Raw genomic sequence first — 52,959 nt, 5'->3', positions numbered from 1 at the left:
CAGCGTTCGTCCTGAGCCAGGATCAAACTCTCCAACAAAAACCTTGGAAAACTGTCCCGGCAACAAACAAATGTTGCCAAAGGAATCCAAGACCCAAAAAAGGGTCCAGGGTATAAAACTATTGGCACTGGCTTTACAAGCACCCTGTTGAGTTCTCAAAGAACAACCGCACCCGTGTTGAACTGCCCTCGGGGCAACCGCTCAAACTTACCTGGTCGGTTTCGCCAGCGCAAGATCGTGGATCTTGCTGGCACCGCCCACATGTTTTCCCCACAAGACACGCCCGCTCGAAAGCGGGTAGGTCGTAGAGATGACCTCGCTGGACCGGCCGACGATCGTTGAAGCGATCAGTCTGCCCGGCTCCCTGCGGGCTTTGTTACTCTACCCGGTCAACCCCTCCGGCGCAAATCCTGTTTCTCAGAGGATCTCCGCAGGCGATCGCCCGGTGCTTCGGCAAGTTTACCGCTCGCCTCCGCCGCCCGTTGAACCCCCTAGGTCCGTCACTTTCGTGCCGTTCCATCCGGGTTTTCCGCGGGCAGAGAGAAAGCTACGTGATCACCCGCGGCTCATGCAAATCGACCTTCATGACCGCGACGTCCCACGTCGGCCCCTCGACCATGACAGAGTGGGCCCATGGGTTCCTCCCCCACGCTGGCCGCCGACGCCATCTCCGATCTCCTACTCCCCGCCGGGCAGTTGGTGATCGGCGCACTTGTGCTGGTCACGCTCGTGGTCTCAACCCTGCGCCTGGTCCGCCGCGGCCCAACCCGCATGGGTGGCGCCCTGCTCCTCACCGGCGGCGCCGTCATCGGACTGGCAGTGATCGGTTACCTGGTGCAACTCCTGTGACCCCGATCGCAGACTGCAAAAAACGAGGCTAGAGGCGACGGTTGGCGAGACTGGGTAGCTCGCTACGGATCTTCTCGAGACGGGACAGGTCGACGTCCGCCGTTGCGATGGTGATGTCGTCCGGGGCCTGCGCGAGCACCGTCCCCCAGGGGTCGATGACCATGCTGCGCCCGAAGCACGTACGCGAGGGCTCGTGGTCGCCTATCTGCGCGGCAGCGATCACGTAGCACTGGTTCTCGATAGCGCGGGCCCGGAGCAGGACCTCCCAGTGGTCTCGTCCGGTGTGCATCATGAACGCGGCCGGAACCACCAGGACCCGGGCGCCGTCGACGGCGAGCCGCCGGTACAGCTCGGGGAAACGCAGGTCGTAGCAGATGGACAGGCCGGTCGGGACGCCGGCGACATCCGCGACGACGGTGCGGTCGCCGGGCGAGACCGATCGGGACTCCTGGTAGGAGACACGGCCGGTGATCTCCACGTCGTACAGATGGATCTTCCGGTAGGTCGCGGCGAGCTCGCCCTGCGGCGAGAAGATCAGCGTGGTGTTGTAGGTGTGCTCCTCGTCGGGACCGATCTCGTGGAACGAGCCGGCATGCACCCAGATGCCGAGCTCGCGCGCGGCCCGGCCGAAGAACTGCGCGAACTCGCCGTCGATCGGCTCGGGCTTCGGCGCCGTCTTCCCGGGGCCGAGGTAGTCGACGTACTCCGGAAGGACGGCCAGCTCGGCGCCGGCGGCCGCCGCGCGCTCCAGCAGGCCGCGGGCAACCCGCAGGTTCTGGTCTCGGTCGTCGCGAGAGTTCAGCTGGCACACGGCTACGCGCATGTCTGGAGCCTACGCACAACTCGCCGTCGTGAAACCCGTCGACCACAGGCGGCCGCGTAAGCGCAAGCACCGCGCCGAAGGCGAACCCCGACGCGGTGCTGGGAAGGACCGAACTCTAGGCCGACTTCTCTTCGCGTTCCGCACGCCGCCGCCGGCCCACGAACTCGCGGGGCACGATGGTCGGGTTGACGTTCTCGAGAACGACCTCTCCCGTGATGACCACGCGAGCGGCATCGGGGTTGCTGGGGACCTCGTACATCACGGAGAGCAGGACCTCTTCCATGATGGCCCGCAGGCCCCGGGCGCCCGTGCCGCGGAGCATCGCCTGGTCGGCGATGGCCTCGAGGGCGTCGTCGTCGAACTCGAGCTCGACGCCGTCCAGCTCGAACAGGCGCTGGTACTGCTTCACGTACGCGTTGCGGGGCTCGGTCAGGATCTTGATCAGAGCCTCGCGGTCGAGGTTTCGGACTGTCGTGATGACCGGGAGGCGGCCGATGAACTCGGGGATCAGGCCGAACTTCAGCATGTCTTCCGGCATGACCTTGCTGAAGATGTCGTCGGTGTTGCGTTCCGAGATCGAGCGCAGGTGGGCGCCGAAGCCGACGCCGCCGTGGCCGACGCGGGACTCGATGATGCGATCGAGGCCGGCGAAGGCGCCGCCCACGATGAACAGGACGTTCGTCGTGTCGATCTGGATGAATTCCTGGTGGGGGTGCTTGCGGCCGCCCTGGGGCGGCACATTGGCGACCGTGCCCTCGAGGATCTTCAGTAGGGCCTGTTGGACGCCCTCGCCGGAGACATCGCGGGTGATCGACGGGTTTTCGCTCTTGCGGGCGATCTTGTCGACCTCGTCGATGTAGATGATGCCCTGCTCGGCGCGCTTCACGTCGTAGTCGGCGGCCTGGATGAGCTTGAGCAGAATGTTCTCGACGTCTTCGCCGACGTACCCGGCCTCGGTGAGCGCCGTGGCGTCGGCGATCGCGAACGGGACGTTGAGCATGCGGGCGAGGGTTTGCGCCAGGTGCGTCTTACCGCAGCCGGTGGGGCCGATGAGCATGATGTTGCTCTTGGCAACCTCGACATCGCTGCTGCCGCCGGGCGCACTGCTCGACTCGGCCTGGATGCGCTTGTAGTGGTTGTAGACCGCTACGGAGAGGGCCTTCTTGGCCTGTTCCTGCCCGACCACGTAGGTGTCGAGGAAGGCGCAGATCTCCATCGGCTTGGGAAGCTCTTCCCACTTCACCTCGCCGGTCTCGGCCAGCTCCTCTTCGATGATCTCATTGCAGAGGTCGATGCACTCGTCGCAGATGTAGACGCCAGGGCCCGCGATGAGCTTTTTGACCTGCTTCTGGGACTTCCCACAGAAGGAGCACTTCAGTAGGTCGCCACCGTCACCGATCCGTGCCACCTACGTTCTCCTTGCGATCATCGGCCGGCTCAACACCGACACCTGGTCGAGGGCGGATCGCCCCGTTGCCATCCCATCGTCTGCCGAACCGCGTAACTGAGGCTGCATGCTCGACGTTACCCGCAAAGGGGCGGTTCTCCGACCCCCCAAAACGGGCGTGTCAGGGGTCGGCAGTCTAACGCGCACCGGCCGGCCCCTGACATCGCGCTCTCAGCTGCCGGCGCCGACGGTCTGAAGGCTCTTCTTGCGGGTGGCCAGGACGACGTCGACCAGACCGTACTCCTTGGCCTCGTCGGCCGTCATGATCTTGTCGCGGTCGATGTCCTTGCGGACCTTCTCGACCGGCTGACCGGAGTGGTGCGAGATCATCTCCTCGAGCTGCGTGCGCATGCGGAGAATCTCACGGGCCTGGATCTCGATGTCCGAGCCCTGGCCGTAGCCGCCCTCGGTGGCCGGCTGGTGGATCAGCACCCGGGAGTGCGGCAGCGCCATGCGCTTGCCCGACGTGCCGCCGGCCAGCAGGACCGCGGCCGCCGAGGCGGCCTGCCCGAGGCAGACGGTGGAGATGTCCGGGCGGACGTACTGCATGGTGTCGTAGATCGCCGTCATGGCGGTGAACGAGCCACCCGGTGAGTTGATGTACATCAGGATGTCGCGGTCGGGGTCGGAGCTCTCCAGCGTCAGCAGCTGGGCCATCACGTCGTTGGCCGACGCGTCGTCCACCTGGACGCCGAGGAAGATGATCCGGTCCTCGAACATCTTGTTGTACGGGTTCGTCTCCTTCATCATCCCGTTCGAGGAGCGCTCGACGAAGGACGGGAGAATGTAGCGGTTGTGCACCGGAGCGAACCCGGGAGGCATGGTCAGGTCAGTCATTGTTCTGCTCCTCAGTTCAGCGTTCCGGCGCCCTCGGGCACCTCGGTGGCCCCGGTGATCACCCTGTCGATGAAGCCGTAGTCCTTCGCCTCCTGCGCCGTGAACCAGCGGTCACGGTCGAAGTCGGCGGCGATCTGCTCCTGGGACTGACCGGTGTGGTGCGCGATCCGCTCCTGGAACATGCGCTTGGTGTAGAGCATCTGCTCGGCCTGGATGGCGATGTCGGCCGCGGTGCCGCCCATGCCGCCGGACGGCTGGTGCATCATGATGCGCGCGTGCGGCAGGGCGAAGCGCTTGCCGGCGGCGCCGGCGCAGAGCAGGAACTGCCCCATCGAGGCGGCCATGCCCATCGCGACGGTCTGCACATCGTTGTCGATGAACTGCATGGTGTCGTAGATCGCCATGCCCGAGTAGACCGAGCCGCCCGGCGAGTTGATCCAGAGGTTGATGTCGCGCTCAGGGTCCTCGGCGGAAAGCAGCAGCAGCTGCGCGCAGATGCGGTTGGCCACCGCGTCGGTCACCTCGCTGCCGAGGAAGATGATGCGCTCACGCAGCAGGCGGTTGAAGACCGAGTCGTCGAGGTTGCCACTGATGGTGTCGCCGCCGCGCAGCACGGGGCTGGCGGGGATGTGGAGATCGGTCATGGCAAGCCCTTCACAGCTGACTGTGTCGGCCGAGTTTCCGGCCGGCAGGTTGTCCGTCGTACGACCAAACTAACCGGTCGAAAGAGCATCAGCTTCCCGCTCGGGCAGGTGTTCGCTGACAGCGCACCAGCCCGTAAAAGCAACCGGCCGCCACCCGAGGGGGACGACCGGTGACGAACGCGATCGCCCCGCTGAGCGAAGCGAAGCCAGCCAGCTCAGTGGTTGTGGCCCTCGTGCTCGGCCTCGGACGCCGCACGCAGGTCTTCCAGGGTGAGGACGTTGCCCTCGCTGTCCTTCATCTCGACCTGCTCCATCACCGAGGCCAGCGCCTTGCCCCGGCGCACGTCGCCGAAGACCGCGGCCGCCGCGCCCGACTGGACGAGCTGGTCGTAGTACTGCTGCGGCTGCATCTGGGCGCGCTGCGCGCGGTGCACGATCTCGTGGCCGAACTCGTCGTCGGAGACCTGGACGTCTTCGGCGTCGGCGATCGTGTCGAGCAGCAGCTGGATGCGGACGCCTTCCTCGGCGGCCTCGGTCAGCTCCTGGTCGATCTGCTCCTCGGTCTTCTCCTCGGAGGTCAGGTAGTCCTCCAGGCTGGCGCCGATCCGCTCGAGCTGGTCGGTCATGGCCTGCTTGCGGCCCTCGACCTCGTCCTTGACGACGCCCTCGGGGGCCGGGATGTCGGCGGCCTCGACGAGCTGCTTGAGGGCCTCGTCACGGGCGGCGTAGATCTGCTCGACCTTCTTGACCCGGGAGAGGCGCTCGCGCAGGTCGCCCCGCAGCTCCTCGAGCGTGTCGAACTCGCTCGCCAGCTGGGCGAACTCGTCGTCGATCTCGGGCAGTTGCTTGTCCTTGACGCTGCGGACGGTCACCTTGACGTCGGCGTCGCGGCCGGCGAAGTCGCCGCCGACGAGCTGGGTGGTGAACTCGGCGTCGGCGCCGGCGACCAGGCCGACGAGAACCTCGTCGAGGCCTGGGAGCAGCTGCTTGCTGCCAACCTCGTGGGAGATGTTGGTGGCCGAGCCGCCCGCGACCTCTTCGCCGTCGACGGTGGCGTTGAGGTCGAGCTGCACGTAGTCGCCCTCGGCGGCGGGCCGCTCGACGGTCTTGAGCGTGGCGAAGCGTTCGCGAAGGCCGTTGATCTGCTCGTCGATCTCGTTGTCGCCGATCTCGACGGCCGGGACCGTGACCGAGATGGTCTTGAGGTCGGGCACGACGATCTCGGGCCGGACGTCGACCTCGGCCGTGAACTTCAGCGGCGCGTTGTCGGCGAACTCGGTGATCTCGACCTCGGGGCGGCCGAGCGTCTTCACGTCGTGCTCACGGACCGCGGCGAGGATCTGCTGCGGGATCGCCTCCTGCACGGCCTCGTTGAGGACCGCGCCGCGGCCGACCCGCTGGTCGATCACGGCGGCCGGAATCTTGCCACGACGGAAGCCCGGCACCTGCACCTGCGCGCCGATCTCCCGGTACGCCTTCTGCAGGCTCGGCTTGAGCTCGTCGAACGGCACCTCGATGGCGAGCTTCACCCTGGTCGGGCTCAGAGTCTCGACGGTGCTCTTCACAGGCGTACTCCTTGTTGCTGCGGATAGTTGTTATCAGTCGGGGTGGCGGGATTTGAACCCACGGCCCCTCGCTCCCAAAGCGAGTGCGCTACCAAGCTGCGCCACACCCCGTGGCGTGGGCCAGTGTATGCGGTCCGCTTTTGTCAACGTGCGCTGGAGTCACCTACTAGGGAATCCGGTTCGCACAGACGGGAGGCGATTCAGTAAGCTGGCGGGCGTGCTCCGGGCAACCGGCGCCGCGCGGGCGTAGCTCAATGGTAGAGCCTCAGTCTTCCAAACTGATTACGCGAGTTCGATTCTCGTCGCCCGCTCCACACGTTCACCCTGGTCAAGGGCTTTGCGAAGGGCCGCAGGCGTGCCGCCGGTCTCGGCGCGGACGGCCCGCGTCATGTGCGCCTGATCGGCGAAACCCACCCGAGCTGCCAGCCCGGCCAGATTGTCGGCATCAGACAGTTGATCGAGCGCGGCCCGCACCCGCAGCCGGCGGCGATAGCGATTGATCGTGGACCCGGTCACCCGGTGGAAGACCCGCGACAAGTGCCAGGGCGACCAGCCGACGGCCGCGGCGAGTGCGGACAGGTCGAGCGCGGGATCGGTGTGCAGCAAGGCCCGGACGTCGTCGATCATCGGGGTGGCGCCGGTGGCCGGGTGCGCGGGCAACAGGGCGGCGAGCAATTCGGCCGCCAGGTCGGCGCGATCGGGCTCGACGGCCGCCAGCAGCCGGCGGTGGGCGAGGTCGGCGGCGGGACTCACCGCGACGCCGCCCCCGGCGGCCAGGCGATGCGCGAGGTCGGGAGGGACGCCAAGCGACGTGCAGACGTCACCACCCGACGGGTGGGCGATCTGCTGGCATTCCCCCGGCAGCTGCACGTAGCCCGTCGTCACGTCGGCCAGCGCCGAACGGCCGTCGGCCCGGCGCAGGAAGACGCCCCGCCGCACCAGAACCACCGAGGCCGCGCCGACCTGTTCCTCGGCGCTCCAGGCGGCGCCACCCGGGCAGCGGACGGCCGCCACCCGCGCGACGGGGGACTCGAGAAGCACACGGTGCTCGAGCACGATGGCAAATCTAACGACAAGAACCTTCAAGACGCGTACGCGAAGAGCACTGCACCCTGACCGCATGGACATGACCGACGAGCTCGTGGCGGCCGGACCGTGGCCGGGGCACGAGCAGGAGATGGATCTGTACGGCCGGTTGATCGGCGCATGGGACGTGGTCAACCGCTACTACGTCGAGGACCTCAAGGAATGGGTCACCGGCACCGTGGTCTGGACGTTCGGGTGGGCGCTGGCCGGCCACACCGTGCAAGACGTCATGTGGTTCACGGCGCCGGGGCCGGACGGCTTCCCGCGCCGGGTCACCGGGAGCACGGTGCGGCACTACGACCCGGCCGGCAAGACCTGGGCGATCGTGTGGTTCTCGCCGCTCGGCTCGGTCACCACGCTGACCGGGCGGGCCGGCGACGACGGCGGGATCGCGCAGGAGGGCACGCAGCCGGACGGCCGGCCGATCCGGTGGCTGTTCACCGACCTGACCGGGGACAGCTTCCGCTGGCTCGGCTACATCTCGGACGACGAGGGCGAGAGCTGGCGGCTCGAGCAGGAGATGCTGGCACGCCGCCGGTGAAAAAGACCGGCGAAAAAGGCACAAAAAGGGGCACAGCGCCGGGCCGCCACCCGGCGCTGTGCCGTCTCAACTTGCGACGGAGAGGAAGAACTCCGCCGCCGGTGAGGTGGAGCACTCCCGGTGTGACGGGAGCGTGCCGGCGGAACTGGGAGCACTTCCAGTCTTGAAGGTTTCCAGTGATTCCGGCCGCCAACGTAACGCCCGGCTTCGATGCACGTCTATTAGGGCTCTCTTAAATCTGACCGGGGATCAGCAAGTCGTCACGCACGGCGATCAAGCTCGGGCTTGACATGTGACCTTTTGGTCACATAACTTTGCGTCATGGATGACGACGACCAGGTGTTCAGGGCGCTGGCCGACCCGAGCCGTCGTTTCCTGCTCGACCTGCTCTTCGAGCGCGACGGCCGCACGCTCTCCGAGCTGGAGTCCGAGCTGGAGATGACGCGGTTCGGCGTCGCGAAGCACCTCAAGGTGCTCGAGGAGGCGGGTCTCGTCGTCACGCGCCGGTCCGGGCGGGAGAAGCTGCACTTTCTCAACCCCGTGCCGATCCGGCTGATCCACGACCGGTGGATCGACAAGTACACCGAGCACCACGTGCAAGCCCTCGTCGATCTCAAGCACGCGCTGGAGGAAGAGCCATGACGGATACGACCACCGCCCTGACCACCCAGGTCTACCGGGTCTGGATCAAGGCGACGCCGGAGCGGATCTGGGCCGCCATCACCGAACCCGAGTGGAACTCGCGGTACGCGTACCAGGCGCCCAGCCACTTCGAACTGCAGAAGGGCGGCTCGTTCCACTCGACCGCCACCAAGGAGATGAAGGACTTCGCGGCGGCCAACGGCTTCGAGGTGCCGGACACGATCCTCGACGGCGAGGTGCTCGAGTGCGAGCCGCCGCGGCGCCTGGTGCAGACCTGGCGGATGCTGATGGACCCGAGCACGGCGGCCGAGCCGTTCACCACGCTGACGTACGAGATCGAGGACGCCAAGATGCAGCCCGGCGTCTGCAAGCTGACGATCACGCACGAGCTGGCCGGCGCGCCGGCCACGGCCGCGATGGTGGCGGGCACCGAGGACAGCGGGGCCGGCGGCGGCTGGGCCTGGATCCTCAGCGACCTCAAGACGCTGCTGGAGACGGGGAAGAACTTCGCCGAGTGACCGACCCTGGCACGGCTCGACCCTGGGGAAACCCGGGGTCGGGCCGGTATCGTCCGCCGGGTGACCTGGCTCTGGACGTTACTCATCGTGATCGGCATCGTCATGATTGTGGTGGCGGTATGGCCGAGCATCCGCGGGAACAAGACCGACGAGACCCCTGACGATCAGAAACCGGAAGGCGTCTGAGGGTGCCGGGACGCGGGCTGGCACACTACCAAGGGTGAACGACGGAGAGCTGGAGACATACAGTCTCGTCGAGCTCGCCGTCGACCGGCTGCGGCGCGACATCCTGAGCGGACGGACCGATCCCGGCGAACGCCTCGTCGAGGAGCAGCTGACCCGCCGGCTGGGCATCAGCCGGGCGCCGCTGCGCGAGGCCATGCGGCTCCTCGCCCAGCAGGGACTGGTCGAGCACATCCCCCGGCGCGGCGCGCGGGTGGCCACCCTCTCCGAAGACGACGTACGCGAGCTGTACGAGGTGCGCGACGTCCTCGAGCGGCACGCCGTCGCCACCACGCCGCCCAGCCCCGACCTGGCCGGGTTGCGCGCGGCGCTCGACGTGATGCGCAAGGCGACCGACACCGGCGACCGGCTCGAGCTGGCGAACGCGCACCGCCGCTTCCACACCGAGGTGGTGCGGCTCAGCGGCAACCGGCAGCTGGCCGCCCTGTACGAGTCGATCCTGGTGCGCATCCAGCTGTACATGGCGGCGAACATGCGCCGGGAGGCCGAGACCGCGCGCGCCGAGGACGGCGTGCACCGGCACGAGCGGCTGTTCGCGGCGGTGGAGACCGGCGACGCCCAGGGCATCCTGACCGCGCTGAGCGAGCACGGGGCGCGCGCCTACCTGACGTAGCGAAACCGCGACGTTACAAACCGAAGCCACGGCCGAAACAGGATTGTCGACAATCGACGATGTGGACGCACACGAGATCGTCGATGAGGTTCTGGCCCGGTCGAGGGCGGACGAGGGTGTCTGGATCAGCACCTTCACCGCCGCTGAGCTGGCGGGCGAGCCCCGCAACGGCGAGCTGTTCGAACGCGGCGGCACGCTGCGCGGCGCGGCGCGCACCGCGCCCTGCTACCGCCTCTACCACCTGCCCAGCGGAGCGCCGGGCCTGGTCAGGTCGCGGACGGCGCCTCGATCGAGGTCGAGCTCTGGCGGCTGCCCGCGGCGCGGGTCGGCGGCTTCCTGGCGAGCATCGGCGCGCCGCTCGGCCTCGGCCGGGTCGCGCTGGACGACGGCACCGAGGTCACCGGATTCCTCTGCGAGGCATACGCGGTGGCCGGCGCCCCGGACATCACCGCCAGCGGCGGCTGGCGGAACTACCGGATGAGAGGAGCGAACTGATGACCGCGACGATCGGGCCGGTGAAGGCCGACCCGTACCTGTGGCCGTACGACGGGTCGGTGCCCGTCGAGAGGACGGCGCTGATCTGCATCGACTGGCAGACCGACTTCTGCGGGAAGGGCGGTTACGTCGACGCGATGGGCTACGACATCGAGCTGACCCGGGCCGGGTTGCCGGCCACCGCGCGGCTGCTCACGCACGCGCGGGAGATCGGAATGCTCGTCGTGCACACCCGGGAGGGGCACGACCCGGACCTCTCCGACCTGCCGGCCAACAAGCGGTGGCGCTCGGCGCAGATCGGGGCGGAGATCGGCTCCGACGGGCCGCGGGGGCGGATCCTGGTGCGCGGCGAGCCGGGCTGGGAGATCGTCCCCGAAGTGGCGCCCATCGGGGGCGAGGTGGTGATCGACAAGCCGGGCAAGGGCGCGTTCTACGCCACGAATCTCGACCTCGTACTGCGTACGCATGGCATCTCGCACTTGATCCTGACCGGCATCACCACCGATGTCTGCGTGCACACGACCATGCGCGAGGCCAACGACCGCGGGTACGAGTGCCTGATCCTCAGCGACTGCACGGGGGCGACCGACCCGGGCAATCACGAGGCGGCGCTGCACATGGTGACCATGCAGGGCGGGGTCTTCGGGTGCGTCTCGACGTCGGAGGACGTCATCGCCGGGACGGAGGCCTGAGATGCCGTCCGTTGCCGCGGAGCCCGGGCCGTTCGTGTTCGATCTCGACTCCACCGTGCTCGTCGTGATCGACATGCAGCGCGACTTCCTCATGGCCGGCGGGTTCGGGGAGAGCCTCGGGAACGACGTCTCCCAACTGCGCCGGACGATCGAGCCGCTCGCGGCGTTGATGGCGGCGTGGCGCGCGGCCGGCCTCCCGATCGTCCACACCCGCGAGGGGCATTTACCCGATTTGTCGGATTGTCCTCCGGCCAAGCTGTCCCGTGGCGCCCCCAGCATGCGCATCGGCGACCCGGGGGCGTTCGGCCGGATCCTGATCCGCGGCGAATACGGCCACGACATCGTCGACGAGCTCCAGCCCCTCGACGGCGAGCCCGTCGTGGACAAGCCCGGCAAAGGAGCGTTCTACGCCACCAACTTTGCCGAGACTCTCGACAAATACGGCGCCAAGCGCCTCATCGTCACCGGCGTCACCACCGAGGTCTGCGTGCACACCACGGTCCGCGAGGCGAACGACCGCGGCTACGAGTGCCTGGTCCTGGCCGACTGCGTCGGCTCCTACTTCCCCGAGTTCCAGCAGGCCGGCCTCAAGATGATCGCCGCCCAGGGCGGCATCTTCGGCTGGGTCGCCTCCTCCCCCGAGTTGATCGCCGCGCTTCAGGAGTCGAAATGACGACTACTACCACCACCAAGCTGCCTCATTGGGTCCGCGGTGACACGAACGCCTTCTTCGGCTTCGGCGTCAACGTCCTGGTCAACGTCCTCACCCTCACCGGCCTCTGCATCGGCGTGATCAAGATGCCGGCGGGCGACGTCTTCGGCATCATCCTGCCGGCGCTGGGCGTCGCCCTGGTCGCCGGCAACATCTACTACACCTACCTGGCCCGCCGCCTCGCGGCGAAGGAGAACCGCACGGACGTCACGGCGATGCCGTACGGACCGAGCGTCCCCCACATGTTCATCGTGATCTTCGTGATCATGCTGCCGATCTACCTGTCCACGAAGAATCCGATCGCCGCGTGGACGGCCGGCATCGCCTGGGCGTTCATCATCGGCGTGATCGTGCTGATCGGGGCGTTCGTCGGCCCGTACATCCGGAAATATGCCCCCCGGGCGGCACTGCTCGGCACCCTGGCCGGCATCTCGATCACCTTCATCTCGATGAACCCGGCCGGCAACATGTGGACGGCCGCGTGGATCGCCCTGCCGGTCTTCGGCCTGCTGCTGATCGGCCTGCTCACCGATCTGAAGCTGCCGTTCAACATCCCGATCGGCCTGGCCGCGCTGCTCGTCGGCACGGCGATCGGCTGGATCGGCGGGTACATGAGCGTGCCCGACGTCACCGCGGCCGCCAAGGACATCGCGTTCGCCTTCCCGCACCTCAAGGTCGACCTGCTGATCGACGGGCTCAGGGACATGGCGCCGCTGCTGGCCACGGCCATCCCGCTGGGCGTCTACAACTTCACCGAGGCGATGACCAACGTGGAGAGCGCGGCCACCGCGGGCGACAAGTACAACCTGCGCAGCGTGCTGCTGGCCGACGGCGCCGGCGCGGTGATCGGCTCCTGCCTCGGCTCGCCGTTCCCGCCCGCCGTCTACGTCGGGCACCCCGGCTGGAAGGCGGCCGGCGGCCGCACCGGCTACTCGATGGCGACCGGCATCGTCATCGCCCTGCTCTGCTTCTTCGGCCTGTTCGGCCTGCTCGGCGCGATCTTCCCGACCCCCGCGATCGTGCCGATCCTGCTCTACATCGGACTACTGATCGGCGCGCAGGCGTTCCAGGCCACGCCCCGGGCGCACGCGGCGGCCGTGGTCGCCGCTCTCATTCCGAACATCGCCCAGTGGGTCACCGGCATGATGGACAACGCGCTGTCGGCGGCCGGCACGTCGGCGGCTCAGGTGGGCACGGACGCGCTGGCGGGCGCCGGCGTCGTCTACGACGGGCTCAAGACGCTCGGCGAGGGCGCGATCCTGGCCGGCCTGGTGCTCGGAGCGATCGTCGCCTTCATCATCGACAAGCGCTTCTGGCACGCGGCGATCTTCGCGGGATCGGGCGCGGTGCTGACCTTCGTGGGGTTGATCCACGCCGAGAAGGTGCAGTGGAACGCGGACGGGCAGGTCACGCTCGGCTATCTGTTCCTGGCGGTCGTGTGCGTGCTGTTCGCGCTCACCAAGCCGGCGCCGCGGACACCCGGCGAGGACGAGCTCAAGCTGCTTCGCTCGGAGGACATCTCGGGCAACACCTTCACCGAGGCCCCCGAGGGCGGCGTCCCGGTGCCCGCTTCGTCGTAGTGGCCATGCGGCCCGGCGTTCTTGTTCGCCGGGCCGCTCCCTTTCCGGAAGGAGCAAGCGTGGAGATCGATCGGCCCGACGTGATCGCCGAGGTCACGGCGGCTTTCGAGGCCTACGAGCGCGCGCTGGTGGACGACGACGTGCCCGCCATCCTGAGCTTCTTCGCCGCCCGCGCCGTGCGGTTCGGCATCGCCGACCAGCAGGCCGGCATCGAGGAGCAGGCCCGGTGGCGGCGCGCGCAGGGCGGTCTGCCGCCGGGCCGTCGTCTCAAGGACACGACAATTCACGCGTACGGCGGGAGCACGGTCATCGTGACCACACTCTTCGGCTACCCAGGCAGCGACGTGCTCGGCCGGCAGTCGCAGACCTGGGTGCGGCTCCCCTCGGGCTGGAAGATCGCGCACGCGCACGTCTCGGAGCCGAAGGCATAAACCGCACCCGACCGGGAATCCGGTCAGCATGATGGATCCGCGCAACAGGTACCCGAAGCCTTCGCTCGACGGCGGCGACCAGGAGCCGCCCGGCTCGACCGGGGCGATGCCCGATCGGCCCGACCACGGCGAGGAGAGCTACCGCGGCTCCGGCCGGCTGACCGGGCGGAAAGCGATCATCACGGGCGGGGACTCCGGCATCGGGCGGGCGGTGGCCATCGCGTACGCGCGGGAGGGCGCCGACGTGCTGATCTCGTACCTGCCGGACGAGGAGAACGACGCCCGCGACACTGCCGCCCTGATCGAGAAGGCGGGGCAGAAGGCCGTGACCGTGCCGGGCGACATCCGCGACGAGGCGCTCTGCATGGCGATCGTCGAACGGGCGGTGGCCGAGCTCGGCGGGGTGGACATCCTGGTCAACAACGCCGCGTACCAGATGATGGTGCCGGGCGGGATCACCGAGATCAGCACCGAGCAGTTCGACCGGGTCATGAAGACGAACCTGTACGCGATGTTCTGGCTCTCGCGGTCCGCGGTGCCGCACATGCCGCCCGGCTCGTCGATCATCAACACCGCGTCGATCCAGGCGTACCTGTCGTCGAGCGCGCTGCTCGACTACGCCACGACCAAGGGCGGGATCGTGGCGTTCACCAAGGCGCTCGCCGAGGACCTCGCCGACAAGGGCATCCGGGTCAACGCGGTCGCGCCCGGCCCGATCTGGACGCCGCTGATCCCGTCGACGATGACCTCGGAGAAGGTCGAGTCGTTCGGCTCGGACACCCCGCTGGGTCGGGCCGGGCAGCCCGCCGAGGTCGCGCCCGCCTACGTCTATTTCGCGAGCGACGACGCCTCGTACACGACCGGCGAGGTGCTGGGGATCACCGGCGGCAAACCGGTCAGCTGAGTTGGCCTGCCACCCAGTTCCAGGCGGTCATGACCCATTCGGTCTGCTGCAGGTCGGCGATGCCGACGCCGACCAGGAACAGGGCGGTCACCAGGTGGGAGCCGCGGGCCGAGCGGCGCTGGCGGCCCATGGCCCGCTCGATCACGTAGTAGCCGACGACGCGGGCCAGGCAGAAGACGCCGATCGCGACGATCAGGGTCACCACGAACACGATGACCGAGGTGCCGAGCGAGCCGCCGCCGGAGAGCGCCCAGATGCCCCAGCAGACGAACGCGAACAGCGCGGCCGCCGTGGACCACTCGTTGCCCCGCCGCAGGTCGCTCCAGCGCCAGCTCATGCCGCGGGCGTGCGGCGCGTCGGCGCCGGGCCAGCCGACGCCGGTCGGCTCGTGCTCGGCGAACTGGCGCTGATGGGCCTGCGGGTTCACACGGGCGCGGCCCTGCGTGAACGGGCTCGGCGGGTCGGCGGCCTCGGGCGCTCCCGGCGACGCGGCGAACCCGGGCGGGCCGGACGCCGCGGGCTGGTCGGCCCAGGGATCCTGCGGTGGCATGTCGAGCGTCCGCTCATGCCACTGCGGTTGCTCAGGCATCGTTCGTTCCCCCTCGGTTTCGTACTGCCGCCCCCACATCGAGAGTAGCGAGCCGACAAATCGTTCGCTCTCGCGCGTCGAGTCCGTTACACAGAACTCCATGGACGAAACCGTGCGTCTGCGCCAGGCGACGGCCGACGACCACGACGCGATCGTGGATCTGCTCGGCCACGTCTTCCACCACGACTACGACGACGAGGCCCGGGCTCTCGACCGCACGATCTGGGAGCCGGAGCGCTCGCTGGTGACCGACGACGACGGTGCGGTCGTCGGCCATACCACCGCCCTCACGCGCGACCTGACAGTTCCGGGCGCGGTGCTGCCGGCGGCCCACGTCACCGGGGTCGGCGTCGCGCCCACCCACCGGCGGCGCGGCCTGCTCACCGCCATGATGCACCGCCAGCTCACCGAGGTGGCCGAGGCCGGCCACGAGCCGATCGCGGTGCTCTGGGCCAGCGAGACGACGATCTACCCACGCTATGGGTACGGCCCGTCGGCCGGCGTGATGTCGCTCTCCGCGATGACGCGCGAGCTGCGCATACGCCCCGAGTTTTCGGGCGCCGACCTGCGGTTGAGGCTGGTCGACCCCAAGAAGTCGCGCGACGAGCTGGCCGCCGTCTACGCGCGGGTGGCCGAGTCGCGCGTGGGCTGGTCGAGCCGCCCCGGCGCGTGGTGGGATTTCCACCTGGCCGACCTCAAGGACAACCGCGGCGGCGCGACCTCGCGGCACGGCGTGATCTGCTACGACGCCGACGGCCAACCGGCCGGCTACGCACTATGGCGCACAAAGGGCAAATGGGATGAGTACGGCCCCGACGCCCAGGTCCGGGTCAACGAGCTCGCCGCCGACGACCCCGCGGTGTACGCGGCCCTGTGGCGCTTCCTGCTCGGCATCGACCTGGCCCGAAGTCTCGTCTACGAGGGCGGCGCGGTCGACGAGCCGCTGTACGTCATGGTCGACGAGCCTCGCCGGCTGGGCCGCAAGTACGAGGAGGCCCTCTGGGTCCGCATAGTCGACCTGCCGTCGGCGCTGGAGGCCCGCCGCTACCAGACCCCGGTCGATGTCGTCCTCGAGGTGACCGACCCGCTGCTGCCCGCGAACGCCGGCCGCTGGCGCCTGACCGGCGGCACCGACAAGGCGAGCTGCGTGCGCACCGAGGAGTCCCCCGACCTGGCCATGACGGTGACCGACCTGGGCGCCCTCTACCTGGGCGGCACCTCCCTGGGATCGCTGATCGACGCGGGCCGCGTCCGCCCGCTGACCGCCAACGTCCCCACGGCAGCCTTCGGCTGGCGCCGAGCGCCAAATCCGATCGAGGTGTTCTGAGTGCTCCAGGCGGCGGTACCGTCGGCACCATGGCCGAGCCCGAACGCCGACGCCGCCGCCTGCGTCCCTCTTCATCCCGCGCGACGGCGCCCCCCGTCCCGCCCTCGGACGACCCGCCCGCCGTCCCGCCCCCGGGGAACGAGGCGACCGGCCCCGACACGGCAGCCGGCCCCGGCGCCACGCCCACCCGCAACACGCTGACCCACCCCGCCACGGCAACCGACCCTGCCGCGGCCACCAGCACCACCGCACGCACCGACTCCAGCGCAGCACCCGGTTTCACCGCAGCACCCGGCTCCATCGCAGCAACCGAGTCTGACGCGGCCACCGGTTCCGCCCCGACCGGCACAGACGCAGCAACCGGCACGGGCGCGGTCACCGGCACGGGCGCGGTCACCGGCACCGGCGCGGTCACCGGCACCGGCGCGGTCACCGGCACCGGCGCAGTCACCGGCACCGGCGCAGTCACCGGCACCGGCGCAGTCACCGGCACCGGCGCGGTCACCGGCACCGGCGCGGTCACCGGCACGGGCGCGGTCACCGGCACGGACGCCGACCCCGAGGAAGCGGCGCGGCCCACGCCCCTGGCAGCCCGGCCCACCGACCGCATGCCGCGTGCCGGCCAGCCCCGTCGGCCATTCCCCGGCGCAGGTTCCCCTGGCCCCACCGGGAACGGCGGTGGCAGCGGCAACGGCAGTGGCAGCGGGAACGGCAACGGCAGTGGCAGCGGCAACGGCAGTGGCAGCGGGAACGGCGGCGGCACCGACGACCGCGAGGCCGAGCGTGGCCTGCGTGGCCTGGTGGGCAGCGGATCGTCGCAGGTCAGCGTCGGTGCGGCCCTGCGGGCGCGCGACGCGGCCCGCCCGTCGGACGAGCAGTTGGCCGACGCCGACCGCAACCTGACGATCGTCCGCCGCAACTGGGTGCCGCGCGAGGAACTTCCGCGTAACCGGTAGCGGGCGAAGCGGGCGTCAGCCCGCATCGCCCGGTTGGCCCGGCGGCCGGTAACGGCCTCGAGCGACCCCCAGCCTGTCCGCAAAAGCGGGGACTTATCCGGACCCGTACGGAAAAAGAAGCGAGAGAAACTCGCCCAGAGCTACCAAAAGGGGGCAAAGTCCCTGGTCAGGAAGCCGGGAGGTCGGGCAGCTTTCGGGACTGCTCGTAGTCGGCCAGCTGGGCGATGCGGCGGGCGTGACGCGGATTGCCCGAGAACGGCGTGGCCAGGAAGGTGTCCACAAAGGCCGTGGCATCGTCGGGGCTGTGCTCCCGGGCGCCAATGCTGATGATGTTGGCGTCGTTGTGCTGCCTCGCCAGCTGGGCGATCTCGGTGCGCCAGACCAGCGCGGCCCGGACGCCCTCGATCTTGTTGGCGGCGATCTGCTCGCCGTTGCCGGAGCCGCCGATGACGACGCCGAGCGAGCCCTCGTCGGCGACCACCTTGGCGCCGGTGTGCAGGCAGAAGGCCGGGTAGTCGTCCTCCGGGTCGTAGACGTGCGGTCCCACGTCCACGACGTCGTGGCCCTGCTTGGTCAGGTGGTTGACGAGGTGCATCTTCAGTTCGTAACCGGCGTGGTCCGAACCCAGGTAGACACGCATGTCCGAAGTCTCTCAGAACGTCAGGGCGGCGCGCAGCGAGGACGCGACTTGGTCGGTCGCGGCTCGTGCGGCGTCGATCACGGCCAGCTTGCGGGCGAAGCCGTGGTTGACGCCCATATAGCGGGTGTGCACGACCTGGACACCGGCGCTGACCAGGGCTTCCGCGTAGTCGGCGCCCTCGTCGCGGAGGGCGTCGTACTCGGCGGTGATGATCAGCGTGCTGGGCATGCCGGCGAGATCGGGTGTCGCGAAGATGGCGGCATCGGGGGTCAGGCGCTGCAGCGGGTCGGGGATGTAGGTCGCCCAGGCGAGCTTCATGCCGGCCCGGTCGAGGCCGTATTCGCCCACCTCGTCGTAGGAGGCGGACGCCGTCATCGGGTCGAGCGCCGGATAAATCAAGATCTGGTGGTCGAGCGGGGTGCCGGCGTCGCGCTGCCGTCTCGCGGCGATGGTCGCCAGCTGGGCGCCGGCGCTGTCGCCGCCGATGGCCAGGCGGGAAGCGTCTACGCCGATGTCGGATTTACGGACATAGGACAGGACGGTCTCGACGTCCTCGAGTGCGGCGGGGAAGACGTGCTCGGGGGCCAGGCGGTAGTCGACCGAGAGAACCGCGCAGCCGGAGCGGTCGGCTATGCGGCGGCACGTGCGGTCGACGGTCTCGATGCTGCCGTAGGACCAGCCGCCTCCGTGCAGGTAGACGAAGAGCGGGGCGTCCGGGCGGGTCGCGTAGAGACGGCAGGGCACGCCGTGCGCGTCGACCTCGGCGACCACGGCCAGCGGGATGGCGGGGCCGCACTCGGCGTCGACCGCGTCCTCCATCGCCTTGCGGGCGAACGTGAGCTGCGCGTAGGGATCGGCCGCGAGCACGTCGGACGGAGGACGGCGGCGGATCTTGTCCGCCGCCGTCACCTGCGGATGCAGCATGTCAGTCGAGCTGGGCGAGGACGAGGCCGCCGCGCGCCTTGGGGGTGAACCAGGTGCTCTTGCGGGGCAGCTTCTGCCGTTCCAGGTTGACCTTCACGAAGTCGTCGACCGTGACCGGGGCGACCAGCACGGCCAGCTCGGCGTGCTGGGCGTCGACCTCGCCGCGCAGCCAGGCCGCGGGGTAGTCGCCGCCGATGTAGGAGATCCGCTTGTCGCCCGGGTCGAGGCCGAGCACGTCGCCGAGCAACACCCGCTCTACCAGCGCGTGGTCGAGGTTTTCCACCGCCGGCAGATTCGGGTCGGCGGGCAGGCCGACCGCGAAGGTGCGGCCGCCCACGTACAGCTCGACCGTGCCCTTGGCCGGGATGCCGGCCGGACGCGGCAGCTCGTTGACCGTGGCGCCGGCCTCGCCCAGCCGCTTGAGCAGCTCGTCGAGCGGCAGCGGCAGCTCGCTGACCAGCCGGTTGTAGGGCTGGATGGCGACCGACGCGGGCGTGGTGACCACGGCGAGGAAGCGCGGCAGCCGGCCGGTCTGCGCGGCGAGGCTGCGGTGGTTGCCGTCGGCGACCACCAACTCGCCGCCGCCGGCCAGCGCGGTCAGCTGATCTTGAAGCGGACCCGGGCCGACCGGCCAGATGGCGTGGGTGCGCCCGGACTGGTCGACGTCGGTGGCGGCGGGATCCCCCGCCGCGTCGGTGGCGGCCGCCAGGGCCGCGTGCAGCTCGTCACCCTTGGCGGTCTGCAGCAGGAGTACGGGCGAGAGCAGCGTGCCCAGAGCGCCGGCCAGGGCCACCCGCTCGCGCACCTTCTCGATGAAGACCTCTTCGTTGCGGATGACGAGGCCGGCCTCGTCGGCGCTCGCGGAGATCTGGTCGGTGTCGACCATGCTCCACAGGCCGTACGCGGTGGGCTCGCCGGGCGCGGTGATCCGGTAGAGCACGACGACGTGCTCTGCCGGGAGGTAGTTGCCCTCGGCACGCTCCAGTGCGAGCCGGGCCACCGCGTCGGGGAGGGAGCCGGCGAAGGACTTGCCCAGGCTCTCGGGCGCCAGGTGGGGCATCTCGACGGCGAGAGAGCTGTGCGGATTGGCGGAGATGATGGCGGTGATTTCGGCGTCGTCGGCGAACTCGTCGTAGTTCTGCGCGCCGGTGGCCCCGGTGGTGAGCCAGGCCCGGCTGATCGAATGCACGACCGTCATGGCGCGCAACTTACCTGGTCGGACGTCGGTGCCGAGTCACCGGCATGTTCCCGCGTGACCTGGCTAACTGTGCTTTCCGCCACGCGCCGAGCGGGCGGCCGACCGGCATCGCCGAGACGATCACCGGCGGGGCCACCATAGCGGCCATTTCGGGCGTCAGGCCCACCCAGTCGGCTCGCTGCACGGCGATTGTCGACGTGGCGATCGTCTCCGAATCGGACATCTGTCCGTCTCCGCTCGTTCATGTGGGTCTTCGTTACCCCATCCAACGACCGGTAGTCGGGGCGGGTGGTGCGAACACGAGTTTCTGGTCCGATTTCAGCCGTACGTACTCCGGGTGAGGTGCGCTACGACCGGGACGAATACTCTGGCGGGGAATAGCTCGTGCGCTCTGAAGGAGAGTGGCTGTGGCCGGAGTTCGAAACTTGACACAGGTGGAGGCTGCCGATCGCGCCCGCCTGCTCGAGGTGACCGGATACGACGTCGCGTTGGACCTGACCGACGGGTACGGCAATCCGGGCGACGGCACCTTCCGCTCGACCACCGTCGTCACCTTCCGATGCGCCGAGCCCGGCGCCGAGACGTTCATCGAGACCGCGGCCGCCTCGGTGCGCTCGGCAACGCTGAACGGGATCTCGCTCGACCTCGGCGGGTTCTCCGCCGAGAAGGGGCTGTCGCTGACCGGCCTCGCCGCCGAGAACGAGCTGGTGGTCGACGCCGACTTCGCGTACTCGGCGAGCGGCCAGGGCCTGCAGCGCAGCCTCGACCCGGTCGACAAGGAGATCTACCTCTACAGCCAGTTCGAGACGGCCGACGCGCAGCGGGTGTTCGCCTGCTTCGACCAGCCCGACCTCAAGAGCGTGTTCACGTGGCACGCCACCGTGCCGAAGCATTGGAAGGTCATCTCGAACATGCCGGTCGGTTCCGAGGCCGCGGCCGGTCCGGGCGCCAAGACCGTGCACTTCGAGACGTCGCCGCGGATGAGCACGTACATCGCCGCCATCTGTGCGGGGCCGTACCACGAGGTCCGCGAGGAGCACGACGGCATCTCGCTCGGCGCCTTCTGCCGGGCGTCGATGGCGCAGTACCTCGACCCCGACGACCTGTTCCTGATCACCAAGCAGGGCTTCGACTTCTTCCACGAGCAGTTCGGCGTGCGGTACCCGCTGCCGAAGTACGACCAGCTGTGGGTGCCCGACTTCAACGCCGGCGCCATGGAGAACTTCGGCTGCGTGACCCACGCCGAGGCGCATTACATCTTCCGGTCGCAGGTCACCGACTTCGAGTACGAGCAGCGGGCGAACACGATCCTGCACGAGCTCGCGCACATGTGGTTCGGCGACCTGGTCACCATGCGCTGGTGGAACGACCTGTGGCTCAACGAGTCGTTCGCCGAGTGGGCCAGCCACTGGTGCAACTCGAAGGCAACCCGGTTCACCGACGCGTGGACGACGTTCCTGTCGGTCCGCAAGAGCTGGGGCTACCGGCAGGACCAGCTGTCCTCGACGCACCCGGTCTACTGCGAGATGCCCGACCTGGAGGCCGTCGAGGTCAACTTCGACGGCATCACGTACGCCAAGGGCGCCGGCGTGATCAAGCAACTGGTCGCGTACGTGGGGATCGACTCGTTCATCACCGGCCTGCGGGCGTACTTCCACAAGCACGCGTGGGGCAACGCCACCTTCGACGACCTGCTCACCGAGCTCGAGGCGGCGTCCGGCCGCGAACTGCGCAAGTTCGCGGCGCAGTGGCTCGAGACCGCCCAGGTCAACACGCTGCGCCCGATTGTCGAGATCGGCGTGGACGGCACGTACTCGAGCGTCGTCGTGAAGCAGGAGGCCCCGGCCGAGTACCCGACGCTGCGCACCCACCGCATCGGCGTCGGCCTCTACGACCTGCAGGGCGACCGGCTGGTCCGACGCGACATGCTCGAGCTCGACGTGACCGGTGAGCGCACCGAGATCCCGGCGCTGGTCGGGGTGCCGGCCGCCGACGTGCTGCTGCTCAACGACGACGACCTGTCGTACACGAAGCTGCGCCTCGACGAGCGGTCACTGGCCACGGTGGTCACCCACATCGCGGGGATCGACTCGTCGCTGTCCCGTGCGCTGGTGTGGAACGCGGCGTGGGACATGCTGCGCGACGCCGAGATGGCCGCCCGCGACTACGTCACGCTGGTCTGCTCGGGCCTGCCCCGCGAGACCGACATCAACCTCACCACCTGGACGGTGCGGCAGGCGGCCAGCGCGGTCGCGCAGTACGCCGACCCGGCCTGGCAGCCGACCGGCTGGGCGAAGCTCGCCGAGCTGTCGCGAGGGGCGCTGGCCACCGCCGAACCGGGCAGCGGCTGGCAGCTGAGTTGGGCGCGGTCGTTCATCAGCGCGGCGCGCACCCCCGAGGAGCAGGCCGTGCTCCGCGGCTGGCTCTCGGGCCAGGGCGTGCCCGAAGGCCTCGTCGTCGACACCGAGCTGCGCTGGGCGCTGCTGCAGGCGCTGACCTCGCTCGGCGCGGCCGGCCTCGACGAGATCGAGGACGAGCTGTCCGGCGACCGTACGGCCAGCGGCGAGCGGGAGGCGGCGATCGCGCGGGCGCTGATCCCGACGGCGGAGAGCAAGGCCGCGGTCTGGGCCGAGCTGACCGGCGAGGAGGGCGTGCCGAACTGGCTCAACCGGTCGCTGCTGTCCGGATTCCAGAGCGTCAAGCAGGTTGCGCTCACGGCGCCGTACGCGGCGAAGTTCTTCGAGGTCGTGGGCGACGTGTGGGCCCGCTCGGACAGCGAGCCGGCGCAAGAGTTCGTGATGCTCGGCTACCCCGTCTACCAGATCAGCGAGGAGACGATCGCGCTGACCGACGCGTGGCTGGCCCGCGATGGCCAGCCGGCGTCGCTGCGCCGCCTGGTGGCCGAGGGCCGCGACGGCGTGACACGGGCCCTGAAGGCCCGCGCGCGCGACGAGGCCGCGGCCTAGATCCAGGCCGCCGGAGCTATGCGGACGGGATAGGGGGCGTCGAGCTTGATCGGCTCGGCGCCCTCGATGCTGTGCTCGGGGCGGTAGCGGGCGCCGCCGAGGACGTACGTGCGCAGCAGCGGGGTCGCGGCGCCCGGCTCGACCCGCCAGAACGCGTGGATGCCGGCCTCCGCATACAGCGTGGGCTTGAGGATGCGGTCGTATCGGCGGGTCGCCGGAGTCTCCACCTCGACCACCAGGGCCACGTCGGCCGGGTCGCTCCAGATCGCGCCGGACGAGCGCGGACGCAGCACAGTGACGTCGGGCACCAGATTGCTCTCGCCGATCTCTATGCCGAGGCGGTCGCAGACCCACCAGCCGGGCGGCGCGGCCGCGCGCAGCGTGGTGACGACGGCGCGGACGACCGCGTCGTGCGATTCCGGCGGCGGGGGCGTCACGTGCAGGCAGCCGTCGACGATCTCGTAGCGGTGGCCGTCCTGCGGGAACAGGTGGAGGTCGGGCTCGGTCCACACGCCGTCGGGCGCGCTCCACCGGGGCGGGGTGCTCGCAACCTGACTCGTCATCACCAAGGCGGTCACCTCCGGCTTCGTTACCGTGGCATGCCAGCCTACTCACTGTGCGTATGTTTCGGCCACGTTTCACGGCCTTTTGACACACATGCAAACGGCCCTCGTCGCTCGCCGACGAGGGCCGCTACGTACGCCCGCAATCGCCCCGCTGATGAGGAGGCGATTGCCCGCGGAGCGAAGCGAAGCCAGCTAGCTCAGTGCCGTCCCGCATGGGAGGCAAGCTGGTCGATGCCGGAAAGGATGCCGCCGGCGAGGTCGCCGCCCGCGAACGCGGCGGCCATCGAGAGGCCGGCCAGCTTCGCGTCGCGGTCGGAGATGCGCTTGCGCGCCTCGTTGCCGGTGACGATCTCGAGCCTGCGCTGGTTGGGCGAGACCGCGATGAGCACGGCGTGCGCCGAGTCGTCGATCTGCTTGTGCAGGTTTTCCGCGGCCTCGCGGCTCGGAGTCCCGAGCTCGCCGATGTAGACGCTGAACGTCAGGCCGGTCTGTTTGTCGGCCACCCTCAGCGCCTCGTCGAGGCGCAGCAGCTGCCGGGTCGTGAAGGGGCCGTCCAGAACCGCGTTGGGGCCCAGCTGCTCGGGGTCGGCCGCCAGGGTGTCGCCGCCCGCGTGATCCAGCGCGGTCAGCGGCTGCTCGCGCCCCACTTCACCAACTGTCACTTGCGCCTCCTACAGGGCCGGGGAGAACCCGATGTCCGGTGGCGTCCTCGAGGATTCCCGCCTCGATCGCCTTCTGGTGCCCATCGGCGGTCACGGCCGTTCCGGTGACCTGCTCGGGCGAGGCCAGGAACCAGATCGGCTGGAAGTCATAGGGCCGGCCCGGCCGGTACCGGCGGGTGCGCTTGGTGCGGTCGCCGCCCGAGAGGACCAGCGACGCCACCAGCAGGATGATGGCGGCCGGAATGATCAAAAAGACCAATACGGTGCTTGATATCGACAACCTCAACGCCCCCAGGCGCCAGTTTCCCATTTGATCCGAACAACAGTCACGGTAGCGGAGACCGGGACGTGCCGGACCGTCGGGTCTTGAACCCAAGTCCTACACACCGGTCTCACGCCGTCGGGATCTACGCGGAACTGGCGTCGAGGTGCGAAAATCACCCTCACGCGCCGTTCGTGTCCTTGTGCCCGCGGACGGCAGGAGGGGGATCTCATGCGCACGTCTGTCCCTGCCGCCCTGGCGGCGCTCCTCACGGGCCTGTTTGTGCTGTTCCTGGACCCTTCGGCGGCGCGGGCCGCGGCCATCTACCTCGAGCTCAACCCGAGCACGGTTCCCGCCGGCGACCAGGTCGGTCTGCGCGCCTCGTGTGACGACAACCTCAAAGCGGCGAGCGTCTCGTCGTCGCTGTTCGGCAACGTCGCGGTGAATCCGCAGTTCGGACTTCTCAGCGCCACGGTGACGGTGCCGGCGAGCACCAAGCCGGGCGACTACAAGTTCGAGCTGCACTGCCCCGACAACAAGGCCGCCTCGGCCACGCTGCACGTGGTCGCCAAGGTCGAGCCGGCGCAGGGCCCGGCCACCGGTGGCGGCGGTACCGCGCCGGAGCGGTACGCGCCGATGCTGATCGGCAGCGGGCTCGCCGTGATCGGCGCCGGGTTAGCGCTCGGCCTCACGACCCTGCGACGCCGTCGACTCGGCTGAGGCACCCGTGGCTCGCCGACCGACGCCGGTGCCCGGCTCCCGCATGCCCGGCTCGCGCATGCCCGGCTCCCGCATGCCCGGCTCCCGCATGCCCGGCTCCCGCATGCCCGAGTCGGTGCTGCGCAAGCAGCCCGCCCAGATCGTCGCTCCGCCGCCGGGGACCATCACCGGTCCGCTGCCGCCAACGCCGTCGGCGCCGGGTCGTCACCCTTTTCGGGCCCCGCACCCCCGGCCGAAGCCGAAGGACCCGCCCCGGCCGGGCCGCGGCCGGAAGCCCTGGCCGATCGGGCCGATCGTGCTCGGCCTGGTCTTCTTCGGCCTGTTCCTGGTGGCGATGGGCATCGGGGCGGCGACCAGCATCGACCTGCCGCAGATCTTCGACCGCAAGTCGTCCGGCGAGCCGCCGCCGCGCTCGTTCCCGGTGCTCGACCCGAGCCGGCCCGAGCGGCTCACCATCCCGTCGATCAAGGTGGCGGCGCCGATCCTCGATGTGGGTCTGTCCACCGACGGGTCGTCGGTCGGAGTGCCGCCGCTCAGGCGGCACAACGAGGCCGGCTGGTTCGACGGCGGGCCGACGCCGGGTCAGTTCGGCCCGGCGCTGATCGTCGGGCACGCCGACACGAAGACCGGGCCGTCGGTCTTCCACGACCTGCCCAAGCTGAAGCCGGGGCAGCGGATCGAGGTCCTGCGGGCCGACAACTCGGTGGCGATCTTCGAGGTCAACTCGGTCGAGCACTTCAACAAGGGCAAACTGCCCATCCAGCGCGTGTACGGCGACTACAGCCGCCCATCCCTACGCCTGATGACCTGCGGCGGCGACTGGCTAGGCGGCAACACCGGCTACCAGGACAACATCGTCGTATTCGCCTCGCTGGTATCCACAAAAAACAACTAAGCCGCTTCGGCAGAGGCTGCCGGGGCGGCTGGTAGGTCGAGCCAATCGGCCCAACGGGGGTCTGGCGTGCGGTGCCCGAGCACTCGCCACGCGACCCCGCGTGGCGCTTGCGGTAGCGCGTGGAGCCTCCAGCCGAGCTCGGCCGGGGTCTTGTCGCCCTTGCTGTGGTTGCACTTGGCGCATGCGGCCACGACGTTCTCCCAGGCGTGCAGGCCGCCGCGGCTGCGCGGGAACACGTGGTCGATGGTCTCGGCCGAGCCGCGGCAGTAGGCGCAGCGGCCGCCGTCCCGGGCGAAGATCGCGCGGCGGGAGAGGCCGACGTGCGTGCGGTACGGAACCTTCACGTACCGGGTGAGGCGCACCACCGACGGAACCGGGAGGTTCTGGTGGGCGCTGTGCAGGATGCCGTCCCCGTCGGAGACGGCCTCTGCCTTGGCGGTCAGGACGAGAATGGTCGCTCGACGCACCGATACGACGCACAGCGGCTCGTACGTGGCGTTCAGTACTAACGCGGATGAGCCCACTGTTGGTCGTATGTCAGGCATCGCGATCACCCTCCGGTGTAGGTGCTGCCAACCGCTCCCGGTTCGTCGCTGTCGTGGTCCGTGCGCCAATAGTCCCTGATGAATAACCAAATTGCGAGCGCAATCCGTAGCGGGACGGTAAACGTCTGAGGTCTGCGGGCTGTGTGACACCTGAAAGGCGGCCCAGGTTCGCCCGGTACGGTGGCTCCCCGTGCTACTCCTTGCCCCTTCTCCCGCGCCGTCGCCGACGCCCGACGTCTACAAGACGATCGACGTGACCTCGATCTGCAACACCGACTGGGTGTGCAGCCGCGTCTTCGAGTGGACGGGCAACCAATGGCTGGCCAACTCCAGCTACTGGATCATCACGAAGCCGCTGCGGATCCTCGCGATCATCCTGATCGCCATGCTGATCCGCTGGCTGCTGCACCGATCGATCCAGCGGCTGACCAACAGCACCACCCGGGCCTCGATGCCGGCCCTGCTCAAGCCGCTCAAGGAGCGGACCGCGCAGACCGCCGAGGAGGGGCAGTTCATCCCCGAACGACGGCGCCAGCGGGCCGAGGCGATCGGGTCGGTGCTGCGCAGCTTCGTCACGGCCGTGGTCTTCACGATGGCGGCGCTGCTGGTCTTCGGCGAGCTCGGCTTCAACCTCGGCCCGCTGCTGGCCAGCGCCGGCATCGTCGGCGTGGCGCTCGGCTTCGGCGCGCAGAGCCTGGTCAAGGATCTCATCGCGGGTCTGTTCATGCTGCTCGAGGACCAGTACGGCGTGGGCGACACGGTCGACCTGGGCGAGGCGGTCGGCGTGGTCGAGACGGTCGGCCTGCGGATCACCACGGTCCGGGACATGCGCGGCGTGCTCTGGTACATCCGCAACGGCGAGATCGTGCGGGTCGGCAACAAGAGTCAGGGCTGGGTGCTCGTGGTGATCGACATCCCGATCGGCTTCGTCAACTCGGAGGAGGCGATCGGCGTGCTCAAGGCGGCCGCGCGGACGGTCGCCGAATCGGCCGACCACAAGAACGAGTTCCTCGAGCCGCCGGACGTGGTCGGCGTCGAGCAGCTGACCGTCGACGGCGCGGTCATCCGGACCATCGCGAAGACCACCGCGGACGGCCAGCCGGTCGTCCAACGCGAACTACGTAGTGCGCTGACGGAGGCCCTGGAGCTGGGCGGACTCTCCGAACGCATCGCTGCCTCTCGATTGCTGCCGCGCTCGGCGGTGCCGCCGGCTTTCGTGCGACCTTCTGAACCGGAGCCGGACCAGGGCAGTGCCACTTGAGCTGGGATTAGTTCGTCCGGGGGATGTCGGCCCTCCACCGAATGGCCGACAATCCCCCCGTACGCCCTAGCATCGACTCGGACGATCGGGCAGAATCCGCTAAAGCTAAAGCATCTGCACATGCGGCATCACGTTCCCGCCGGGCCCACCCGCGGGCGTGCCCGGCAGTCGTCGCGACCCGGCGAGCGCCGAGATCGATGGAGGACCTGGTGTCCGAGGAACCCGCCCGGGAAGCCGACGCGGCCAAAGCGGTGACGGAAAGCGACCGACCGGTTACGTTCCGTGATGTCTTCGCCATACGCGAGTATCGCGCGATCTACACCTCCACGCAGGTGAACTGGATCGGCGACTATCTGGCCAAGGCAGCCGTCACCCTCCTCGTCTACCAGCAAAGCGACTCGGTCCTGCTGTCCGCGGCGGCCTTCGGCGTCAGCTTCCTCCCCTGGATCATCGGCGGGACCCTGCTGTCCGCGCTCGCGGAGCGTTACCCGTACCGCCGGGTGCTGATCTCCGCCGACCTGTTCCGCATCGTGCCCACCTCGCTGCTGCTGGTGCCGCACATCCCGATCTGGATCATGGTGGTGCTGGTCTTCCTGGCCAGCCTCGGCGTGCCGCCCACGCAATCGGCCCGGTCCGCGCTGCTCCCCCACCTGGTGGGCCGCGAGAAGCTGCCCACCGCGATCGCGATCAACCAGACCACCACGCAGGCCGCCCAGGTCTTCGGATACATGGTCGGCGCCACGATCGCGACCGTGGTCAGCCCCCGGCTGGCCCTCGGCATCGACGTGCTGACCTTCGCCCTCTCCGCCACGATCGTCACGCTTGGCGTCCGGCCGCGCCCGGCCGCTCGCACCCGGGCCCAGCGCACCCACCTGCTGCACGAGTCGGCCGAGGGCTTCCGGCTCGTCTTCGGCCGGCGGGTGCTGCGCTCGATCGTGGTGCTCGTCTGCCTGAGCGCGATGATCACGGTGGTGCCCGAGGCGCTCGCCGCGGCCTGGGCCGCCCTCGGCAGCACCGACCCGGCCGCCCGCGGCCTCGACCAGGGCCTGATCATGGCGGCCTCCCCGGTCGGCTTCGTCATCGGCGGGCTGCTCACCACCCGCCTGGCCGGCCCGGCCCTGCGTGACCGGCTCATCCGGCCGTACGCGGTGCTCGGCGCGCTCGTACTCGCGCCGGCGCTGTTCAGCCCGCCGCCGATCGTGGCGGCGCTGCTCGTGATGCTCTCCGGCATCTTCGTGGGCGGGCTGTCGCCGACGCTCAACGGCAAGTTCGTGCTGATGATCCCGCACGGCTATCGCGCGCGGGCGTACGGCGTGGTGCAGACCGGCATGCAGCTCAGCCAGTTCGCCGGCGTGATGCTCGGCGGCGTCCTCGCCGACAGCTACCGGCTGCCGATCGTGGTCGGGGTCTGGAGTCTCGCGGGCTCGGTGGTGCTGCTCGCGCTGGTGGCGCGCTGGCCGGCCAAGAGCGAGTTCGACACGGCGATCGAAGAGGCGGCCGCGACGATGCCGCCGGTCGTGCCCGCGCCCGCCGCCCCGGCCGACGAGCCGATCCGGGCCGCCGAGCCGATCCGGGCCGCCGAGCCGATCCGGGCCGCCGAGCCGATCCGGGCCGCGGGGCCGGTCGACGACTACCAACCGGCGCACCTGTCCAGGGCGCCGGGCGAGACCACGGCCGCGTCCAAGCCGTACAAGCCGGCGCACGCGGCGACGACGAGCGTCACACCCGAGCGGCCCTGACCGCCGCCGTCCGCCGGCCCGACGGCTGGCAGGATGGAGAGGTGACGGACGAGCCCACCTTCTATGACGCGATCGGCGGCGAGCCCACCTTCCGCCGGCTCGTCGACCGCTTCTACGAGGGCGTCGCCGCCGACCCGCTGCTCCGGCCGATGTATCCCGAGGACGACCTCGGTCCCGCGGCCGACCGGCTGACGTTGTTCCTCATGCAGTACTGGGGCGGCCCGAACACATACTCGGCAACTCGCGGCCACCCGCGGCTGCGCATGCGGCACGCGCCGTTCACCGTGAACCCGGCCGCCCGCGACGCCTGGCTCGAGCACATGCGCGACGCGGTCGACTCACTCGAACTGCCCGAGCCGTATCACAAGACCCTCTGGGACTACCTGGAGCGAGCGGCCTACTTCATGGTCAATAGCATGGAATAGGACGTTTCCGGCGCACCGGGTGGCTCGTTGTCTCGATGACAACCGATCACCGCGTCCTGGAGTCGCCCGCATGCGTCGTCGCCTGCTCGCCGCCGCCGTCCTCGTCGCAGCCGCCGTCGCCTGCGCCCATCCGGCCGAGGCCGACATGGCCCAGTCCACGATCGTCTCGACCAACCCCGTCGACTGGACGCCGCACGTCCTCGACGGCACCGTCTGGAGCATGACCGTCGTCGGCGACACCGTCGTCGTCGGCGGCGCCTTCACCAAGGTCGCCGACAACAGCCGCCGCAACACGTACGCCCGGAAGAACATCTTCGCGTTCGACCTGGGCACCGGCGCGATCCGCTCGTTCGCGCCGGCCGTGGACGGCGCGGTCTACGCGCTCACCCCGGGCGCCGACAGCACCGTGTACGCCGGAGGGGCCTTCAAGTCCGTCAACGGCATCTCCCAGCGCGGCGTGACCCGGCTGAGCCTGTCGGGCCAGCGCGTCTCCTCGTTCGGCGCGAAGATCAATTGGGGCGACGTGCGCGCGCTGACGGCGCGAGGCAATTATCTGTACGCCGGCGGCACGTTCTCCGCGATCAACGGCGTGAACCGGGCCGCGCTCGCCCGGATGAACGCGACCACCGGCGCGGTCGACAGCGGCTTCGATCCCCGGCTGTCCGCGCCCGGCCTGAGCCGCACCCGGGTCGAGCATTTCGACATCTCCCCCGACGGCCGCCGGCTGGTCGCGATCGGCGCCCTGCTCCGGTCGGGCGGCTACGACCGTACGCAGATCGCCATGTTCGACGTCGGCGGCCCGACCGCGGCGCTGACCAGCTGGTACACCGACGCGTACAAGCCGGCTTGCATGAAGGGCTTCGACACGTACCTGCGGCAGGTGAAGTTCTCCCCCGACGGGTCGTACTTCGTGGTCGCGGCGACCGGGCGCGCCTCCTCGCCCGACCGGCTCTGCGACTCGGCGGCCCGCTTCGAGACCGGCGGCACGGGCCGGCACAACCCGACCTGGGTGCAGCGCACCGGCGGCGACTCGCTGTACGCCGTCGCCGTGACCGGGACCGCCGTCTACCTGGGTGGTCACCAGCGCTACTTCGACAACCCGTACGGCACCGACGCGAAGGGCCCCGGCCCGGGCGCGGTCGCCCGCCCCGGCATCGGCGCGGTCAGCCCGACAACAGGCCGCGCTCTCTCCTGGAACCCGACCCGCGCACGCGGCGTAGGCGTACGCGTCTTCGTGGTCACCACACACGGCCTGCTGGTCGGATCGGACACGGACCAGCTGGGCCGCGAATACCACGGCCGAGTCGGCATGTTCCCGCTGTGAGCCCCCGCAATCACCCCGTATTTCGGGGCGCCCAGAACCAGGGGACGACCCGCGATGCCGGAGGCGACGCCAGCCAGCTCAGCGAGGCAGCCAGAACTGGTTACAACAAAGCGCCCTCGTCGTGGAGCCAATCGACGAACGACGTGGCGACCGCCGCGCCGCAGTCGAGCATCTCGACGACGAGAGCGTCGTGGGCGCCCGCGGCGAGGGGGACCTGCAGCTCGGCGTAGATCGGCAACTGGCCGCGCTCGGTGGGGTCACCCACGTACGCCTTGCAGAAGCGGCGCGTGTGGTTCCACTCGTTGACCACGCGGTAGGCCCGGTCGGCCCAGTCCGGCGGCACCGTCGAGTGCGGCCGGGCGCGCATCACCAGGATCTCGTCGTCGGGGCCCTCGAGGGTGAACAGCACGGCGTGCCGCTCCCACATCGCCAGCAGGCTGCCGCCGCCGTCGGCCAGGAACCGGATGTCGAGCAGGTCGAGCGCCTTGCCGATGCGCGCGAGCGTCACCTGCGAGATCTGCTCGGACTCCTCGGTCTTGGTCGCTTCGACCGGAACAGACCGGCTCGGCTCGCGCTGAGCCGGAACTCCGACCCGCACGGTGCTCCGCACCGCCGAATCACCGTCGGCATCCGGCGGGTTGCCCGCAGCCGAACCCGGACGCCATGACCACCACGGCATCGTTGCGCACCTCACTCCCCAGCAGACCCACCGCCGGACGTAGCGAGTGGATCCGAGGGCCGACGGTACCCGTACAGGTCGCGGAGGTCATCCCCCCAACGGGAGGGCGCGACCGGTCAGCCGATGCGCCATCACCCTTTCAGGTGACTACCTATAGGCATAACGGTCAATTTGCTGACAGCCTGTAGCCAGGCAACTCCATATGGTGCCGAAAGACCCACCCATCGTCCGGCGATCCTGACTCTAGTGTCCGGCACGTCGGCGCCCTCGGGACCCAGAAAACCCATTCGAGAGATCGCCTGAACGAGTCGCTGTGACACCTCGACCGGTTCTCCGGCAGCCGGTGTCACAACGAGCGCCACGTGATCGAGCAGCGCGTCGCGTACCACCCGCTGTCCCACCGCCCGGCCGGAGAGACCGCCGGCCGTCACCTCCCGCAGCGTGCCGGCCGCCGCGGCGGCCAAGCGGGTCAGCTCGGTGGCCGAGACGGTCTCGACGGTCTCGCTCGCGGACGGCGGCAACGGCCAGCGCCACTGCGCGTCCCGCCGGGACGGTAGTTGATCGCCGCCCTGCGCCAGCACCGCGAGCAGCTCGTTGGCGGCGACCGTGGCGTCGTCCGGGCCGCGACCGGCCACCTCCCGGGTGACCAGCACGTCCCAGGGCAGGTGAGCCCACAGCGCCGTACGCCCGCCCGAGCCACGCAGCCGCACCGGCGCTCCCGGATCGAGCCGGGTCAGCCGGGCGAGGAAGGCGCCGGCATCGGGAACGCCGGTCAGCCCGTGCCCGGTGGTCATGACGCGACGTAGGGACGGAGGAACTCGCGCTCTTCGGAAGTCAGCCGGCGCGGATGGCCGTCGGCCAGGTTGTACGGCACGCAGACCGACCTGGCCCGGCTGGCCAGCGCGCCGTCGTCGAAGAGCTCGTAGGAGACCGTGAACGATGCCGCCCGCTGCTCCGAGACCCACATCTCGATGCGCACCGGCTCGCCGTAGTCGACCGGGCGCAGGTAGTCGATCTCGTGCCGGGCGATGACGATGCCCTCCTCGAACGAGCCGAGGCCGTGCTCGCGCGCGCCGACGAAGAACATGGCAACGCGCGCCTCCTCGTACAGGGTGAGGAAGCGCGCGTTGTTGACGTGCCCGTACGCGTCCATGTCGGACCAGCGCACGGGCACGTCGTAGATGAACTTGTCAGTCACGGGTGAGCTTGCGGTAGGTGACCCGGTGCGGCCGGGCAGCCTCCGCGCCGAGGCGGTCGATCTTGTTCTTCTCGTACGCGTCGAAGTTGCCCTCGAACCAGAACCACTTGTCGGGGTCCTCGTCGGTACCCTCCCACGCGAGCATGTGGGTGGCGACCCGGTCGAGGAACATCCGGTCGTGGGAGATGACCACGGCGCAGCCCGGGAACTCGAGCAGCGCGTTCTCGAGGCTGCCGAGCGTCTCGACGTCGAGGTCGTTGGTCGGCTCGTCGAGCAGGATCACGTTGCCGCCGATCTTCAGCGTCAGCGCGAGGTTGAGCCGGTTGCGCTCGCCGCCGGACAGGATCTTGACCGGCTTCTGCTGGTCGGGGCCCTTGAAGCCGAACGCCGCCACGTACGCCCGGGACGGCATTTCGACCTTGCCGACCATCAGGTGGTCGAGACCGTCGGAGACGACCTCCCACACCGTCTCGTTGCCGGCCAGACCCTCGCGGTTCTGGTCCACGTACGACAGCTGGACGGTCTCGCCGACACGGACAATGCCCGCGTCCGGCTTCTCCAGCCCGACGATGGTCTTGAACAGGGTGGTCTTGCCGACGCCGTTCGGGCCGATGATCCCGACGATGCCGTTGCGCGGCAGCGAGAACGACAGGTGGTCGATGAGCGTGCGCCCGTCGAAGCCCTTGGTCAGATCCTTGGTCTCGATCACCGTGCTGCCCAGGCGCGGGCCCGGCGGGATCTGGATCTCCTCGAAGTCGAGCTTGCGGGTCTTCTCGGCCTCGGTCGCCATCTCGTCGTACCGGTCCAGGCGGGCCTTGCTCTTGGTCTGGCGGGCCTTGGCGTTGGACCGCACCCACTCGAGCTCCTCGGTGAGGCGCCGCTTGAGCTTGGCGTCCTTGCGGCCCTCGACCGACAGGCGCTGGGCCTTCTTGTCGAGGTACGTCGAGTAGTTGCCCTCGTACGGGTAGGTGCGCCCCCGGTCGAGCTCGAGGATCCAGTTCGCCACGTTGTCCAGGAAGTACCGGTCGTGGGTGATGGCGATGACGGTGCCCGCGTACTTCGCGAGGTGCTGCTCGAGCCAGCTCACGCTCTCGGCGTCGAGGTGGTTGGTGGGCTCGTCGAGCAGCAGCAGGTCGGGCGCCTCGAGCAGCAGCCTGCAGAGCGCGACCCGGCGGCGCTCACCACCGGAGAGCTGGGTGACGTCGGCGTCGGGCGGCGGGCAGCGCAGCGCGTCCATCGCCAGCTCGAGCTGTGAGTCGAGATCCCAGGCGTTGACGTTGTCGAGCTGCTCCTGGAGCTTGCCCATCTCCTCCATGAGCTCGTCGGTGTAGTCGGTCGCCATCTCTTCGGCGATCTTGTTGAACCGGTCGAGCTTGGCCTTGGTCTCGGCCACCGCCTCTTCGATGTTGCCGAGGACGGTCTTGGACTCGTTGAGCGGCGGTTCCTGCGCGAGCATGCCGACGGTGTAGCCGGGCATCAGCCGGGCTTCGCCGTTGCTCAGCGTCTCGAGGCCCGCCATGACCTTGAGCAGGGTGGACTTACCGGCGCCGTTCGGACCGACTACGCCGATCTTGGCGCCCGGCAGGAAGTTCAGCGTCACGTTGTCGAGCACGACCTTGTCGCCGTGCGCTTTGCGCGCCTTCTCCAGGACGTAGATGAACTGGGCCACGGTGCGCCCTACCTCCGCGATCGTGAATTTTCTTGCCGAATGATTTGCCGGACGAGGTGCAGAATGCAGGGGCAATCTTTCCAGGTCGCCCTCCGGCCATCTGAACAACCCCGCCCGGGGCGTCAGGATTCCCTCACTCGACCGTCTCGACGTTGTTGACCTGAGACGGCCGGCCATCGGCGAAGCGCACCTCGAGGCGCTTCGTGTTGACCAGGAAAGTATTGCCATTCGACGCGGTGGCCTCGAACGAGTTCTCGCCGTCGCGCACCACCCGGGTCAGAAAGAGCCCGTTCTGTCCCTGGACGAGGGGGCCTTCGTCGCTGCGGGTCTGGGACTGGTAGTACAGCGAGCCGGCGCCGTCCTGGCAGATCCAGACAATCGTACGGTTCACCGTGACGACCTTGAAAATCTGCGTCAGGTCGGTCGGCAGCTCCTCCTTGGCCGCGAACTCGATCGCTTCCGGCGGGCAGGCCTTGCGCTCGTCGGTCCAGGACGACTGGGCCGCCTCCGGCGTCCGGGTCGAGTCCCCCGCCGGGTTGGCGACCTGGTTTCGGTGCCGCTCGCCCAGCACGAACCCCCCGGTCATCCCGATGATCGTCAAAAACACCGTGGCAATGACCACAGGGAAGAAGATCGGGCGCCTTGGCGGGGAAAGATCGTCGGACGGTGTCACGGGCCCAGGATGGCACCCGGCAGCCACCCTGGTCCATCGAGGCTGCTGAGGACTGGGCACGCCCCGGGCAGCTACGCAAAGTAGGCTCGGGGTGGGAACAGAAACGACCCGGAGGTGCACTCAGCGTGGCCGAACGAAGTTCCTTCGTCGTAGTTGCCAACCGTCTGCCCGTCGATGAGGTCACTACCCCGGACGGGGAGCGCCAGTGGCGCACGAGTCCGGGTGGGCTGGTCACCGCGCTGCATCCCGTGCTCACCGAGCACGGCGGCACGTGGATCGGCTGGGCGGGCGGCACCGGCGAAGCGCCGGAGCCGTTCGATCTGGAAGGCATCCACATCCATCCGGTGCCGCTGAGCGCCGAAGAGCTGGAGCGCTATTACGAGGGCCAGTCCAACGCGACGATCTGGCCGCTCTATCACGACGCCGTCGAGACCCCGGTCTACAAGCGTCGCTGGCGCGAGGCGTACCGAGTGGTCAACCAGCGCTTCGCCGAGGCCGCCGCCGCGGTTGCCGACGAGGGCGCCACCGTCTGGGTGCAGGACTATCAGCTTCAGCTCGTGCCGGCCCTGCTGCGCGAGCTGCGTCCCGACCTGCGGATCGGGTTCTTCCTGCACATCCCATTCCCGCCGATCGAGCTGTTCATGCAGATGCCGTTCCGGGCCGAGGTGCTGCGCGGCCTGCTCGGCGCCGACCTGGTGGGCTTCCAGCAGCGGCTGGCGGCGCAAAATTTCGTACGCCTGGCCCGGCACCTCCTCGGCCTGCGGTACGAAGGCCAGTCGATCCAGGTGGACGGCCGCAAGGTCAAGGCCGGCGCCTTCCCGATCAGCATCGACACCCGCGAGATGGAACGGATGGCGGCCGACCCGCAGGTGCAGGCCCGGGCCAAGCAGATCCGCGCCGAGCTGGGCGACCCCGAGACGGTCATCCTCGGCGTCGACCGGCTCGACTACACCAAGGGCATCGAGCTGCGGCTCAAGGCGTTCCGCGAGCTGCTCGCCGACGGCAAGCTCAAGGTCGGCGACGCCGTGATGGTGCAGGTGGCCACCCCGAGCCGCGAGCGCGTCGAGCACTACCAGGCGCTGCGGGTCAAGGTGGAACGCGAGGTCGGCCGGATCAACGGCGAGTTCGGCCGGGTCGGCGTCCCCGCCGTGCACTATCTGCACCAGTCCTACAGCCGGCAGGAGCTGGCCGCCATGTACGTCGCGGCCGACGTCATGATGGTGACCCCACTGCGCGACGGCATGAACCTGGTCGCCAAGGAATACGTCGCCTGCCGTGCCGACACCGGCGGCGCGCTGGTGCTCAGCGAGTTCGCCGGCGCCGCCACCGAGCTGCGTCAGGCGTTCCTGTGCAACCCCCACGACCCGGACGGGGTCAAGGACGCGCTGCTGCGCGCGGTCGGGGCCGAGCCGAGCGAGCTCAAGCGGCGCATGCGGGTCATGCAGCGGCACCTGCGCACGCACGACGTCGCCGCCTGGGCCCAGTCGTTCCTCGACGAGCTCAAGGCGGCGTCCAGCGCGTCGAACGAGAAAGAGTCGGCGTCGAACGAGAAGGAGTCATAAGACTCCGACGACGTTTCCGATCACCACCGTGGCGGGCGGGCGCAGGCCGGCCTCGGCGACGTCCCGCGCCACCGCGCCGAGCGTGCTGCGCAGCGATCGCTGGTGTGCGGTCGAGCCCTCCTGCACGACCGCGGCCGGCGTCTCGGCCGGGCGGCCCTCCTCGATGAGCCGGGCCGCGATGGCCGGTAGGTTCTTCAGGCCCATCATCACGACGATCGTGCCGCGCAGGCGGCCCAGGGCCGGCCAGTCGACCAGCGACCGCTCGCTGTCCGGCGCCACGTGGCCGGAGACCACGGTGAACTCGTGGGCGACGCCGCGGTGGGTGACCGGGATGCCGGCCAGCGCGGGCGCCGCGATCGAGCTGGTCACGCCGGGCACGACGAGCACCGGGACGCCGGCGGCGGCACAGGCCAGGGCCTCCTCGCCGCCGCGGCCGAAGACGTACGGGTCGCCGCCCTTGAGCCGCACCACGAACTTCCCCTCGAGCGCGCGCTCGACCAGGATCCGGTTGATCTCCTCCTGCGCCTTCGACGGGCCGTAGGGGATCTTGGCGGCGTCCACGAACTCGACGTCCGGCCGCAGGTCGCCCAGGAGCAAGCCGGGCACGAGCCGGTCGGCCACCACCACGTCGGCGGCGGCGAGCAGGCGACGACCCTTCACCGTGATCAGCTCCGGGTCGCCGGGGCCGGCGCCGACCAGGGCAACCCCCTTGTGCTCGGGCACGGCGGGAAGCTCACTCTCCAGCGCGTGAGCAACCAGGTCGCGTACGGCCATGGCCCGTCGCCGATCACCACCGTCCGTCACCGCGACGGTGACCTGATCGTGCCGGGTCACGGCGGGGGTCCACGCTGTAGCCGCGTCGCGGTCGTCCGCCCGTACGCAAAAGATGTTGTGCTCCTCGGCCGCGGCACTGACGGCCTCGGCCGCGGCCGGATCGTCGATCGCGACCTGCACCAGCCAGGCCCCCTCGACGTCGGCCGGCTCGAACCGCCGCGCCTGCCACGTGGCCCGCCCGGCGTCGACGTGCCCCTGCAGCGCCGGGGTGAGCTCGGGCGCCACGATGTCGATCCGCGCGCCCGCCGCGATCAGCGCCGGCACCCGCCGGGTCGCCACCGCGCCGCCGCCGACCACCAGCACCCGCCGGCCGGTCAGCCGCAGCGCCAACGGATAGAGGCTCATTTCTCCGACACTCCCGCCGAGTCGAACGTGGCGACCTCGTGCAGCACCCGGACGGCCGCGGCGACGACCGGCAGCGCGAGCACCGCGCCGCTGCCCTCGCCGAGCCGCATGCCCAGGTCGAGCAGCGGTGTCAGGCCGAGGTGGGCGAGCGCGACGGTGGCGCCGGGCTCGGCCGAGCGGTGCCCGGCGACCATGGCGGCGATCGCGTCGGGGGCGAACGCGGCCGCGGCCAGCGCGCCGGACGCGGCGATCACACCGTCGACGATCACCGGCACGCGGTGCGCGGCCGCGCCCAGGATGAAGCCGGCTAGGGCCGCGTGTTCGAGGCCGCCGACCGTGGCGAGCACGCCGAGCGGGTCGGCGGGGTCGGGGACATGCTTGGCCAACGCCGCAGCGACTATCTCGGTTTTATGGGCATAAGTTTGGTCGTCGATGCCGGTCCCTCGACCGGTCACCGCGGCGGAGCCGGCACCGGTGAACGCGGCGATCAATGCGGCGGCCGGCGTGGTGTTGGCGATGCCCATGTCGCCGGTCAGCAGGCACTTCGCCCCATCGCCGATCAACTGCTCGGCCACACCGATACCGGCCTCGACCGCCGCGCGCGCCTCGTCGCGAGTGAGCGCCGGCTCGACGGTCATGTCGCGGGTGCCCCGACGGATGTTGGCGTCGACGAAATCGCCGGAAAGCGGCGTCGCCACGCCGACGTCGACCACCGTGACCGAGGCGCCCACCTGGCGGGCGAACGCGTTCACCACCGCTCCCCCGGCCAGGAAGTTCGCCACCATCTGGGCGGTGACCTCCTGCGGCCAGGGGCTGACCCCCTGGGCGTGCACGCCGTGGTCGCCCGCGAAGACCGCGACCGCGGCCGGCCCGGGCAGCGGCGGCGGGCAGACGCGGGCGAGGCCGGCCAGGCGCACCGAGAGCGGCTCCAGATCGCCGAGCGAGCCGGCCGGCTTGGTCAGCCGGGCCTGCAGCTCGCGGGCGGCGGCCATGGCCTGCTCATCGGCGGGCCGGATGGCCGCCACGGTCGTCTCCAGGGTCACGGTCGCTCCTCGATCACGTCGGTCAGGGTCGTCACGAAAGCATCGGTGATCGCAGTGTCGCGCACGGCGATCCGCAGCCACTCGGGGCCCAGCCCGGGAAAAGTGTCGCCACGACGAACCGCATAGCCACGTTCCCGCAGCTCGAGCCTAATTTTGTCGGCGGACGGCAGGCGTACCGAGACAAAGGCGCTCGCGGGTGTGCCGGCGACCGTGAGTTTCGGCACGTGCCGGAGCCGGCGAAGCAGATGATCTCGCTCGGCCGCCACGCGCGGTGCAAGCTCGCGCTCGGCGGCGATCGCGGTGGGTGACGCGCAGGCGATCGCGGCAGCCAGTGCGGGAGTCGAGACCGCCCAGAGCGGTTGCGCGGCAGCTAGGCGCCGCACGAGGCCGGCGGGCGCCAGCAGATAGCCGATGCGCAGGCCGGCGAGGCCCCACGTCTTGGTGAGGCTGCGCAGCACGACGAGTCCCGGAAGATCACTTCGCTCGCTGAGCGACTCGGGCTCGCCGTCGATGCCATCACGGAAAGTAGTGTCGGCGAACGCTTCGTCGACCACGAGCACGCGCCCCGGGCGGGCCAGCTTCGCGATCTCGTCGGCCGGGTGCAGCACCGAGGTCGGGTTGGTCGGGTTGCCGACGAAGATCAGGTCGGCGTCGTCGGGGACCAGGCGCGAGTCCAGCCGGAAGCCGTCCTCCTCGCGCAGGATCACCCGATCGACCTCGTGACCGGCATTGATCAGCGCGGCCTCGGGCTCGGTGAACTGCGGGTGCACGACGACCGGGCGCTTCGCGTTTCTCAGTGCCTGCGCGACGAGCACGAACGCCTGGGCGGCGCCGGCGGTGAGCAAGACCTCGCCGGGGTCGCGGCGGTGACGTCCGGCCACGGCCGCCCTTGCTTCAAGATCATTCGGGTACGCCCTGAGCTGGGTCAACGAGTCGCGGATCGGGTCGGCCAGCCACGCGGGCATCGGCTCGTGCCGCACGTTGACGGCCAGGTCGATCAGACCCGCGCCCACCTCCGTGTCGCCGTGATGCCCCAGGTCGATCGTCATGCCACCAGCATGCCCGACGGTATTCTCCGTCTCACTTCGGCCGTTTCGTCGGTACATGAACGTTTTTGTCATAGCTTCGAGGGGTGGCAGCCGGAAAGATCGCTCCCCTCGTCCGTGCCGGCCTGATCGCGGGACTCGTGATCGCCGGCCTCGCCTACCCGCTCGCCGCCCTCGCCGGCCTCGGCGTCAAGGCCGGCACCGACGCTCTCGCCGGCATGCCGGACGAGCTGATCGAGGTGCCGTCCGCGCAGACCAGCTATCTGTACGCGCGGGACGGCAAGACGCTGCTCACGATGTTCTACGAGGAACATCGCAAGCCCGTGAAGATCGAGGAGATGTCGCCGTACATCACCGAGGCGATCGTCGCGTCCGAGGATGCCCGCTTCTACGAGCACAACGGCGTGGACGCGAAGGGCGTCGCCCGGGCATTCGTCGCGAACCGGCAGGCCGGCGGCATCTCGCAGGGCGCGTCGACACTGACCATGCAGTACGTGCGGATGGCCCTGCGGGACAGCGCGAAGTCGCCGAAGGAGGCGCTCGAGGCGACCGAGCAGACCACCGAGCGCAAGCTGCGGGAGATGCGGCTCGCGATCGAGCTGGAGAAGCGGCTGTCGAAGCAGGAGATCCTCGAGCGGTACCTGAACTCGGCCTACTTCGGGCATCGCGCTTACGGGATCTTCGCGGCGTCCCAGGTGTTCTTCTCGAAGACGCCGGAGCAGCTCGACCTCAACGAGGCGGCGCTGCTGGCCGGGCTGGTGAAGGCGCCGTCCGCGTACGACCCGGCGGCCGGTGACCAGCAGGCCGCCACCAACCGGCGCAACTACGTCATCGACCAGATGCTCAAGATGCGCGTGATCACGCCGGCGCAGGCGGACGGCGCGAAGCAGGCCAAGATCCGGCTGAGGCTGACGACGCCGCCCAACGACTGCATGTCGATCCCGGACAAGTACAACGACTGGGGATTCTTCTGCGACTACGTGAAGGCGTGGTGGCGGGAGCAGCCGGCGTTCGGCGACACGCCCGAGGAGCGCGAGGAGAATCTGCGTCGGGGCGGTTACCGCATCGTCACGTCGATCGACCCCAAGATTCAGGCGTACGCGATGAAGCACGTCCTCGCGAAGGAGAAGCGCCGCAGCCGCTATGCGCACGGCCAGGTCGTGATCGAGCCGAACACCGGGCGGGTCGTGAGCATGGCCGTCAACCGCACGTACTCGCTGCAGCCGAACCCTCGCGACCGGGCCTACCCGAACACGGTGAACCCGCTGCTCGGCGGCGGCAGCATGGCCGGCTACCAGGCGGGATCCACCTTCAAGATCTTCACGATGCTGGCGGCGCTCGACGACGGCATGCCGCTGGACACATCGATCTACGCGCCCGAGCGGTACGTGTCGCAGTACATCACCGCGCCCGGCCCGGCGACCTGCGGCCGGCATTGGTGCCCGAAGAACTCCAGCAAGTCGATGAGCGGCACGCAGACCATGTGGAGCGGCTTCGGCAAGTCGGTGAACACGTACTTCGTGCAGCTGGAGGAGAAGGTCGGGTCGGAGAAGGCGATCGCGATGGCCGAGCGGCTCGGGCTGACCTGGCGCACCGACGTCGACCGCGAGCTGGCCACCCCCGCGCACGCCTCGGGATGGGGCGCGTTCACGCTCGGGGTCAGCGATGCCACGCCGATCGAGATGGCGAACGTGTTCGCGACCCTGGCGGCCGAGGGGAACTATTGCGAGCCGCTGCCGGTGCTGCTGCTGCAGAACCGCGACGGCACGAATACGAAGTTCAACGGCAAGCTGGTCGCGGCCCCGCGATGCCATCGGGTGGTCACGGCCGACGTCGCGCGGGCAGCGACGGACGCCGCCCGCTGCGTGACGGGTTACGGCTCCGCGAAGGGCGGCTGCGGCGGGTGGTCGACATCGCCCATGGTGTACGGCACGATGCACCGGCCCGTGGCCGGCAAGAGCGGCACGACGGACAGCAACAAGACGGCCTGGTTCTGCGGCTTCACCCCGCAGCTGGCCGCGGCCGCGTTCGTGGCCGACCCCGACGACCCCAACGACTACGTCGGCTCGGGCCGCTCGACGATCTCGAAGTACACGGTCGCCGAGACCCTGCGCGACTCCCTCAAGGGCCAGCCCAAGCTCAAGTTCACCCCACCCTCCAAGAAGATCGCCTGGCACGGCACCCACGACGACGATGAGAACGAAGGCAACAGCAACAGCGGCGACAACGGAGATAACGGCAACGGCAACGGCAACAGTGACGAGGACAGCGGCGACTGACCGCCGACCAAACCTCGAAGCGGCCCGCAAGCTGCCCGCAAGCGGCACGTGCCGCCTCGGAGCAGCTCACGGCGTCAGCGCAGCCCGCGGCGTCAGCGCAGCCCGCGGCGTCAGCGCAGCCCGCGGCGTCAGCGCAGCCCGCGGCGTCAGTCTTCAACGCGGCGGCGTCGGGCGGCGGGGGCGTCAGGCGGCTGGGGCGTCGGGCGTTGGGCGGCGGCGTCAGGCCGCGGGGGCCTGGGGCTGTCGTCGGCGGCGGGGTGGGCGCCAGGCCGGGTCGCGGCCGGCCAGGGCCAGGGCCTGGTCGAGCAGGGTGAGCTCGTCGTCGGTGGGGACGGGCGGGTCGAACATGCCGGGGGTGCCCTCGGGCGGGGCCTGGGCAAGGAACTCGATCAGCACCTCGAGGGTGCGCGGGTCGGCGAAGTATTCCTGGCCGGTGGCGCGCGCGAGGTCCCAGCTGTGCATGATCAGCTCGTTCATGGCGACGGTGCCGACGGTGGTGGCGGGCATGGTCACGCCGCCGGCCTGGGACGTGCCAGTCCAGGAGGCCGGATCTTTCCAGGCGGTGGCGAGCTCCTCGAGGTGGACGGGCAAGCGGCTGCGCCAATGGCGGGACAGGTGCTGGGCGGACGGCGGCGGAGGCGGCTCGGCCGTGCCGGGAGCGTCGGTGCGTTTGCGGGCGGCCTGGGCGAACGCCTGGGCAAGGACCATCAGATGATCTAGCAGGACGGCGACGGTCCAGTCGGGACAGGGAGTGGGGTGGATCAGCTCGGTGTCGTCGATGCCCAGCAGAAGCGCTCGCAGTTTACGAACCGGCGGGTCGAAATCCAGCGGCACACGATCGGCCACGGTCGTCCTCCTTCGGGTCGTCGGTGTTAACCCCACGTTACGGGTGGGGTACGACACTTTCACGTTCAACGAAGGGCGTTTTCACGGCTGGACGGGTTTCCGCTCGTCGATCTTCCGTTGCCCGGCGACGAGGCCCCGCGATCGACGATGGCCGAGGTCAGGACGCGGTGATGTCCGCGGTGTCGGAGAGGTCGGGGACCGCCGCCACGCCCGACGCGGGGACCGGGCCGGACGCCGACACGGGACCGCCGGGCACCGGGCCGGAGCCGGGCGCGGGCGGGCGCGGCTGGCCGTGCGGCACTCCCGAATGTGGCTGGTACGGGCCGTGCGGAGTCGCGGGCGAGGCCGGCTGCGCGTACTGCAGCGGGTAGTCGTGGGCCGACTGCCCGGCGTATTCGAGCGGCGGCTGCCCGGCGTATTCGTGCCCCGGCTGGCCCGCATATTCGTGCCCCGGCTGGCCCGCATATTCGTGCCCCGGCTGCCCGGCGTAATCGTGTGAGGGCTGCCCGGCGTAATCGTGCGGCGGCTGCCCCGCGTAATCGAGCGGGGGCTGCACGGCGTAGTCGTGGGCCGACGCGGGCTGCGGTGGGTAGTCGTGGGCGGCGGCCGGCGACGACGGCTGGTCGTGCGGCATCGCGGGTGTGGCGGCCAGCGCCGCGGCCGGCATCGACACCGTCGGCGGCTCCTCGTGCGCGGGCGGCGCCGACATCGGTGGCGCAAGCGGCTGGGTGTGCGCCGGCGAGCCGTGCGGCTGCGAACCGTGCGATGGCGAGGTGTGCACCGGCGAACCGTGCGATGGAGAGGTGTGGGGCTGAGAGGCATGAGGCTGAGAGGTGTGCGACTGCGAGGTGTGGGACTGCGAGGTGTGGGACTGCGAAGTGTTGGGCTGGGGGTTCTGCTGCGGGCCGGGCGGGCCGACGATCGCCGCGGCCACCAGCCGCTTGGCGATCTCGGGCGCGGCTCCCCAGTGCAGCCCCAGCTGGGAGGCGTGCACCTGCCGCCAGACGAAGCCCTCGGGGTTGCCGCCCGACCAGGTCCATGCCGGGACCGTGCCGGCCCGCGGCGTGACGATCGCCCGGTGCTGCTTGTACCCGGTGATCCGGGCGCCGGCCGGAGCGAGCGGCGAGGTCGTCGGCGCGGTGGCCTCGCGGTAGCCGGCCACCGTCTGGTCGCCGGTCACCGCCGACACGTCCAGCACCGCGCACATCGGCCGGCCGTCGAAGTCGCGGCCCAGCCACGGCAGGGCCACCCCCTCGGCGACGACCGGCCAGCCGTCGTGGGCGAATTTCGCGACCGCGTTGCACAGCCGGCGGTTCGCGGACAGCTCCTCGGCGTACCCCTCGGGCAGGCCGGCCCCCACGATCAGCGCGCGGGCGCCCGCCGGCAGCGACTCGTCGCGCAGCGGATCCATCACCGCCACATCGGCGCCGGCCGCCGTCAGGAGCTCGGCCGTCTCGACGTACGTGTAAGGAGCACCCGGACCACCAGCCAGCGCGACGATCGGACGTTGGTCGAAGACCTCCCCGCCCACCGCATCCGCCGGGGTCCAGATCGGGCCCGGCAGGGCCGGAGCGGCGTTGGCCAGCCCCATCAGACGGTCGAGGTCGAGACCGGCGAGCACCGCCTCCCCCAGCCGGCGCACGGCCCGGTTCGCCTCCACCGTGCGATGCGCGACCGGAACCGGGCCGTGTGATCGGGCAGGCAACACGTTCGGCAGGTCGCCGCGGCGCAGAGCGCCCAGCACCGGCATGCCGATGTCGTCGAGCGCGGTGCGCAGCATCTGCTCGTGGCGGGGCGACGCGACCCGGTTGAGGATGATCCCGCCCAGGTGGACCATCTCGTCGAACATCCGGAAGCCGTGCACCAGCGCGGCGATCGAGTGGCCCATCGCCGCCACGTCGACCACCAGCACGACCGGCGCGCGCAGGCTCGCGGCGACCGCGGCCGTCCCGTCGATCTCGGGCTGGCCGGTCAGCGAGTCGAACAGGCCCATCGCGCCCTCGATGACCGAGAGTTGCGTGCCCGAGGCGCCGTGCTGGAAGAGCGGGGCGATGCGCTGCGCGCCCACCAGGCGGGGGTCCAGGTTGCGGCCGGGACGCCCGGCAGCCAGACCGAGGTACGCGGCGTCCGTGTGATCCGGTCCGACCTTGAAGCCCGCGACCGGGATGCCACGCGCCACGCACGCGGCGAGCAGCCCCACGGCGATCGCGGTCTTTCCGTGCCCCGAGGAGGGCGCGCTCACGACCAGACGAGGCTGCGCGCTCATCTTTGTTCCCCCCACGCTCCGGTGTCTTTCCCCCCAGGCGGCCGTGCACGTGAACAGGGCCGCCGGTCAGGCACAGTACCCGGCCTCGGCGGCTGCCGCCCGGTAGCCGGGTAGCCTCAGGGCGTGTACCGGTTTCTGCTGACGCCGCGCTGGCTCGGTGCGGCCGCGCTGGCCGTCGTCGCCGCCGTGATCATGGTCATGCTCGGCAACTGGCAGCTGCACCGGTACGAGGAGCGCAGCGCCATCAACGACCGCATCGACGCCGCTGATTCGGTGCAGGCGGTCCCGCTGACCTCGGTGCTGGCCGCGCCGGCCACCGCCGGGAAGGCGGGCTCGTCCCCGGGCAAGAGCCTGGCCTGGACAAAGGTCACGGTCAGTGGCCGGTACGACGCGACACACGAGATCCAGGCGCGCGGCCGCACGGTCGACGTCGACGTCGGATTCGAGATCATCACGCCCTTGCTGCTGGCGGACGGCACGGCGGTCCTGGTCGACCGCGGCTGGGTGCCGGCGCCGCCGAGCGGGGCGGGCGCCGCGCCGACGGTCCCGGCCGCTCCGAGCGGCGATGTCACGGTCGTGGGACAGGTCCACCTGTCGGAAAGCCGACCCACCGCCATCGAGCACCGGGACGGCCGCCTGGACACCCGCCGCGTCTCGGTCCCGCGCCTCGCGGGCGAAATGCCCTACCCCGTGTACGGCGCGTACGTCCTGCTCACGCAGCAGACGCCGGCGAACGATCCGGCCTTCACCCGCATCCCGATCGACCACGAGGACTCGTGGCAGAACGGCGGGTACGCCGTGCAATGGTGGCTGTTCGCGGGGATGGCGCTGATCGCGTTCGGCTGGCAGGCGCGCAAGGAGGCCCAGATGCGCACAGAGGCCCAGACGCTCACGGAAGCCCAGACGCGCACGGAAGCCCAGACGCGCGCCGGCTCGGGTGCGGCCGACGTTCCCGCGAAGCCACGCGTGACGCTGAAGGACCGCGTGGAAGAGGCCGACCGTAAACGCGAGGCCGCGCGCCTCGCATCGCTGCGCACGCCCGTGGACCGCGTGGAAGAGGCCGACCGCAAGCGCGAGGCCGCGCGCCTCGCATCGCTGCGCACGCCCGTGGACCGCGTGGAAGAGGCCGACCGCAAGCGCGAGGCCGCCCGCCAGGCCGCCGGCGGTGACCCCACCTGAGCGACGGCGGCTCGCGGCGGTGGGCGGGCCCGACTAGGGTTCCGGCATGACCTCCTCGCCGAGCGACCCGTGGGGCATGTCCTCCCCGCAGCCGGACGATCCGTGGAGCGTTCCGCCCAAATCGACGCCGCCCGCGCCATACTCGGCGCCGCAAACGCCGGGCGTGCCCGACCCGGCGCAACAGCCGACTCAGCCGCAGCCCTACACGCCGCCGGCTCAGCCGCAGCCGCACACGCCGCCGGCGGAGTCGCAGCCCTTCCCGCCGGCCGCGGAGTCGCAGTCCTACCCGCCGACCGCGCCCCTGCCGTCGGCGTCGATGACGCCGCAGCCGTACGCTCCGCCCGCTCCAGATCCCGGCCCGGTGATCGTGCAGATCGCCGAGATCTCGGTCACCTCGACGACGGTCTTCACGCCGACCGGCGACATCCCGCTGGCCGGTTCGCAATGGCAGGTCAACGACTACTGGTTCAGCCAGCAGCGCATTCCCCGGTGGGCGATCGTGCTGGCGATCGTCGGCTTCTGCGTCCTGACCATCTTCAGCCTGCTGTTCCTGCTGGTGAAGGAGACGGTGATGCAGGGCACCGTGCAGGTGACGGTGACCAACGGCACCCGGCAGTACGTCGCCCGCATCCCGGTGACCGACCAGGCCGCCGTGACCGGCATCAACCAGCAGGTCAACTACGTCCGCACCTTGGCCGCCCTGTAGCCAGCCCGCCCGCCCCATCACGTGCCGGCCCCTACCGGCGGCCGGCCCGCAACCCGGCCGCCGGCCGATCAGTCGTTTCCCGGGGTCGGATAGCCGCCGATCGTGCGGACCGTCTCGATGGTGTCGGCTTCCGCGGCGGGCTTGTCGTCGCGGTAGCGGAGGACCCTCGCGAAGCGCAAGGCCACGCCGCCGGGGTAGCGCGGGGACGTCTGGACGCCGTCGAAGGCGATCTCGACCACCTGCTCGGGGCGGACCTGCACCACCCAGCCGTTGTCGCTGACCGCCAGCTCTTGGAAGCGGGCCGTCTGCCAGCGGAGGAGCTCGTCGGTGAGGCCTTTGAAGGTCTTGCCGAGCATCACGTAACCGCCGGTCTCGGGGTCGAGCGCGCCCAGGTGAAGGTTGGACAGCCACCCCTTGCGACGGCCGTGACCCCACTCGACGGCGAGGACGACCAGGTCGAGCGTGTGCCGGGGTTTCACCTTGACCCACGCGGATCCGCGGCGGCCCACGTCGTACGGCGCGTCAGTGGCCTTGACGACCACGCCCTCCTGCCCGGCCGCCAGGGCCGCGGCGAAGGCGGCGGCCGCCTCTTCTTCGGTCGTGACGGTCGAGCGGCCGACGATCAGCTCGGCGGGCAGGGCGTCGGCCAGGGCAGCCCAGCGCACGCGGCCGGGCTCGTCGAGCAGATCGGCGCCGTCGAGGTGGAGGAGATCGAAGAAATACGGCACCAGGGGCGGCGCGGAAGGGGTGGCGGAAGCAGAGGGAATTGCGGCGCCCCCGGTGAAGGTGGCGGATGGAGCTGCGGCGGCCGACCTGCGGGTGGCGGCGCGGCTCGACGTCTCCTGGAACGGGCGGGGCCGGCCCGACGCGTCGAGCGTCATGGCCTCGCCGTCGAGGACCGCCTCGCGGATCGGGAGCTTGCGGACGGCGGCCACCACCTCGGGCATCCGGGCGGTGATGTCGTCGAGGCTGCGGGTGAAGACGGCGACCTCGTCGCCCGAGCGGTGCACCTGGATGCGAATGCCGTCGAGCTTCACGTCGACCGTGGCGGGCGTGCCCGTAGCGAGCAGCGCGGCGCCGACGTCGGGGGCGCTCTGGGCGAGCATCGGGGTCAGCGGGGTGCCGACCCGCAGGTGGATCTCGGCGAGCGCGGCGGCGCCGCGGGTCAGCGCTTCCGTTGCGACCTGTTTGAGGTCGCCGGAGAGCAGCAGGGCGCGCCGGACCGCGGTGAGCGGCACCTCGGCGGCCTTGGCGATCGCGTCGGCGAGCAGCCCGGCCTGGGCGCCCTGGCGGAGCTCGCCGCCGAACAGCCCGACCAGCAGGCGCTGCTCGTCGGCGGTCGCGGCGCCAAACAGCGCGGCCAGCAGGTCGCGCCGGCGGGCCTGGGAGCCGGCGCCGGCCACGACCGCGATCTCGGCGATCGCGGAATCGACCGCGCCGACGGTGAGCGTGGCCTCGGCCGCGGGCGGCGGCCGGTCGCGCAGGCCGGCGTAGCCCACGCCGGTCTGTCGCTGGCGTAGCTCGCCGGCCAGGAACGCCGAGCCGGCCGCGATCTCGTCGGGATCGAGCCGGCGCAGGGCGTCGGCCAGGAGCTCGATCTTGGCCTTGCGCCCGGACGTAGCACTCACCGCGGCCGAGGTGGCCGCCAGGTCAAGGAACCGCACGGCCCTATCCTGGCAGCCGCCTACGACAATTTTGTGATGCTCTCTCGGCCCGACCCCCGGGTCGTAGAGCGGGGGACATCAGGCCGCGAGCGGCTCGTCGATACGGAAGCCGCGGGCGCGCACGGCGTCGGCTACCCGGGAGACCTGCGCGTCGAGCGCGCAGAGCGTTGCGGAGATCTCCTCGAGGTGTTCGGTAAGGGACGAATCGTCCCAGTGGGAGACGTCGACGTCATCGAGCGCACGCACCGCCGCACGCATACGGACGATGGACTCGAGCCGATCATGAGAGCGAAGCCGGTCGATGGCGTTGCGCGGCCCGACGGGCATCGGCCGCACCAGGAGGGTTACCGAGGCAGGCACATCATTCGAACGCATGTTCGAGATCCTAACAGGATCCGCGAGCCCGTCGCACCATGTTCACCCGTTCCGGCCGCCACAGTGGATAGGCCCGAATCAGCCGGTCATCAGCGGAGGAAACACCCGTACCGCCTCGGTGGGGTCGGCCTCGGCGGCCACGAAACCGTCGGGCCGGACCAGGTAGAGGCGGCCCGGACGCAGGGGTGTCGCGGGCGCCTCGGGGAAGACGTGGACGGGCACACCCAGGTCGGGCACCGCGGGCGCGGTGATCCCGCCGTACGCGTGAATCTGCCAATGCAGCGAGCGCAACGCGCCGAAATTGTCGCCCGCCCACGGAAGCCGGCGCCCCACGACCGGATCGCGGCGGCCCCCGGAGGCGCGCTCGGCGCCCGGCGTCATCCAGTAGTGGATGCGGATCTGGGAGACGTATTGGAAGAGACGCGAGCCGCCGCGGGTGTTCGGGAGGGTCCGGATGCCGATGGGCGCCACGAGCGGGACGATCACCCGGCGAATCACGCGCGACAACGGGGTCTGCGAGGTCACGCCGGCGAAGATGCGGTCGGTCGTGGTCACCAGGCGTTTCGCCACCGGGCGGCGCTCGGCCTCGTAGCGGTCGAGCCAGGTGTCGCGGCGGCGGCCCTGCAGGACGTCGGCGAGCTTGAAGGCCAGGTTGTGCGCGTCCTGCAGGCCCGTGTTCATGCCCTGCGCGCCGACCGGAGAGTGCACGTGCGCGGCATCGCCGGCGAGGAAGAACGGCCCGTCGCGGAAGGCGGCGGCTATGCGGTGGTGCACCCGATATGTCGCGAACCAATGGGAACGGTCATAGGTGACGGCGAACTTGCGCAGGCGCGGGCGCACGTCTTCCTCGGCGAGGTCGCCGTTGCCGTCCTCGTCGCGGACCAGGCCGATCAGGCGCCACGAGCCGCGGCGCTTCATCGGGAAGGCCAGCAGGAAGTCGTCGCTGCCGGGGCGGACGTTGACCGCGCCCTCGACCAGGCCACCCACCGCGAGCGCGTCGAGCACGTAGAAGTGGTGCGGGTTGGTCGTGCCCTCGAAGGCGATGCGGCGGTACTTGCGGATCGCGGAGTTCGACCCGTCGCAGCCGACGCAGAACCGGGCGCGGACCGTGTCGTTGCCGACCTTGGCCTCGACGCCGTGATCGGTCTGGGCGACCGCGGTGACCGCGGTCTCCCACCGCACGCCGACGCCGAGCTTCTGCAGGTTCTCGTAGAGGATTTCCTCGTTACGGCTCTGCTCGAGGACCTGAAGATACGGGTACGGCGTCACGCCCCGCCCGAGCGGCCCGAGCGGGATGCGCCCGAACGCGCGATCGAGATACCCGGGCGCGAGCGCGTCGGCCCGCTGCGCCGCGGCCAGGACGAGATCGCCGAGGCCCAGCTGGTCGTAGATCTCGAGGCTGCGGGCCTGGACCACCAGCGCCCGGGACTCCCGGGTCGGGCCGTCCTTGCCGTCCACCAGGATCACGTCGACCCCGAGCTTGACCAGCCAGTTGGCGAGCATCAGCCCGGTCGGGCCGGCGCCCACCACCAGCACGTCGCACGTCAGGTCGGCCATCGGCGACCCGCCTCCTTAGGTCGTGAGCGCCTCCGCCACGTTCTGGAGAAGCAGGGCCTCGGCGAGGCACGCCCGCTCGAACTCGCCCAGGTGCAGGCTCTCGTCGGGGCCGTGGGCGCCCGAGTAAGGATCCTCGACTCCGGTGACGAGGATCGATGCCTGCGGGAAAAGCTCCTGGAAGGTGGCGATGAACGGGATGGAGCCGCCGACGCCCATGTCGACCGGCTTCGCGCCGTCCCAGGCCGCGGTGAAGGCGGCGCGGGCCGCCTCGAACGCCGGGCCGGTCGCGTCGATGACGCAGGGCGAGCCGTCGCTCTCCAGCGTGACCTCGACCTGAGCGCCCCAGGGGACGTACTTCTCCAGGTGGGAGCGGATCGCCGCGTACGCCGACTTGGGGTCGTCGCCGGGCGCCAGCCGCACGCTGATCTTGGCTTTCGCGGTGGGCTGCAGCGCGTTCGCCGCCTCGAGCGTGCGCGGGGCGTCGATGCCGAGCACCGAGATGGCCGGCTTGGTCCAGATGCGGTCGGTGATCGTGCCGTGGCCGATCAGCTTGACGCTGTCGAGCACGCCGCCCTCGTGGCGGTACCGGTCTTCGGGGTAGTCGACGCTCGCGCCCTCGCGGCCGACCAGGCCGTCGACGGCGACCTCGCCGTTGTCGTCGTGCAGGCTGGTGAGCAGCCGGGAGAGGACCATCAACGCGTCCGGGACCGGGCCGCCGAACATGCCGCTGTGCACGGCGCTCTTGAGCACCCTGACCTCGGCGAACAGGTTCACCAGGCCGCGCAGCGAGGTGGTCAGCGCGGGCCGGCCGATGTCCCAGTTGCCGGAGTCGGCGATCACGATGACGTCGGAGCGCAATTCTTCGGTGTGTGCGGCGATGATGTCGTTGAGCGAGTCGGAGCCGTACTCCTCCTCGCCCTCGACGAAGACGACCACGCCGACCGGCAGCTGGTCGCCGAGGGCGCGCAGCGCCGCCACGTGCGCCATCACGCCGGCCTTGTCGTCGGCGGCGCCGCGGCCGTAGAGGCGGCCGTCGCGCTCGACCGGCTCGAACGGGTCGCTCGCCCAGAGCGAGACGTCGCCGACCGGCTGCACGTCGTGGTGCGCGTAGAGCAGCACGGTCGGGGCGCCGGGTGGCGCGGCCTTGCGGCCGATCACGGCGGGCTGGCCGCCGTGCCGCACGATCTGCACCTCGAGACCGCAGCCGCGCAGCAGCTCGGCCACGGCCTCGGCGGACCGGTCGACCTGGGTGTGGTCGAAGCCCTCGAAGGCGATACCGGGGATCCGGATCAGCCGCCCGAGGTCGGCGCGGACTCCGGGCATCTCCCGCGCGATCGCGGCGCGCAGATCGGTTTCGTTCAAGCTCATGAACCGATCCTATGGTGTTCAGCTGTCGGTTTCCCCTTCGCGGCGGCCT

Annotated in this window: 52 protein-coding genes, 2 tRNA genes and 2 pseudogenes (1 of these 56 running past the window's edge); 26 read left to right on the top strand and 30 right to left on the bottom strand. The window is 70.2% G+C overall.

Annotation, left to right across the window (positions count from 1 at the left end; translation table 11 throughout):
- The first annotated feature begins 633 nt into the window (after positions 1-633).
- Entirely contained in the window at positions 634-849 is a 216-nt protein-coding gene (locus ACIA5D_RS14410; RefSeq protein ID WP_396030332.1) for a hypothetical protein, read from the top strand.
- Between the two features lie 28 nt (positions 850-877).
- Here ACIA5D_RS14410 and ACIA5D_RS14405 read toward each other — a convergent pair whose 3' ends face one another.
- The 6 genes from ACIA5D_RS14405 to ACIA5D_RS14380 all read right to left on the bottom strand — a co-directional run bounded on the left by ACIA5D_RS14405 (position 878) and on the right by ACIA5D_RS14380 (position 6,276).
- On the bottom strand, positions 878-1,672 hold the full coding sequence (locus ACIA5D_RS14405; RefSeq protein WP_396030331.1) for a carbon-nitrogen hydrolase family protein: 795 nt from the start codon (positions 1,670-1,672) through the stop codon (positions 878-880).
- A gap of 115 nt (positions 1,673-1,787) precedes the next feature.
- Positions 1,788-3,080, bottom strand: a complete 1,293-nt coding sequence (gene clpX, locus ACIA5D_RS14400) for an ATP-dependent Clp protease ATP-binding subunit ClpX (RefSeq protein WP_396030330.1) — start codon at positions 3,078-3,080, stop codon at positions 1,788-1,790.
- A gap of 210 nt (positions 3,081-3,290) precedes the next feature.
- A complete protein-coding gene (locus tag ACIA5D_RS14395) occupies positions 3,291-3,956 on the bottom strand; it encodes an ATP-dependent Clp protease proteolytic subunit (protein WP_396030329.1) in 666 nt (221 codons plus the stop codon).
- 11 nt (positions 3,957-3,967) lie between these two features.
- On the bottom strand, positions 3,968-4,600 hold the full coding sequence (locus ACIA5D_RS14390; RefSeq protein WP_396030328.1) for an ATP-dependent Clp protease proteolytic subunit: 633 nt from the start codon (positions 4,598-4,600) through the stop codon (positions 3,968-3,970).
- Between the two features lie 215 nt (positions 4,601-4,815).
- Positions 4,816-6,165: a trigger factor gene (gene tig / locus ACIA5D_RS14385; RefSeq protein ID WP_396030327.1), complete on the bottom strand. Its 1,350-nt coding sequence runs from the start codon at positions 6,163-6,165 to the stop codon at positions 4,816-4,818.
- A gap of 37 nt (positions 6,166-6,202) precedes the next feature.
- Positions 6,203-6,276, bottom strand: a tRNA-Pro gene (locus ACIA5D_RS14380).
- Positions 6,277-6,405: 129 nt separating this feature from the next.
- Between ACIA5D_RS14380 and ACIA5D_RS14375 the strand changes: the two genes are divergently transcribed.
- Positions 6,406-6,479 (top strand) — tRNA-Gly (locus ACIA5D_RS14375).
- Here the strand turns inward: ACIA5D_RS14375 and ACIA5D_RS14370 are convergent.
- Positions 6,448-7,221 (bottom strand): helix-turn-helix domain-containing protein, encoded by a 774-nt coding sequence (locus ACIA5D_RS14370; RefSeq protein ID WP_396030326.1) that lies wholly within the window; start codon positions 7,219-7,221, stop codon positions 6,448-6,450. The genes ACIA5D_RS14375 and ACIA5D_RS14370 overlap by 32 nt on opposite strands.
- A 64-nt stretch (positions 7,222-7,285) precedes the next feature.
- On the opposite strand from ACIA5D_RS14370, the gene ACIA5D_RS14365 reads away from it, so the two are divergent.
- From ACIA5D_RS14365 to ACIA5D_RS14315, 11 genes and pseudogenes are all read left to right on the top strand, one after another.
- Positions 7,286-7,792: a hypothetical protein gene (locus tag ACIA5D_RS14365; protein WP_396030325.1), complete on the top strand. Its 507-nt coding sequence runs from the start codon at positions 7,286-7,288 to the stop codon at positions 7,790-7,792.
- A 321-nt stretch (positions 7,793-8,113) separates the two neighbouring features.
- A complete protein-coding gene (locus ACIA5D_RS14360; protein ID WP_396030324.1) occupies positions 8,114-8,434 on the top strand; it encodes an ArsR/SmtB family transcription factor in 321 nt (106 codons plus the stop codon).
- A complete protein-coding gene (locus ACIA5D_RS14355) occupies positions 8,431-8,952 on the top strand; it encodes an SRPBCC domain-containing protein (RefSeq protein WP_396030323.1) in 522 nt (173 codons plus the stop codon). The genes ACIA5D_RS14360 and ACIA5D_RS14355 overlap by 4 nt, the downstream gene beginning before the upstream one ends.
- 60 nt (positions 8,953-9,012) lie before the next feature.
- The gene (locus tag ACIA5D_RS14350) at positions 9,013-9,138 is read left to right on the top strand and encodes a hypothetical protein (RefSeq protein ID WP_396030322.1); all 126 of its coding nucleotides are present in this window, start codon (positions 9,013-9,015) and stop codon (positions 9,136-9,138) included.
- Between the two features lie 34 nt (positions 9,139-9,172).
- Positions 9,173-9,808: a GntR family transcriptional regulator gene (locus ACIA5D_RS14345; protein ID WP_396030321.1), complete on the top strand. Its 636-nt coding sequence runs from the start codon at positions 9,173-9,175 to the stop codon at positions 9,806-9,808.
- 61 nt (positions 9,809-9,869) lie between these two features.
- Positions 9,870-10,303: pseudogene (locus ACIA5D_RS14340) on the top strand (hypothetical protein).
- Positions 10,303-10,995, top strand: a complete 693-nt coding sequence (locus ACIA5D_RS14335; RefSeq protein ID WP_396030320.1) for a cysteine hydrolase family protein — start codon at positions 10,303-10,305, stop codon at positions 10,993-10,995. The pseudogene ACIA5D_RS14340 and the gene ACIA5D_RS14335 overlap by 1 nt, the downstream one beginning before the upstream one ends.
- Position 10,996: 1 nt before the next feature.
- On the top strand, positions 10,997-11,668 hold the full coding sequence (locus ACIA5D_RS14330; RefSeq protein WP_396030319.1) for a cysteine hydrolase family protein: 672 nt from the start codon (positions 10,997-10,999) through the stop codon (positions 11,666-11,668).
- Positions 11,665-13,287 (top strand): regulator, encoded by a 1,623-nt coding sequence (locus ACIA5D_RS14325; protein ID WP_396030318.1) that lies wholly within the window; start codon positions 11,665-11,667, stop codon positions 13,285-13,287. The genes ACIA5D_RS14330 and ACIA5D_RS14325 overlap by 4 nt, the downstream gene beginning before the upstream one ends.
- A gap of 59 nt (positions 13,288-13,346) precedes the next feature.
- The gene (locus tag ACIA5D_RS14320; protein WP_396030317.1) at positions 13,347-13,718 is read left to right on the top strand and encodes an AtzH-like domain-containing protein; all 372 of its coding nucleotides are present in this window, start codon (positions 13,347-13,349) and stop codon (positions 13,716-13,718) included.
- A 28-nt stretch (positions 13,719-13,746) separates the two neighbouring features.
- Positions 13,747-14,622 (top strand): SDR family oxidoreductase, encoded by an 876-nt coding sequence (locus tag ACIA5D_RS14315; protein ID WP_396030316.1) that lies wholly within the window; start codon positions 13,747-13,749, stop codon positions 14,620-14,622.
- On the opposite strand, the gene ACIA5D_RS14310 is transcribed toward ACIA5D_RS14315, so the two are convergent.
- Positions 14,615-15,211: a DNA-directed RNA polymerase II gene (locus ACIA5D_RS14310; protein ID WP_396030315.1), complete on the bottom strand. Its 597-nt coding sequence runs from the start codon at positions 15,209-15,211 to the stop codon at positions 14,615-14,617. The two genes, ACIA5D_RS14315 and ACIA5D_RS14310, sit on opposite strands and share 8 nt — an antisense overlap.
- Before the next feature lie 100 nt (positions 15,212-15,311).
- Here ACIA5D_RS14310 and ACIA5D_RS14305 point away from each other — a divergent pair, with 100 nt between their 5' ends.
- Both ACIA5D_RS14305 and ACIA5D_RS14300 read left to right on the top strand, forming a co-directional pair.
- Positions 15,312-16,538 (top strand): GNAT family N-acetyltransferase, encoded by a 1,227-nt coding sequence (locus tag ACIA5D_RS14305; protein WP_396030314.1) that lies wholly within the window; start codon positions 15,312-15,314, stop codon positions 16,536-16,538.
- A gap of 29 nt (positions 16,539-16,567) precedes the next feature.
- The gene (locus ACIA5D_RS14300; RefSeq protein WP_396030313.1) at positions 16,568-17,494 is read left to right on the top strand and encodes a hypothetical protein; all 927 of its coding nucleotides are present in this window, start codon (positions 16,568-16,570) and stop codon (positions 17,492-17,494) included.
- A 166-nt stretch (positions 17,495-17,660) separates the two neighbouring features.
- On the opposite strand, the gene ACIA5D_RS14295 is transcribed toward ACIA5D_RS14300, so the two are convergent.
- From ACIA5D_RS14295 to ACIA5D_RS14285, 3 genes are read right to left on the bottom strand one after another with little or no spacing between them, the layout of a single operon-like run.
- Entirely contained in the window at positions 17,661-18,134 is a 474-nt protein-coding gene (locus tag ACIA5D_RS14295; RefSeq protein ID WP_396030312.1) for a ribose-5-phosphate isomerase, read from the bottom strand.
- Between the two features lie 12 nt (positions 18,135-18,146).
- A complete protein-coding gene (locus ACIA5D_RS14290; protein WP_396030311.1) occupies positions 18,147-19,058 on the bottom strand; it encodes an alpha/beta hydrolase in 912 nt (303 codons plus the stop codon).
- 1 nt (position 19,059) lies between these two features.
- Positions 19,060-20,256, bottom strand: coding sequence for a DUF1015 family protein (locus ACIA5D_RS14285; RefSeq protein ID WP_396030310.1), 1,197 nt, complete (start codon positions 20,254-20,256; stop codon positions 19,060-19,062).
- Positions 20,257-20,663: 407 nt separating this feature from the next.
- Here ACIA5D_RS14285 and pepN point away from each other — a divergent pair, with 407 nt between their 5' ends.
- A complete protein-coding gene (pepN, locus tag ACIA5D_RS14280; RefSeq protein WP_396030309.1) occupies positions 20,664-23,222 on the top strand; it encodes an aminopeptidase N in 2,559 nt (852 codons plus the stop codon).
- On the opposite strand, the gene ACIA5D_RS14275 is transcribed toward pepN, so the two are convergent.
- The 3 genes from ACIA5D_RS14275 to ACIA5D_RS14265 form a co-directional block, all read right to left on the bottom strand.
- Positions 23,219-23,785, bottom strand: a complete 567-nt coding sequence (locus tag ACIA5D_RS14275; RefSeq protein WP_396030308.1) for a Uma2 family endonuclease — start codon at positions 23,783-23,785, stop codon at positions 23,219-23,221. The two genes, pepN and ACIA5D_RS14275, sit on opposite strands and share 4 nt — an antisense overlap.
- A 200-nt stretch (positions 23,786-23,985) precedes the next feature.
- The gene (locus tag ACIA5D_RS14270) at positions 23,986-24,384 is read right to left on the bottom strand and encodes a DUF5130 family protein (protein WP_396030358.1); all 399 of its coding nucleotides are present in this window, start codon (positions 24,382-24,384) and stop codon (positions 23,986-23,988) included.
- A 52-nt stretch (positions 24,385-24,436) separates the two neighbouring features.
- Positions 24,437-24,709: a hypothetical protein gene (locus ACIA5D_RS14265; protein ID WP_396030307.1), complete on the bottom strand. Its 273-nt coding sequence runs from the start codon at positions 24,707-24,709 to the stop codon at positions 24,437-24,439.
- A gap of 234 nt (positions 24,710-24,943) precedes the next feature.
- Here ACIA5D_RS14265 and ACIA5D_RS14260 point away from each other — a divergent pair, with 234 nt between their 5' ends.
- A complete protein-coding gene (locus ACIA5D_RS14260; protein ID WP_396030306.1) occupies positions 24,944-25,432 on the top strand; it encodes a hypothetical protein in 489 nt (162 codons plus the stop codon).
- 7 nt (positions 25,433-25,439) lie between these two features.
- Positions 25,440-26,327 (top strand): class F sortase, encoded by an 888-nt coding sequence (locus tag ACIA5D_RS14255; RefSeq protein WP_396030305.1) that lies wholly within the window; start codon positions 25,440-25,442, stop codon positions 26,325-26,327.
- Here the strand turns inward: ACIA5D_RS14255 and ACIA5D_RS14250 are convergent.
- A complete protein-coding gene (locus ACIA5D_RS14250; protein ID WP_396030304.1) occupies positions 26,324-26,872 on the bottom strand; it encodes an HNH endonuclease in 549 nt (182 codons plus the stop codon). The two genes, ACIA5D_RS14255 and ACIA5D_RS14250, sit on opposite strands and share 4 nt — an antisense overlap.
- 190 nt (positions 26,873-27,062) lie before the next feature.
- Here ACIA5D_RS14250 and ACIA5D_RS14245 point away from each other — a divergent pair, with 190 nt between their 5' ends.
- From ACIA5D_RS14245 to ACIA5D_RS14230, 4 genes are all read left to right on the top strand, one after another.
- Positions 27,063-28,133: a mechanosensitive ion channel family protein gene (locus ACIA5D_RS14245; protein ID WP_396030303.1), complete on the top strand. Its 1,071-nt coding sequence runs from the start codon at positions 27,063-27,065 to the stop codon at positions 28,131-28,133.
- A 209-nt stretch (positions 28,134-28,342) separates the two neighbouring features.
- The gene (locus ACIA5D_RS14240) at positions 28,343-29,872 is read left to right on the top strand and encodes an MFS transporter (protein WP_396030302.1); all 1,530 of its coding nucleotides are present in this window, start codon (positions 28,343-28,345) and stop codon (positions 29,870-29,872) included.
- Positions 29,873-29,913: 41 nt separating this feature from the next.
- Positions 29,914-30,297: a globin gene (locus ACIA5D_RS14235; protein ID WP_396030301.1), complete on the top strand. Its 384-nt coding sequence runs from the start codon at positions 29,914-29,916 to the stop codon at positions 30,295-30,297.
- A 70-nt stretch (positions 30,298-30,367) separates the two neighbouring features.
- Positions 30,368-31,621 carry a PKD domain containing protein gene (locus tag ACIA5D_RS14230; protein WP_396030300.1) on the top strand — a complete coding sequence of 418 codons (1,254 nt, stop codon included), beginning with the start codon at positions 30,368-30,370 and terminating at the stop codon, positions 31,619-31,621.
- A gap of 100 nt (positions 31,622-31,721) precedes the next feature.
- On the opposite strand, the gene ACIA5D_RS14225 is transcribed toward ACIA5D_RS14230, so the two are convergent.
- The 5 genes from ACIA5D_RS14225 to ACIA5D_RS14205 form a co-directional block, all read right to left on the bottom strand.
- Positions 31,722-32,300 carry a YbjN domain-containing protein gene (locus ACIA5D_RS14225; protein ID WP_396030299.1) on the bottom strand — a complete coding sequence of 193 codons (579 nt, stop codon included), beginning with the start codon at positions 32,298-32,300 and terminating at the stop codon, positions 31,722-31,724.
- 131 nt (positions 32,301-32,431) lie between these two features.
- Positions 32,432-33,094: a hypothetical protein gene (locus ACIA5D_RS14220; protein WP_396030298.1), complete on the bottom strand. Its 663-nt coding sequence runs from the start codon at positions 33,092-33,094 to the stop codon at positions 32,432-32,434.
- Complete coding sequence (locus ACIA5D_RS14215) at positions 33,091-33,498, bottom strand: acyl-CoA thioesterase (protein ID WP_396030297.1); 408 nt, start codon at positions 33,496-33,498, stop codon at positions 33,091-33,093. Before ACIA5D_RS14215 ends, ACIA5D_RS14220 begins: the two co-directional genes overlap by 4 nt.
- A complete protein-coding gene (gene ettA, locus ACIA5D_RS14210; RefSeq protein WP_396030296.1) occupies positions 33,491-35,167 on the bottom strand; it encodes an energy-dependent translational throttle protein EttA in 1,677 nt (558 codons plus the stop codon). Before ettA ends, ACIA5D_RS14215 begins: the two co-directional genes overlap by 8 nt.
- A gap of 133 nt (positions 35,168-35,300) precedes the next feature.
- Positions 35,301-35,840 (bottom strand): hypothetical protein, encoded by a 540-nt coding sequence (locus tag ACIA5D_RS14205; protein ID WP_396030295.1) that lies wholly within the window; start codon positions 35,838-35,840, stop codon positions 35,301-35,303.
- 125 nt (positions 35,841-35,965) lie between these two features.
- On the opposite strand from ACIA5D_RS14205, the gene ACIA5D_RS14200 reads away from it, so the two are divergent.
- Positions 35,966-37,402 carry a trehalose-6-phosphate synthase gene (locus ACIA5D_RS14200; RefSeq protein WP_396030294.1) on the top strand — a complete coding sequence of 479 codons (1,437 nt, stop codon included), beginning with the start codon at positions 35,966-35,968 and terminating at the stop codon, positions 37,400-37,402.
- Here the strand turns inward: ACIA5D_RS14200 and cobA are convergent.
- From cobA to cobC, 3 genes are read right to left on the bottom strand one after another with little or no spacing between them, the layout of a single operon-like run.
- Positions 37,397-38,581, bottom strand: a complete 1,185-nt coding sequence (gene cobA, locus ACIA5D_RS14195) for a uroporphyrinogen-III C-methyltransferase (protein ID WP_396030293.1) — start codon at positions 38,579-38,581, stop codon at positions 37,397-37,399. The genes ACIA5D_RS14200 and cobA overlap by 6 nt on opposite strands.
- Positions 38,578-39,624, bottom strand: coding sequence for a nicotinate-nucleotide--dimethylbenzimidazole phosphoribosyltransferase (gene cobT / locus ACIA5D_RS14190; RefSeq protein WP_396030292.1), 1,047 nt, complete (start codon positions 39,622-39,624; stop codon positions 38,578-38,580). The genes cobA and cobT overlap by 4 nt, the downstream gene beginning before the upstream one ends.
- The gene (gene cobC, locus ACIA5D_RS14185) at positions 39,621-40,673 is read right to left on the bottom strand and encodes an Rv2231c family pyridoxal phosphate-dependent protein CobC (RefSeq protein WP_396030291.1); all 1,053 of its coding nucleotides are present in this window, start codon (positions 40,671-40,673) and stop codon (positions 39,621-39,623) included. Before cobC ends, cobT begins: the two co-directional genes overlap by 4 nt.
- Before the next feature lie 83 nt (positions 40,674-40,756).
- Here cobC and ACIA5D_RS14180 point away from each other — a divergent pair, with 83 nt between their 5' ends.
- Positions 40,757-42,949, top strand: a complete 2,193-nt coding sequence (locus tag ACIA5D_RS14180) for a transglycosylase domain-containing protein (protein WP_396030290.1) — start codon at positions 40,757-40,759, stop codon at positions 42,947-42,949.
- A 219-nt stretch (positions 42,950-43,168) separates the two neighbouring features.
- On the opposite strand, the gene ACIA5D_RS14175 is transcribed toward ACIA5D_RS14180, so the two are convergent.
- Positions 43,169-43,795 (bottom strand): TIGR03086 family metal-binding protein, encoded by a 627-nt coding sequence (locus ACIA5D_RS14175; protein WP_396030289.1) that lies wholly within the window; start codon positions 43,793-43,795, stop codon positions 43,169-43,171.
- 157 nt (positions 43,796-43,952) lie between these two features.
- Positions 43,953-46,061: a cobyrinate a,c-diamide synthase gene (locus tag ACIA5D_RS14170; RefSeq protein ID WP_396030288.1), complete on the bottom strand. Its 2,109-nt coding sequence runs from the start codon at positions 46,059-46,061 to the stop codon at positions 43,953-43,955.
- A 123-nt stretch (positions 46,062-46,184) separates the two neighbouring features.
- Here ACIA5D_RS14170 and ACIA5D_RS14165 point away from each other — a divergent pair.
- Positions 46,185-47,087 (top strand): annotated as a pseudogene (locus ACIA5D_RS14165) (SURF1 family protein); the annotation flags it as partial.
- Between the two features lie 199 nt (positions 47,088-47,286).
- Positions 47,287-47,946, top strand: coding sequence for a hypothetical protein (locus ACIA5D_RS14160; protein ID WP_396030287.1), 660 nt, complete (start codon positions 47,287-47,289; stop codon positions 47,944-47,946).
- Positions 47,947-48,014: 68 nt separating this feature from the next.
- Here the strand turns inward: ACIA5D_RS14160 and ACIA5D_RS14155 are convergent, their stop codons facing one another.
- The 5 genes from ACIA5D_RS14155 to ACIA5D_RS14135 form a co-directional block, all read right to left on the bottom strand.
- Positions 48,015-49,610 (bottom strand): ATP-dependent DNA ligase, encoded by a 1,596-nt coding sequence (locus ACIA5D_RS14155; RefSeq protein WP_396030286.1) that lies wholly within the window; start codon positions 49,608-49,610, stop codon positions 48,015-48,017.
- 78 nt (positions 49,611-49,688) lie between these two features.
- On the bottom strand, positions 49,689-49,868 hold the full coding sequence (locus tag ACIA5D_RS14150) for a hypothetical protein (protein ID WP_396030357.1): 180 nt from the start codon (positions 49,866-49,868) through the stop codon (positions 49,689-49,691).
- A gap of 195 nt (positions 49,869-50,063) precedes the next feature.
- Positions 50,064-51,542, bottom strand: coding sequence for an FAD-dependent monooxygenase (locus ACIA5D_RS14145; RefSeq protein WP_396030285.1), 1,479 nt, complete (start codon positions 51,540-51,542; stop codon positions 50,064-50,066).
- A 15-nt stretch (positions 51,543-51,557) separates the two neighbouring features.
- Positions 51,558-52,910, bottom strand: coding sequence for a dipeptidase (locus tag ACIA5D_RS14140; RefSeq protein WP_396030284.1), 1,353 nt, complete (start codon positions 52,908-52,910; stop codon positions 51,558-51,560).
- Positions 52,911-52,928: 18 nt separating this feature from the next.
- Positions 52,929-52,959: the final stretch of a M48 family metallopeptidase gene (locus tag ACIA5D_RS14135; RefSeq protein ID WP_396030283.1), read on the bottom strand. It continues 1,025 nt past the right edge of the window; only the last 31 of its 1,056 coding nucleotides appear in the window; the start codon falls outside the window, past its right edge — the gene reads right to left on this strand; it ends in the stop codon at positions 52,929-52,931.

This window comes from Actinoplanes sp. NPDC051513 (assembly GCF_044454685.1).
GTDB lineage: Bacteria > Actinomycetota > Actinomycetes > Mycobacteriales > Micromonosporaceae > Actinoplanes.
The sequence above is the reverse complement of the archived record's forward strand: the minus strand, read 5'-3'. Positions and strand labels throughout refer to the sequence as shown.

Coding starts and splice junctions, on each gene's coding strand:
- ACIA5D_RS14410 (WP_396030332.1), top strand. CDS start 634: ATGGGTTCCTCCCCCACGCTGGCCGCCGACGCCATCTCCGATCTCCTA.
- ACIA5D_RS14405 (WP_396030331.1), bottom strand. CDS start 1,672: ATGCGCGTAGCCGTGTGCCAGCTGAACTCTCGCGACGACCGAGACCAG.
- ACIA5D_RS14395 (WP_396030329.1), bottom strand. CDS start 3,956: ATGACTGACCTGACCATGCCTCCCGGGTTCGCTCCGGTGCACAACCGC.
- ACIA5D_RS14390 (WP_396030328.1), bottom strand. CDS start 4,600: ATGACCGATCTCCACATCCCCGCCAGCCCCGTGCTGCGCGGCGGCGAC.
- ACIA5D_RS14365 (WP_396030325.1), top strand. CDS start 7,286: ATGGACATGACCGACGAGCTCGTGGCGGCCGGACCGTGGCCGGGGCAC.
- ACIA5D_RS14360 (WP_396030324.1), top strand. CDS start 8,114: ATGGATGACGACGACCAGGTGTTCAGGGCGCTGGCCGACCCGAGCCGT.
- ACIA5D_RS14355 (WP_396030323.1), top strand. CDS start 8,431: ATGACGGATACGACCACCGCCCTGACCACCCAGGTCTACCGGGTCTGG.
- ACIA5D_RS14335 (WP_396030320.1), top strand. CDS start 10,303: ATGACCGCGACGATCGGGCCGGTGAAGGCCGACCCGTACCTGTGGCCG.
- ACIA5D_RS14330 (WP_396030319.1), top strand. CDS start 10,997: ATGCCGTCCGTTGCCGCGGAGCCCGGGCCGTTCGTGTTCGATCTCGAC.
- ACIA5D_RS14325 (WP_396030318.1), top strand. CDS start 11,665: ATGACGACTACTACCACCACCAAGCTGCCTCATTGGGTCCGCGGTGAC.
- ACIA5D_RS14315 (WP_396030316.1), top strand. CDS start 13,747: ATGATGGATCCGCGCAACAGGTACCCGAAGCCTTCGCTCGACGGCGGC.
- ACIA5D_RS14310 (WP_396030315.1), bottom strand. CDS start 15,211: ATGCCTGAGCAACCGCAGTGGCATGAGCGGACGCTCGACATGCCACCG.
- ACIA5D_RS14305 (WP_396030314.1), top strand. CDS start 15,312: ATGGACGAAACCGTGCGTCTGCGCCAGGCGACGGCCGACGACCACGAC.
- ACIA5D_RS14300 (WP_396030313.1), top strand. CDS start 16,568: ATGGCCGAGCCCGAACGCCGACGCCGCCGCCTGCGTCCCTCTTCATCC.
- ACIA5D_RS14295 (WP_396030312.1), bottom strand. CDS start 18,134: ATGCGTGTCTACCTGGGTTCGGACCACGCCGGTTACGAACTGAAGATG.
- ACIA5D_RS14290 (WP_396030311.1), bottom strand. CDS start 19,058: ATGCTGCATCCGCAGGTGACGGCGGCGGACAAGATCCGCCGCCGTCCT.
- ACIA5D_RS14285 (WP_396030310.1), bottom strand. CDS start 20,256: ATGACGGTCGTGCATTCGATCAGCCGGGCCTGGCTCACCACCGGGGCC.
- ACIA5D_RS14275 (WP_396030308.1), bottom strand. CDS start 23,785: ATGACGAGTCAGGTTGCGAGCACCCCGCCCCGGTGGAGCGCGCCCGAC.
- ACIA5D_RS14260 (WP_396030306.1), top strand. CDS start 24,944: ATGCGCACGTCTGTCCCTGCCGCCCTGGCGGCGCTCCTCACGGGCCTG.
- ACIA5D_RS14250 (WP_396030304.1), bottom strand. CDS start 26,872: ATGCCTGACATACGACCAACAGTGGGCTCATCCGCGTTAGTACTGAAC.
- ACIA5D_RS14230 (WP_396030300.1), top strand. CDS start 30,368: ATGCGTCGTCGCCTGCTCGCCGCCGCCGTCCTCGTCGCAGCCGCCGTC.
- ACIA5D_RS14225 (WP_396030299.1), bottom strand. CDS start 32,300: ATGCCGTGGTGGTCATGGCGTCCGGGTTCGGCTGCGGGCAACCCGCCG.
- ACIA5D_RS14220 (WP_396030298.1), bottom strand. CDS start 33,094: ATGACCACCGGGCACGGGCTGACCGGCGTTCCCGATGCCGGCGCCTTC.
- cobA (WP_396030293.1), bottom strand. CDS start 38,581: ATGAGCCTCTATCCGTTGGCGCTGCGGCTGACCGGCCGGCGGGTGCTG.
- cobC (WP_396030291.1), bottom strand. CDS start 40,673: ATGACGATCGACCTGGGGCATCACGGCGACACGGAGGTGGGCGCGGGT.
- ACIA5D_RS14170 (WP_396030288.1), bottom strand. CDS start 46,061: ATGAGCGCGCAGCCTCGTCTGGTCGTGAGCGCGCCCTCCTCGGGGCAC.
- ACIA5D_RS14160 (WP_396030287.1), top strand. CDS start 47,287: ATGACCTCCTCGCCGAGCGACCCGTGGGGCATGTCCTCCCCGCAGCCG.
- ACIA5D_RS14150 (WP_396030357.1), bottom strand. CDS start 49,868: ATGCGTGCGGCGGTGCGTGCGCTCGATGACGTCGACGTCTCCCACTGG.
- ACIA5D_RS14145 (WP_396030285.1), bottom strand. CDS start 51,542: ATGGCCGACCTGACGTGCGACGTGCTGGTGGTGGGCGCCGGCCCGACC.
- ACIA5D_RS14140 (WP_396030284.1), bottom strand. CDS start 52,910: ATGAGCTTGAACGAAACCGATCTGCGCGCCGCGATCGCGCGGGAGATG.